The 56,895-nt window shown below is 69.9% G+C and carries 48 protein-coding genes, 1 tRNA gene and 4 pseudogenes (2 of these 53 running past the window's edge); 28 read left to right on the top strand and 25 right to left on the bottom strand.

Annotation, left to right across the window (positions count from 1 at the left end; translation table 11 throughout):
• Positions 1–803 (top strand): annotated as a pseudogene (locus AB0D59_RS37490) (integrase core domain-containing protein) (it extends 291 nt beyond the left edge of the window).
• Between the two features lie 201 nt (positions 804–1,004).
• Here the strand turns inward: AB0D59_RS37490 and AB0D59_RS37495 are convergent.
• Positions 1,005–1,376 (bottom strand): hypothetical protein, encoded by a 372-nt coding sequence (locus AB0D59_RS37495; RefSeq protein ID WP_362575223.1) that lies wholly within the window; start codon positions 1,374–1,376, stop codon positions 1,005–1,007.
• 186 nt (positions 1,377–1,562) lie between these two features.
• On the opposite strand from AB0D59_RS37495, the gene AB0D59_RS37500 reads away from it, so the two are divergent.
• Positions 1,563–2,435: a hypothetical protein gene (locus AB0D59_RS37500; protein WP_362575225.1), complete on the top strand. Its 873-nt coding sequence runs from the start codon at positions 1,563–1,565 to the stop codon at positions 2,433–2,435.
• Positions 2,436–2,624: 189 nt separating this feature from the next.
• Here the strand turns inward: AB0D59_RS37500 and AB0D59_RS37505 are convergent, their stop codons facing one another.
• From AB0D59_RS37505 to AB0D59_RS37520, 4 genes are all read right to left on the bottom strand, one after another.
• Positions 2,625–2,819, bottom strand: a complete 195-nt coding sequence (locus AB0D59_RS37505) for a hypothetical protein (protein WP_362575227.1) — start codon at positions 2,817–2,819, stop codon at positions 2,625–2,627.
• Positions 2,820–2,917: 98 nt separating this feature from the next.
• Positions 2,918–7,339 carry a DUF6531 domain-containing protein gene (locus AB0D59_RS37510; RefSeq protein ID WP_362575229.1) on the bottom strand — a complete coding sequence of 1,474 codons (4,422 nt, stop codon included), beginning with the start codon at positions 7,337–7,339 and terminating at the stop codon, positions 2,918–2,920.
• Between the two features lie 11 nt (positions 7,340–7,350).
• On the bottom strand, positions 7,351–7,656 hold the full coding sequence (locus tag AB0D59_RS37515; RefSeq protein WP_362575231.1) for a hypothetical protein: 306 nt from the start codon (positions 7,654–7,656) through the stop codon (positions 7,351–7,353).
• 1,588 nt (positions 7,657–9,244) lie between these two features.
• Positions 9,245–9,448: a hypothetical protein gene (locus AB0D59_RS37520; protein WP_362575233.1), complete on the bottom strand. Its 204-nt coding sequence runs from the start codon at positions 9,446–9,448 to the stop codon at positions 9,245–9,247.
• A gap of 163 nt (positions 9,449–9,611) precedes the next feature.
• On the opposite strand from AB0D59_RS37520, the pseudogene AB0D59_RS37525 reads away from it, so the two are divergent.
• Together AB0D59_RS37525 and AB0D59_RS37530 are read left to right on the top strand one after the other, a co-directional pair.
• A pseudogene (locus tag AB0D59_RS37525) lies at positions 9,612–10,115 on the top strand (recombinase family protein); the annotation flags it as partial.
• 71 nt (positions 10,116–10,186) lie between these two features.
• A complete protein-coding gene (locus AB0D59_RS37530) occupies positions 10,187–10,681 on the top strand; it encodes a hypothetical protein (RefSeq protein ID WP_362575383.1) in 495 nt (164 codons plus the stop codon).
• Here the strand turns inward: AB0D59_RS37530 and AB0D59_RS37535 are convergent.
• A tRNA-Leu gene (locus AB0D59_RS37535) sits at positions 10,663–10,747 on the bottom strand. The genes AB0D59_RS37530 and AB0D59_RS37535 overlap by 19 nt on opposite strands.
• A 126-nt stretch (positions 10,748–10,873) precedes the next feature.
• On the opposite strand from AB0D59_RS37535, the gene AB0D59_RS37540 reads away from it, so the two are divergent.
• On the top strand, positions 10,874–11,134 hold the full coding sequence (locus AB0D59_RS37540; protein ID WP_362575235.1) for a hypothetical protein: 261 nt from the start codon (positions 10,874–10,876) through the stop codon (positions 11,132–11,134).
• Here AB0D59_RS37540 and AB0D59_RS37545 read toward each other — a convergent pair.
• The 3 genes from AB0D59_RS37545 to sucC are packed head-to-tail and all read right to left on the bottom strand — an operon-like array spanning position 11,124 to position 14,722.
• Positions 11,124–12,677, bottom strand: coding sequence for an aldehyde dehydrogenase family protein (locus tag AB0D59_RS37545; RefSeq protein ID WP_362575237.1), 1,554 nt, complete (start codon positions 12,675–12,677; stop codon positions 11,124–11,126). The genes AB0D59_RS37540 and AB0D59_RS37545 overlap by 11 nt on opposite strands.
• A gap of 3 nt (positions 12,678–12,680) precedes the next feature.
• Complete coding sequence (gene sucD, locus AB0D59_RS37550) at positions 12,681–13,577, bottom strand: succinate--CoA ligase subunit alpha (protein ID WP_362575239.1); 897 nt, start codon at positions 13,575–13,577, stop codon at positions 12,681–12,683.
• A 14-nt stretch (positions 13,578–13,591) separates the two neighbouring features.
• Positions 13,592–14,722 carry an ADP-forming succinate--CoA ligase subunit beta gene (sucC, locus tag AB0D59_RS37555; protein WP_362575241.1) on the bottom strand — a complete coding sequence of 377 codons (1,131 nt, stop codon included), beginning with the start codon at positions 14,720–14,722 and terminating at the stop codon, positions 13,592–13,594.
• A 187-nt stretch (positions 14,723–14,909) separates the two neighbouring features.
• Here sucC and AB0D59_RS37560 point away from each other — a divergent pair, with 187 nt between their 5' ends.
• The 5 genes from AB0D59_RS37560 to AB0D59_RS37580 all read left to right on the top strand — a co-directional run bounded on the left by AB0D59_RS37560 (position 14,910) and on the right by AB0D59_RS37580 (position 22,902).
• Positions 14,910–16,592: a thiamine pyrophosphate-binding protein gene (locus AB0D59_RS37560; protein ID WP_362575243.1), complete on the top strand. Its 1,683-nt coding sequence runs from the start codon at positions 14,910–14,912 to the stop codon at positions 16,590–16,592.
• 11 nt (positions 16,593–16,603) lie between these two features.
• Positions 16,604–17,836: a formyl-CoA transferase gene (gene frc / locus AB0D59_RS37565; protein WP_362575245.1), complete on the top strand. Its 1,233-nt coding sequence runs from the start codon at positions 16,604–16,606 to the stop codon at positions 17,834–17,836.
• Between the two features lie 4 nt (positions 17,837–17,840).
• On the top strand, positions 17,841–19,985 hold the full coding sequence (locus AB0D59_RS37570; protein WP_362575247.1) for an acetate--CoA ligase family protein: 2,145 nt from the start codon (positions 17,841–17,843) through the stop codon (positions 19,983–19,985).
• Between the two features lie 123 nt (positions 19,986–20,108).
• Positions 20,109–21,497 carry an OFA family MFS transporter gene (locus AB0D59_RS37575; RefSeq protein ID WP_362575249.1) on the top strand — a complete coding sequence of 463 codons (1,389 nt, stop codon included), beginning with the start codon at positions 20,109–20,111 and terminating at the stop codon, positions 21,495–21,497.
• 1 nt (position 21,498) lies between these two features.
• Positions 21,499–22,902 (top strand): OFA family MFS transporter, encoded by a 1,404-nt coding sequence (locus tag AB0D59_RS37580; RefSeq protein WP_362575251.1) that lies wholly within the window; start codon positions 21,499–21,501, stop codon positions 22,900–22,902.
• A gap of 145 nt (positions 22,903–23,047) precedes the next feature.
• On the opposite strand, the gene AB0D59_RS37585 is transcribed toward AB0D59_RS37580, so the two are convergent.
• Both AB0D59_RS37585 and AB0D59_RS37590 read right to left on the bottom strand, forming a co-directional pair.
• Complete coding sequence (locus tag AB0D59_RS37585) at positions 23,048–23,905, bottom strand: helix-turn-helix transcriptional regulator (RefSeq protein ID WP_362575253.1); 858 nt, start codon at positions 23,903–23,905, stop codon at positions 23,048–23,050.
• 15 nt (positions 23,906–23,920) lie between these two features.
• A complete protein-coding gene (locus AB0D59_RS37590; protein ID WP_362575255.1) occupies positions 23,921–24,673 on the bottom strand; it encodes a DUF6879 family protein in 753 nt (250 codons plus the stop codon).
• 172 nt (positions 24,674–24,845) lie between these two features.
• Between AB0D59_RS37590 and AB0D59_RS37595 the strand changes: the two genes are divergently transcribed.
• From AB0D59_RS37595 to AB0D59_RS37610, 4 genes are all read left to right on the top strand, one after another.
• Positions 24,846–25,052 (top strand): hypothetical protein, encoded by a 207-nt coding sequence (locus tag AB0D59_RS37595; RefSeq protein WP_362575257.1) that lies wholly within the window; start codon positions 24,846–24,848, stop codon positions 25,050–25,052.
• A 32-nt stretch (positions 25,053–25,084) separates the two neighbouring features.
• The gene (locus AB0D59_RS37600) at positions 25,085–25,306 is read left to right on the top strand and encodes a hypothetical protein (protein WP_362575375.1); all 222 of its coding nucleotides are present in this window, start codon (positions 25,085–25,087) and stop codon (positions 25,304–25,306) included.
• On the top strand, positions 25,303–25,488 hold the full coding sequence (locus AB0D59_RS37605; RefSeq protein WP_362575259.1) for a hypothetical protein: 186 nt from the start codon (positions 25,303–25,305) through the stop codon (positions 25,486–25,488). Before AB0D59_RS37600 ends, AB0D59_RS37605 begins: the two co-directional genes overlap by 4 nt.
• Before the next feature lie 138 nt (positions 25,489–25,626).
• Positions 25,627–26,415 carry an SAM-dependent methyltransferase gene (locus tag AB0D59_RS37610; RefSeq protein ID WP_362575261.1) on the top strand — a complete coding sequence of 263 codons (789 nt, stop codon included), beginning with the start codon at positions 25,627–25,629 and terminating at the stop codon, positions 26,413–26,415.
• Positions 26,416–26,502: 87 nt separating this feature from the next.
• Here AB0D59_RS37610 and AB0D59_RS37615 read toward each other — a convergent pair whose 3' ends face one another.
• The gene (locus AB0D59_RS37615) at positions 26,503–26,901 is read right to left on the bottom strand and encodes a VOC family protein (protein ID WP_362575263.1); all 399 of its coding nucleotides are present in this window, start codon (positions 26,899–26,901) and stop codon (positions 26,503–26,505) included.
• Positions 26,902–27,003: 102 nt separating this feature from the next.
• Between AB0D59_RS37615 and AB0D59_RS37620 the strand changes: the two genes are divergently transcribed.
• Entirely contained in the window at positions 27,004–27,993 is a 990-nt protein-coding gene (locus tag AB0D59_RS37620) for a YafY family protein (protein ID WP_362575265.1), read from the top strand.
• A 257-nt stretch (positions 27,994–28,250) separates the two neighbouring features.
• Here AB0D59_RS37620 and AB0D59_RS37625 read toward each other — a convergent pair whose 3' ends face one another.
• The 4 genes and pseudogenes from AB0D59_RS37625 to AB0D59_RS37640 all read right to left on the bottom strand — a co-directional run bounded on the left by AB0D59_RS37625 (position 28,251) and on the right by AB0D59_RS37640 (position 31,595).
• Positions 28,251–28,928, bottom strand: a complete 678-nt coding sequence (locus AB0D59_RS37625) for a GntR family transcriptional regulator (protein ID WP_362575267.1) — start codon at positions 28,926–28,928, stop codon at positions 28,251–28,253.
• A 129-nt stretch (positions 28,929–29,057) separates the two neighbouring features.
• Positions 29,058–30,004: pseudogene (locus AB0D59_RS37630) on the bottom strand (beta-ketoacyl-ACP synthase III).
• 147 nt (positions 30,005–30,151) lie between these two features.
• On the bottom strand, positions 30,152–30,286 hold the full coding sequence (locus AB0D59_RS37635; RefSeq protein ID WP_351699133.1) for a hypothetical protein: 135 nt from the start codon (positions 30,284–30,286) through the stop codon (positions 30,152–30,154).
• Positions 30,261–31,595, bottom strand: coding sequence for an OFA family MFS transporter (locus AB0D59_RS37640; RefSeq protein ID WP_362575269.1), 1,335 nt, complete (start codon positions 31,593–31,595; stop codon positions 30,261–30,263). The genes AB0D59_RS37635 and AB0D59_RS37640 overlap by 26 nt, the downstream gene beginning before the upstream one ends.
• A gap of 246 nt (positions 31,596–31,841) precedes the next feature.
• Between AB0D59_RS37640 and AB0D59_RS37645 the strand changes: the two genes are divergently transcribed.
• Genes AB0D59_RS37645 through fdhD form a run of 5 tightly spaced genes read left to right on the top strand, consistent with a single transcriptional unit; the run spans position 31,842 to position 38,265 of the window.
• The gene (locus tag AB0D59_RS37645) at positions 31,842–32,813 is read left to right on the top strand and encodes a 2-dehydropantoate 2-reductase (RefSeq protein ID WP_362575271.1); all 972 of its coding nucleotides are present in this window, start codon (positions 31,842–31,844) and stop codon (positions 32,811–32,813) included.
• Positions 32,810–34,729, top strand: coding sequence for a molybdopterin-dependent oxidoreductase (locus AB0D59_RS37650; protein ID WP_362575273.1), 1,920 nt, complete (start codon positions 32,810–32,812; stop codon positions 34,727–34,729). The genes AB0D59_RS37645 and AB0D59_RS37650 overlap by 4 nt, the downstream gene beginning before the upstream one ends.
• A 5-nt stretch (positions 34,730–34,734) precedes the next feature.
• Complete coding sequence (locus AB0D59_RS37655) at positions 34,735–36,552, top strand: NADH-ubiquinone oxidoreductase-F iron-sulfur binding region domain-containing protein (RefSeq protein WP_362575377.1); 1,818 nt, start codon at positions 34,735–34,737, stop codon at positions 36,550–36,552.
• Positions 36,549–37,409 carry a 2Fe-2S iron-sulfur cluster-binding protein gene (locus AB0D59_RS37660; RefSeq protein ID WP_362575275.1) on the top strand — a complete coding sequence of 287 codons (861 nt, stop codon included), beginning with the start codon at positions 36,549–36,551 and terminating at the stop codon, positions 37,407–37,409. Before AB0D59_RS37655 ends, AB0D59_RS37660 begins: the two co-directional genes overlap by 4 nt.
• Positions 37,410–37,416: 7 nt before the next feature.
• Entirely contained in the window at positions 37,417–38,265 is an 849-nt protein-coding gene (gene fdhD, locus AB0D59_RS37665) for a formate dehydrogenase accessory sulfurtransferase FdhD (protein WP_362575277.1), read from the top strand.
• A gap of 72 nt (positions 38,266–38,337) precedes the next feature.
• Here the strand turns inward: fdhD and AB0D59_RS37670 are convergent, their stop codons facing one another.
• Positions 38,338–39,162, bottom strand: a complete 825-nt coding sequence (locus AB0D59_RS37670) for a LysR substrate-binding domain-containing protein (protein ID WP_362575279.1) — start codon at positions 39,160–39,162, stop codon at positions 38,338–38,340.
• A 140-nt stretch (positions 39,163–39,302) separates the two neighbouring features.
• On the opposite strand from AB0D59_RS37670, the gene AB0D59_RS37675 reads away from it, so the two are divergent.
• The gene (locus AB0D59_RS37675; protein WP_351730450.1) at positions 39,303–40,022 is read left to right on the top strand and encodes an SDR family oxidoreductase; all 720 of its coding nucleotides are present in this window, start codon (positions 39,303–39,305) and stop codon (positions 40,020–40,022) included.
• A gap of 4 nt (positions 40,023–40,026) precedes the next feature.
• Here the strand turns inward: AB0D59_RS37675 and AB0D59_RS37680 are convergent, their stop codons facing one another.
• Together AB0D59_RS37680 and AB0D59_RS37685 are read right to left on the bottom strand one after the other, a co-directional pair.
• A complete protein-coding gene (locus AB0D59_RS37680) occupies positions 40,027–40,554 on the bottom strand; it encodes an isochorismatase family protein (RefSeq protein ID WP_362575281.1) in 528 nt (175 codons plus the stop codon).
• Between the two features lie 141 nt (positions 40,555–40,695).
• A complete protein-coding gene (locus AB0D59_RS37685) occupies positions 40,696–41,748 on the bottom strand; it encodes a bile acid:sodium symporter family protein (protein ID WP_362575283.1) in 1,053 nt (350 codons plus the stop codon).
• Positions 41,749–41,907: 159 nt separating this feature from the next.
• On the opposite strand from AB0D59_RS37685, the gene AB0D59_RS37690 reads away from it, so the two are divergent.
• Positions 41,908–42,774: a LysR substrate-binding domain-containing protein gene (locus AB0D59_RS37690; RefSeq protein WP_362575285.1), complete on the top strand. Its 867-nt coding sequence runs from the start codon at positions 41,908–41,910 to the stop codon at positions 42,772–42,774.
• Positions 42,775–42,805: 31 nt separating this feature from the next.
• Here AB0D59_RS37690 and AB0D59_RS37695 read toward each other — a convergent pair whose 3' ends face one another.
• Complete coding sequence (locus AB0D59_RS37695) at positions 42,806–43,798, bottom strand: AsnC family transcriptional regulator (protein WP_362575287.1); 993 nt, start codon at positions 43,796–43,798, stop codon at positions 42,806–42,808.
• Between the two features lie 97 nt (positions 43,799–43,895).
• Here AB0D59_RS37695 and AB0D59_RS37700 point away from each other — a divergent pair, with 97 nt between their 5' ends.
• From AB0D59_RS37700 to AB0D59_RS37710, 3 genes are all read left to right on the top strand, one after another.
• Complete coding sequence (locus tag AB0D59_RS37700; protein ID WP_362575289.1) at positions 43,896–45,395, top strand: MFS transporter; 1,500 nt, start codon at positions 43,896–43,898, stop codon at positions 45,393–45,395.
• Between the two features lie 248 nt (positions 45,396–45,643).
• The gene (locus tag AB0D59_RS37705) at positions 45,644–47,470 is read left to right on the top strand and encodes a long-chain fatty acid--CoA ligase (RefSeq protein WP_362575291.1); all 1,827 of its coding nucleotides are present in this window, start codon (positions 45,644–45,646) and stop codon (positions 47,468–47,470) included.
• A 320-nt stretch (positions 47,471–47,790) separates the two neighbouring features.
• The gene (locus tag AB0D59_RS37710; RefSeq protein WP_362575293.1) at positions 47,791–48,627 is read left to right on the top strand and encodes an aldo/keto reductase; all 837 of its coding nucleotides are present in this window, start codon (positions 47,791–47,793) and stop codon (positions 48,625–48,627) included.
• A gap of 124 nt (positions 48,628–48,751) precedes the next feature.
• Here AB0D59_RS37710 and AB0D59_RS37715 read toward each other — a convergent pair whose 3' ends face one another.
• Entirely contained in the window at positions 48,752–49,363 is a 612-nt protein-coding gene (locus tag AB0D59_RS37715; RefSeq protein ID WP_362575295.1) for a hypothetical protein, read from the bottom strand.
• A 226-nt stretch (positions 49,364–49,589) separates the two neighbouring features.
• Between AB0D59_RS37715 and AB0D59_RS37720 the strand changes: the two genes are divergently transcribed.
• Complete coding sequence (locus AB0D59_RS37720; protein WP_362575297.1) at positions 49,590–50,285, top strand: glycoside hydrolase family 75 protein; 696 nt, start codon at positions 49,590–49,592, stop codon at positions 50,283–50,285.
• A 51-nt stretch (positions 50,286–50,336) separates the two neighbouring features.
• Here AB0D59_RS37720 and AB0D59_RS37725 read toward each other — a convergent pair.
• Both AB0D59_RS37725 and AB0D59_RS37730 read right to left on the bottom strand, forming a co-directional pair.
• Positions 50,337–50,423: pseudogene (locus tag AB0D59_RS37725) on the bottom strand (short-chain dehydrogenase); the annotation flags it as partial.
• 645 nt (positions 50,424–51,068) lie between these two features.
• Entirely contained in the window at positions 51,069–51,965 is an 897-nt protein-coding gene (locus AB0D59_RS37730; RefSeq protein WP_362575299.1) for a class I SAM-dependent methyltransferase, read from the bottom strand.
• Between the two features lie 123 nt (positions 51,966–52,088).
• On the opposite strand from AB0D59_RS37730, the gene AB0D59_RS37735 reads away from it, so the two are divergent.
• Positions 52,089–52,868 carry a phytanoyl-CoA dioxygenase family protein gene (locus AB0D59_RS37735; protein ID WP_362575301.1) on the top strand — a complete coding sequence of 260 codons (780 nt, stop codon included), beginning with the start codon at positions 52,089–52,091 and terminating at the stop codon, positions 52,866–52,868.
• A 21-nt stretch (positions 52,869–52,889) separates the two neighbouring features.
• Here AB0D59_RS37735 and AB0D59_RS37740 read toward each other — a convergent pair whose 3' ends face one another.
• Positions 52,890–54,608, bottom strand: a complete 1,719-nt coding sequence (locus tag AB0D59_RS37740) for a glycoside hydrolase family 6 protein (protein ID WP_362575303.1) — start codon at positions 54,606–54,608, stop codon at positions 52,890–52,892.
• A 33-nt stretch (positions 54,609–54,641) separates the two neighbouring features.
• Positions 54,642–56,123, bottom strand: a complete 1,482-nt coding sequence (locus AB0D59_RS37745; RefSeq protein WP_362575305.1) for a cellulose binding domain-containing protein — start codon at positions 56,121–56,123, stop codon at positions 54,642–54,644.
• A 261-nt stretch (positions 56,124–56,384) separates the two neighbouring features.
• Between AB0D59_RS37745 and AB0D59_RS37750 the strand changes: the two genes are divergently transcribed.
• Positions 56,385–56,895, top strand: the 5' portion of a protein-coding gene (locus tag AB0D59_RS37750; RefSeq protein ID WP_362575307.1) for a glycoside hydrolase family 48 protein. 2,426 nt of this gene lie beyond the right edge of the window; the window shows 511 of its 2,937 coding nt (coding positions 1–511); the start codon lies at positions 56,385–56,387; its stop codon lies beyond the right edge, outside the window.

Consider the following 56,895-nt stretch of genomic DNA (forward strand, 5'->3'; position numbering starts at 1 on the left):
TCCCGCCCGAAGCGGCCGGGCCGACCGCCCACCATCCGCAGCATCCAAGCCCTCGTCCTGCGCCTGGCCCGGGAGAACCCCCACTGGGGCTACCGGTGAATCCACGGCGAGCTCGCCGCCCTGGAAATCAGGCTCGCCCCCTCCACCGTCTGGGAGATCCTCCAAGCCCACGGCATCGAACCCGCACCCCAGCGCGACCACCAGACCTGGGCCAGCTTCCTGCACAGCCAAGCACACGCGATCCTTGCCGCCGACTTCTTCGAAACCCGCACCCTGGCCGGGGCCCGACTGTACGTCTTCGCCGTCATCGAGCACGCCACCCGCCGCATCCACATCCTGGGCACGACCGCCCGCCCCACCCGCGGCCTGGACCACGCAACTCGCCAGAAACCTGGTCATGGACCTGCAGGACGCCGGGGTCACCATGAAGTACCTGATCCGGGACCGCGACAGCAGGTACACCCGGGCGTTCGACAACGTCTTCGAAGACGACGGCATCGCCATCGTCAAGACCGGTATCCGCGTGCCGCGCATGAACGCGATCATGGAGCGCTGGGTTCAATCCCTGCAGGGCCGAACTTCTCGACCGGACCTTGATCCTCAACCAGGCCCACCTCCTGCACGCGCTCCGCGAATACGAGAGCTTCTACAACGAGCACCGGCCCCACCGCGCCCTCCACGCCGCCGCACCCCTGCGCTCACTGCCCGAACCGATCACCGAACCGGACCGACTCAACCACCTCGACATCCGCAGACGTGGTCGACTCGACGGCATCCTGCACGAGTATCAACATGCCGCTTGAACTGCGCGGATGAAGTTATCGGCACCCACAGGGTCCCCCGCCGCCCCCGCCGTCTCCCGGGCCCACCGATCCGCATCCCGGTAGCGGGAGCGGCCAGTGATACGGGTCGACTTCTCGGTTCCCGCCGAGTTCGAAGAGATGCCTTTGGACATGGACTTCGACACGGCCTGGGCCACCGTGAACGCCCGAAGCGGCTCCGCCTCACTGGCGCCAGGAGCCGAGCAACAGCCACGGGTGGAGATGACCCGCACACTCCAGCGAATCTCGCGGTTGCTCGCAGAGGTCGGCGTCGTGTACACGGCCAACTGCCTGCGGTCCGTCGACGGCGAGACTTCCATCGGCTCGCTCGCTATCGCTGTCGTGGAGTTCCCCTACGGCGACGATCCCGCCACCGCAGTCAGAGGGACCCTGCGAGGGATCCTCGACTGCCGAAGAGAAGGCTGGGCCGCATCGGTGATCGACGCTCCGTGCGGCCAGGCTGCCGTCTTCACCGGCAGCCAGATCTATGTTCTTCCTGCGGTGTTCTCCCCGAGCGGTGAAGAACTCAAGGTCCTCCTCACCGCCCAGTTCCACGCGATCATCCCCATCCCGCCCAAGGCGGGGGGGGAGGCGGCCAGCGCATGTGTCTGGTGGCTTTCTCCACACCCCAGATCGCTCACTGGGAGAGGTGCTACGCCCCGATCATGGCCACGATGCTGCGAAGTCTCCACTTCACGGAGGAGAACGAGAGCGAGCTCTGACACGAAGAGAATGACGTCGATGCCGCGCCCGCGATACCGCGTCTACCTGGCCGTCGGCATCGGCTGCTACGTCCTCGCCGCGATCGTGAGCCTGTTCCTCATAGCGGACGACTTCGGTCCTGCCCTGCTGGTGCCCCTGTGGATCGTGCACGGTGGACTCCTCATCCTGCTGATCCGGAAGCTGGGCGCCAAGGAGTCCAGCACGTACGCGGCACTGTTCATCGTGGCCGCCTCGCTGATGTCCGTGTACGTCGCCGCCATGGCCCGCGACGACCTCACACTGCAGCAGCGGGGCGAGAAGGTCCCTGCCACAGTCGTAAAGAAGTGGCGTGACCCGGCTGAGGGGCGCAAGAACCGCGACTACAACTACACACTGGAGCACCAGAACGGCACCAAGGTGCCGGGACCCGCCATGAAGACGGCGAACAACCAGTATGGCCTCGGCCAGAAAGTGACCGTGCTCGAGGACCCCCAGGGCGAACTCCGCCCCCAGACGCCGGGCCAGGCGGACGCGACGGGCGAGGCGCTCGGATCTGGTGCGTTCGCGCTCGCCGCGCTCGGTGCCGCCGGCTGGATGACGTGGCGGGGGTCGGACGCCGCGAGGCGGCGGGACGACGGAAGGCCGTCGGCCGGCATGCGCAAGGTGTACAAGGCCGTCACCGGCGACCACACCACGCAGGAAGAGCAGGAGGAGAAACTCCGCGAGGCCCTGCGCGCGTACCCCGCCGACCGCCGCGGCTACATCAAGGTGCAACTCAAGGACTACCCCGACCTGACGCAGCGCCGGGCCGCCCGGATCGCCTGGGAGACGGGCCTGCGTGCGGAGGCGGCGGGCAACCGGGGCTCGTGGCGCTTCAAGGAAACCGCCATCGAGGAATTCCCGCACGACTGAGCAGGGCACACCAGAGGCCAAGAGCCACGTACTGTCGGTTCCGACAATTCATCCCCGTCGGGGCCCTGATCTCCACGCTCCGTGCGTGTCCGCCGCGGCACACTGAAGATACCGGGCCAATACCCCGCTGCGCGTTTCCCTGATGCCGTGGAGGGAGCGGCGCCGGCAGCCTCGAAACCGCCCGGAACGCTATGCCCTGAGGTAGAGCTGCTCGGCTTCGAGGATGAGGCTTCCCAGTGGATTGTCGTAGGGCCAGGAGTCGGTGATGACACGGCCGATGCCGCGCAGCCGCTGCGGCTTGGGCGGGAGCGGCGAGGTGGAGAGCTGTACAGCGACCTGCTCCAACTGCTCGCGGAGGGTCGTCAATTGCTGGGCGCTGCTCACTCGTCCGTGGCCCGTGGTGTGCCGTTGTAGTTCCTCATCGATTCCCGACAGGGCCTGTCGGGTCGCTGCGAGGGCTTTTTGTTCGGTTGATTCGGACACTATGGCTCCAGCAAGTCCCTGTCGGGGTCCAATACGTACGTCTGTTTTCCGCCGCCAGGGTAGCCGATGCCCTGCTCCGCGACCCGGCCCTCGATGATGGGCGCACCCGGGCGAATCTTCCATTGTTTGAGGAAGGTGAACTGGTTCCAGGACGCCTTGACGGCGATTTCCTCGCGGGTGGCTGGCCACTGTGTTGTCAGATAACGCCCGCGTGCCCACGCGTTCTTGCCGTCGTAGAAGCGCATTCCGTAATCACTGTCGCCGGCCCGGCGAACCGTGATCGTGCCCTCCTCGAACGACTCCATGACCTGGATGCGGAAATTGCGGGGGACGCCGGCGTCGCGGAGGAGTTGTGCTGCTTCCCTGGTTCCGGCGTAGGGATCCAGGGCGCCGGTCTCGCAGGGGGCGAGTCCGAGCGGGTCGGCCCAGGACCGGGGGTCGGTCACGTAGGCGACGGGGTTGGGGGCTGGGGCGAGCCCGAGGGGATCGAGTGTGAGGTAGCGGCCCGTTTCCGGGTCGTAGTGGCGGAAGTAGTTGTAGTGAAGCTCGGTTTCGGGGTCGTAGTACTGGCCGGGGAAGCGCAGGGGCGTGTAGGTCGCGCTGTCGGCGCCCCAGGGGGTCCTGCCCCACAGCGTGGAACGTGTGCGCCAGACGATGCCGCCGGATTCGTCGACAAGTTCTGTTGGTGCTCCGACGAGATCGGTGACAATCGCGAAGAAGCGGGAGTCGATCTCTGCTTGCGGCGCGTCGAGGGTCGTGCGGCGTTCGGTCTGGGCGATGGGGCGCAAGCCGTCGTGATCCCAGGTGAGGACGACGGGATTGGGTGCCTCTGGTGTGAGGGTGGTCTGCTCGCAGAGGGTGGCGCCGTCCCAGGTGAACGTGGTCTGTTCGACGATGGTTTCGTTGTCGGCCGCCAGGCGCCGCTTGGCTATGCGGCGGCCGAGGGCGTCGTAGAGGTAGCGCCAGCGGGTGCCATCTGGTGTAACGACCGATGTGAGGCGGTCTTCGGCGTCCCACGAGTAGTGCCAGGCGTCGGGCTTGTGCGACAGGCGGGTCTTGCGCCGGACGGTGACGCGGCCGGCCGCGTCGTGTTCGAAGCGCGTGTTGCCCGCCCGGACGAGACTCGTGCCCGTGTAGGCGCGCGGTCCGGTGGCTTCGTGACCCGGGTGTGCGGCGGGCCAGGAGGCTTCGGTCTGGTTGCCTGTCTCGTCGTAGGCGTACCGCTCGGTCCAGTCGGCCGCCTGGACAGTGGTCACGCGGCCGAGGGCGTCAAGGTCGAAACTGCGCCGGCCGTTGAGCTGGTCGTCGATGCCGGTGAGCAGGCCGTCGGCGCGGTAGGTGTAGTCGCGCCTCTGGAGGCTGGCACCTGTGGCGCGGTTCGTCGCCGACTGGGTGAGGAGCCGGCCGAGGTCATCGAACGTGTTCGCCAGGGTGAGGGCGTCACCGATGTGCCGGTTCAGTTCCCGGCCGGCCACGTCGCGATCGAAGCTGATCGTACGGCCCGCGCTGGTTCGTTCGATGCAGTTGCCGACGGTGTTATAGCGCCAGGTGCTGGTCACACCGGTGGGGGTGATGCGGCTGGTGCGGCGGCCCATGGCGTCGTAGCCGTACGAGATTGTGCGCCCGTTGACAGTCTCGGCCAGCAGGCGTCCGGCGGCGTCGTGTTCCCGGACCACGGTCGCATCCGGTGTGACGGCCGTGGCGAGTTCGCCGCCTGCCGTGTAGATGAAGGTGGCTGCCTTGTTGCCGTCCGTCTGCCGGATGATCCGCCCCAGCGCGTCCCGCTGGAAGCGGAGGGTCTGCCCGAGGGGGTTCGTGCGGGCGACGAGAGCGCCCGCGGGATCGTGGACGTACCGGACGACACGGCGGTCGAAGTCCGTCTCGGCCACGAGGCGGCCGGCGGGATCGTACTCATACCGCCAGGACAGTCCCAGCGGGTTGGTGACCTCTGCGAGGCGCAGTTCGGTGTCGTACGTGAAGGTGTGACGTGCACCGTCCGGACCGGTGCGTGCACTCAGCAGGTCGAAGTGGGTGTACTCGTAGCGGTCCACGGCGCCCATGGCGTCGGTGTGGCTGACGCAGTTGCCCTCACCGTCGTAGGTCCACGACTCGCTGCTGCCATCCGGGGCGGTGCGGCGCGCGGGTTTGCCTTCCACCGTCCACTCGAAGCGGGTCACGTTTCCCAGGGGATCGGTGAGGGTGACGGGCCGTCCGAAGGGATCGCGTTCGTAACGGGTTTCCGCATTGGCCGGGTCTATCGTCACCAGGGGCAGGCCCGCGCGGTCGCAGGTGATGCGCGTGCGGTGGCCGAGCGGGTCGCTGATGGACGTCAGATGCCCGGAGTTGTTGTAGGAGAAGTGCGTCGTCGCGCCGACGGCGTCTGCGACGGAGGTGCGGTTCCCGCGCTCGTCGTACTCGTAGCTCCAGATGCGACCCGCCGGGCCGGTCACCGTCGTCGGCAGGCCGAGGTCGTTGTACTCGACGCGGGTCTCGCTGCCGTCCGGGCGGACGACCGACGTCAGCCGCCCGTGCTCGTCGTAGCGGTAGTCAGTGGTGCTTCCGAGCGCGTCCGCGGCAGTGGTCAGCCTGCGCTCGGTATCCCACTCCTGACAGGTGACGTTGCCGAGCGGGTCCGTCTCGCGGACCAGGCGCAGGGCCTCGTTGTGTTCGTACACGCGGGTATGGCCGACGGAGTCGGTCACCCGGGTGGTCCTGGTGACCGCGTCGTAGGTGAGGGCGGAAGCAAGTGCGTTGCCGGTGCCGCCGGTGGCGATCACGCGGCCCTGGTCGTCGTAGGTGTACCAGTAGGTGGTGGTGTTGCGGTCGGTCCAGGAGGTGATGCGGCCGTCGGCGTCATAGGCGTAACGCATCGGCAGGCTCGAGGAGTTGGCCTCCTCGGTCAGGCGTCCCTCAGTGTCGTAGCCGAAGGTCATCAGGGTGGTGCCGGGGGCGTGCGGGGCGGCGGGATCGATAAGGCGCAGGCCCGTGATGCGGGAGCGGGACCGGTCGTGGTCGATGGCGATGCGGTAGCCGCCCGAGTGCACTACGGCGGCGGGGATGTCGGCCCCGGTGTAGAGGACAGTGATGCGGTTGCCGTTGCGGTCCTGGATGTGCTGCAGGGGCAGGTCGACCGCCTCGTCGGCGGCTGCCGGGACCGGGGAGTGGAAGACGTGCGTCAGGCCGGTGTCGGGGTCGGTGATGCGGACCGCGCCGTCGGTCTCGGCGTCCCAGGACAGCAGCAGGCACGAGCCGGGCGTTCCGGGTCGGACGGGAGCGTTGGTTTCCGGGTCCGGCATCGGGAAGCAGAGGCGGGCCCCGTCCGCGGTCGCGTAGACGAAGCCCTCGTCGTCGGCTTGCACACGCTGGTCCAGCGTCGAGGCCCAGGAGGAGCCGAACCAGCCGCCCCAGCGGTACGACGAGATGTGCGTGCGCTCCAGCACGAGCGGTAGGACACCCGGCAGCTGGACGTCCGTACGGGACAGGGCCATGTCGCCGGTGGCCACGTCGATCGGGTCCCGCACGAACGTCTTGACCATGTTGCGGATCGAGGCGGGCAGCTTGTTGAAGCCCGGGTTCAGCTTCAGCCGCTCGAAGGCGGCGCAGTCCAGGCCCATGCCCTTGCCCAGCTTGGCCAGGGCGGCCGGACCCAGCGCCTTCAGGCCCTTGCCGAGCGCCTTGCCCAGCACGCCGAAGCCGACGCCCATCAGCGCGCCCTCGGTGAGGAGCCCGGCCAGTTTCTCCGGCTCCTTGAACGCGCCCGGGTCCTCCAACATGGTCTGGAACGCGGTGAACTCCATGCCGCCCTTGGCCATCTTGGCCACCTCGGCGACACCACGGATCTCCTTGAGCGCCTTCAGCGCCCGCTCAACACCCCGGATGACCTCCATGACCTCGCGGACCACGGAGCCCAGCGCGGTGCCCTCCTCCTCGATCCGGCCGATCAGCGCGACGACCTTCAGCGCCCGCTCCCCCGCCATCAGCGTGGAGGCCACCTCGGAGGCGCCCGCGGTGAGGATCGACAACGCCAGGCCCGCGATCTCGAACTCAGCGATCTCCGCCAGCATCACACCGATCTCGGACAGCAGCTCATGCGCCTTGTCGGCGAAGCCGTCCAGCGCCTTCGCGCCCTCGCGCAGCGAGTGGGCCATCTCGGTGGCCTGCTTACGGGCGCTCTTGGAGCGCTTGTGAAACGCCTTGGCCGCCTTACCCTCCCACTCCACGTCCTTGAGGGCACGTTCGGCGGCGGTGGCCGCGTCGTCCAGGCCCGTGGCCAGGTGCCGCCACTTCTTCGCGATCTCCCGCACCCCGTCCGGGTCCACCGCCGGATCCGAGATACCCAGGAACTCCAGACCGCTGGCAATGGAGTCCCCGAACATGTGGTTGAACTTGTTGACGTAGTGAAACGGGTTGAGGTCGACCATGATGCTGCCGCTCAGCCCTTCTTCGCCGCAGCCGCGATCAGCACATCCAACAGGTCGAAGGCGTCCGAAACCTCACCGACCAACTTGGCCTCCGCCTCCCACTCCTCCTCTAGCTGCTTCGTCAGCCTGGTGAGGGTGTGCATGCCCTCGCGTATCTCGCCCGTCGCGCTCAACAGTGAGCCCAGCGCCCCCAGCGCACCCAGGTCATCGGACTGCGCCTTGAACTCCTGCAACGGCTTCGCCGTGTGGTGCCCCACCGTCCGCAGCCCCGACGCCGCCTTGTGCATGGACGTGGCCTGCTTCTTCAGGTCCGACACCCCACCCCACCCCCGAACTTCACTCTGCGCGTCTGCCAACCTGGCGACCCTAGCCAGACCACCCCTCGGAGAAGTAAGGGGGAATTCAAGAGCGGGCAAAGTTCCGGAGCGCATCCCCGCGCCCTCGATGTCGTTCCTCACTGCGTCACGGTGCCCTCCCTCTCCACGCTCGCGGCTTCGGTCGCCGCCGATGCCGTCCCCGGCGGAACCGGCACCAACCGGAACCGCCCCTCCACCCGCGCCACGGCGCAAATGCGCAGGTCAGCGACATTTGCACGACCAGCCATGTTTTGTGGCTCCCGCCCAGGACTCGAACCTGCGACCAAGCGATAGATCTACCGCTTAAACTGGACGACCGCCTGGATCACCAGCTGGCCGCCCCCGGCCGACGCCCCCCCCGTTCCCATGTTCCGTGTCCCCCGCCGAGGGTTCGAACCTGCGCAGCGCAAGTCGTTCAGAGCGGCGTGATCACCACTGCCCAGGACTCGAACCTGCGGCCAGACTCGGGCCGGGACCAGCAGGACGTCCAGCCAACCGGCCGGTGCGGGCAACGACACGGCCATTCGCCGCATCCAGGCCCCAGGACGCGATCACCCGAAACGCTCGGCCCACGCGGGCATACCCGCCACCCCTCCGAACTGACTCACCGTTCAGCTACGTCCAGCCGCGATCCAGCCAGCGCGTGGAGAACGACGGATGACAACAGGTGACGAAGCGTCAGGTCATCCAGCCAAAATCCAGCCACGGGCACGCGAACGGGGTCGACTCGAATCTAGGTCGACCCCGCCTGACCTGGCGTTTTGCTAATTCGCCAGATCCACGGTGATGCGTGGCCTATACATTGAGGCGGAACTCCACACGTTCCGTCCTGAATCACGTACTTCTACCCGATCTTCCATCGATACCCCGCCCTTGACGCAGCCCTCGGCCGCCGAACTGGCCTCCAACAACTCCTTGGCCGCGGCAGGACGGCAAATCTGTCGTGCGACATCTCTATAGGGGACATGCAAGCGCAAACCAGTAATCAGGCACCGATGCCCAACTGCACGTACCCCCAAGCCCCCATCCGAGCAGCACCCGAGCCCGGGTACCCCGTGGCAGGCCCAGGTGGCCCTCCCCGAGGAGGCGCCCGACGTGACCGAGCCCGTCGCTGCCACCCTCCTGCAGTTCCTTCGCACCCTGATCGCCGATTCAAGCCAGCAGCGCCCCGGGAGCGGCAACAGCTGACCGAGAGACGCGGGCGGCCGCTGGCCCTTCTCCCCCATTCGAGGTACGACAGAACGCCACATAACACCCGCAGCGCGCCCGCACTGGGAGTCTCACCGCACGTGATCCGCTTCGCCTTCGCCGGACGCTGCTCCACCGAGGACCTCCAAGACCCCGAGGCCTCAAGGAACTGGCAGCTCACCCGCGCCCGAGCCCTGACCGAATCCACTGGCGGCCACATCGTCACCGAATACTTCGACGTCGGACACAGCCGCTCCCTGCCCTGGCAGCGCCGCCCCCGCGCCAACGAAATCCTCCAAGCCCTCCGCAACCCCAACCGCGGATTCGACGCAGTCGTGATCGGCGAACCCCAGCGCACCTTCTACGGCAACCAGTTCGGCAACACCTTCCCGTATTCGTCCACTTCCACATCCCCCTGTGGGTCCCGGAGATCGGCGGCCCGATCGACCCCGACAACGAAGCCCACGACCTCGTCATGTCCGTCTTCGGCGGCATGAGCAAGGGCGAACGCAACCGCATCAAAATCCGGGTCCGGACCGCCATAAGCTCCCAGGCCCAGCTCCAAGGCCGCTACCTCGGCGGACGCCCCCGTACGGGTACCTGATCGGCGACGCGGGCCGCACCCGAACCCGGCCAAGGCCGCGACGGGACAGCGGATCCACCGCCTGGAGCCCGACCCCGCCGCAGCCCCCACCGTGGCCCGGATCTTCCAGATGTACGTCGACGGCATGAGCGACAAGGCCATCGCCGCCCAGCTCACCCGGGAAGGCATCCCCTGCCCCTCCGCCCATGACGCGGCCCGCAACCCCCACCGGAAGAAGCCGGCATGGCAGGCCGGAGCCGTCAGAGCAATCCTCATCAACCCCCGCTACACCGGCTACGAGATCTGGAACAAGCAGCGCAAGGAGGAACACCTCTACGACGTCGACGACGTCACCCTCGGCCACCGCACCCTCATGACACACAACCCGGCCGAACAGTGGGTGTGGTCCAACGACGCCGCCCACGAAGCGATCGTCACCACCCAGCTCTTCGACACCGTCAAAAAGATCCGCCAGCAGCGTGCCCGCACGCCGCAGCGCCTCGAACGCCCCGGACGACAACCGCAGGGGCAATGGACGTACGCACTGCGCGGGCGGGTGCGATGTGAGACGTGCGGGCGCAAGATGCAGCCCGCGACGATCCGCAACACCGTCTACTACCGCTGCGAGTTCAAGGAACAGGAGCAGTCCCTACACCCCGGCCTGGATCACCCCCGGACCGTCTACCTCCGGGAGGACGTGGTGTGCCGGGCTCTGGACCGGTGGATCGCGAAAGCCTTCGCCCCCCGCCCGGCTCACCGCCACCCTCACCGCCCTCGCCCAAGCCAGCGCGGCAGCGAACAACGGCCGAGACGCTCACCCCGCAGCAGGCACAGGCCCGCAAAATCGTCAAGGAGTGCGAGCGGCGTCTCGCCCGCTACCAGGCCGCCCTGGAAGCCGGCTCCGACCCCGCCGTCGTCACTCAATGGATCAACGAGGCGCAGGCGGAGAAGGAAGCAGCACGCAAGAAGCCCGACACGCCACCCGCCGCCACTCGAAAGAAGGAAACTCCCCTCAGCGTCGACCAGATCCGGGAGATCACTGAGAACCTCGGAGACATCGCACAACGCGTGCAGGCCGTCGACGCAGAGAAGAAGAACCCGCTCTACGAAGTCCTCGGGATCACGATCAGTACGAATACGCAGGTAGGGCCGCAACCGTTAGGTCGAGGCCCTCGTCCGCGTATCGCTACAGCGAGTGTCCGAGGGGGGACTTGAACCCCCACGCCCGATAAAGGGCACTAGCACCTCAAGCTAGCGCGTCTGCCATTCCGCCACCCGGACCAGGTGTCTGCCGCCTGACCGGGGGTGTTCCCCGCGGCGACATGGACAACAATACCAAGCTTTCGGAGTGGCCTTCACCTGCGTTTCCTCCGACATCTCCGCAGGTGGGACACCTCCTCACCGTGCGTGTCCGCATCACTACCGGTGCGCGCCCGGGTGCTGGACGCGCACCGCGCCGGACCGGGCCGGGATCCGGCGGAGATCGTCCGCTCGGTCCAGGTCCCGGTGTCGTACGACGACCAGGCGGCGACCCGGGCCATGGTCACCGCCCTCGTCCGGGCCGGGAGGAACCACGTCGTGCTGAGCCCGCCGCGCCCTTACCCGCAGGGGGTGGCCCGCCGGCTCGCCGAGGAGGTCATGGCCCCGTTGCCCGTCCTCACGGCATGAGCTGGTACTCCGGGAAGTTCCCCGGCAGCCGCTCCCCCACCGGCCCCTGTGTCACCGCGCGCACCAGCAGTTCGCCGCCGACGAAGGCGCCCCGCCAGGACGCGCCGAAGCCCCCGAAGAGTTCGTCCCGGTCGCCTCGGGAGCGCGGCTTGCCGTGACCGACCTTGAAGGCGCGGATCTGCGGGGCCAGCCGCGCGAAGGTGGCCTCGTCGTCGGTGGAGAGGGTGGCGACCAGCGCGCCGTTGGACGCGTTCATGGCGGCCAGCAGTTCGGCCTCCGTGTCGACCAGGACGATCGTGTCGACCGGGCCGAAGGGTTCCGCGTGGTGGAGGGGGGAGGACCGGGGCGGGTTGAGGAGGGTGACCGGGTGGACGTACGACGCGGTGTCCTGGCCGGGCAGGAAGCGCGCGTCGGCCGGGCGGCCGCGGTGCAGCGGGACGGCGCCGCGGTCGACGGCCTCGGCGACCTGGTCGGTCAGGTCCTTGGCCTTGGCCGCGTTGATCACCGGCCCGAAGTCCAGCTCAGGGAGCGGATCCGCCGGGTCGGCGACCGCGAGGGGGTGGCCCACACGCAGTGCGCGGACCGCCGGGAGGTAGGCGGTCAGGAACTCGTCGAACAACTCGCGCTGGACGACGAAGCGCGGGTAGGCGGTGCAGCGCTGCTTGCCGTAGTCGAAGAGCTTGGGGACGACGGCGGTGAACGCCTCCCAGCCGGTGAAGTTCCAGATGCCCCAGGTGTTGAGTCCCTCCTGTTCGAGGACGTGCCGCTTGCCGAGGTCGGTGACGGCGGTGGCCACCGCGGCCCCGGTGTCCCGGCCGCCGACGAAGGAGACGCAGCCGATCTCCGGCGCCCGCACCAGCACCTCGGACAGCTCGCCCCCGCTGCCGCTCAGCAGCGTGACCGGCAGGCCCTCCCGGGCGGCGAGCGCGCAGGCCAGGGTGAGACAGGCGACCCCGCCGTCGGTCGGGGTCTTGGCCACCACCGCGTTGCCCGCCAGGGCCTGGACCAGTACCGCGTGGACGAGCACGCTCATCGGGTAGTTCCAGCTGGCGATGTTGGACACCGGCCCGTCCAGCGGGGCGCGCCCCACGAGCATCGGCTCGATGCCGTCGACGTACCAGCGCACCCCGTCGATCGCCCGGTCCACGTCCGCCTGGGCCAGCCGCCAGGGCTTGCCGATCTCCCAGACCAGGAGCAGGGCGAGCAGTTCGCGGTGTTCGGTCAGGGCGTCCAGGGTGGCGGCCACCCTGGCCCGGCGTTCTTCCAGCGGGACGTGCCGCCAGGCACGGTGCTGGTCGAGGCAGCCGCGGACGGCCCGGTGGGCGGTGCCGCGGTCGAGCCGCGGGGGGCCGGCGATGGGGCCCCCGTCGACGGGGCTGGTCGCGGGCAGCGGCCGGCCGTCGGGCTGCCAGGTGCCGGCCCAGAGGTTGAGGACACGGTCGTCGCGGAAGGCCTCGGGGGCGAGAGCGAGACAGCGCGCCCAGGCGTCACGCCACCCGGTGCCGGGCTTCTGGACCAAGGGGATCGAAGCGCCGAGGGCCATGGCTCAGCTCCCTTCCGGCTGCCGTGCGTCCAGCAGGTCGAGGACCAGCCGGGCGGTCTCGGTCGGTGTGCTCCCCACCCGCACCCCGACCGCCTCCAGCGCCTCCTGCTTGGCCCGCGCGGTGCCGGCCGAACCGGAGACGATCGCGCCCGCGTGGCCCATGGTCCGGCCCTCGGGCGCGGTGAACCCGGCGATGTAGCCGACGACCGGCTTGGTGACGTGGTCCCGGATGTAGGCGGCGGCCCGTTCCTCCGCGTCGCCGCCGATCTCCCCTATGAGGACGACGAGTTCGGTGTCGGGGTCCTCCTGGAAGGCGGCCAGGCAGTCGATGTGGTTCGTGCCGACGACCGGGTCACCGCCGATGCCCACGCACGTGGAGAAGCCGATGTCCCGCAGCTCGTACATGAGTTGGTAGGTCAGGGTGCCCGACTTGGAGACGAGACCGATCCGGCCCGGCTTGGTGATGTCGGCGGGGATGATGCCCGCGTTGGACTGGCCGGGGGTGATCAGACCGGGGCAGTTGGGGCCGATGATCCGGGTGCCCTTGCCACGGGCGTACGAGGTGAAGGCGACGGAGTCGTGGACCGGGATGCCCTCGGTGATCACGACCGCGAGGCCGATGCCGGCGTCGGCGGCCTCCAGGACCGCCGCCTTGGCGAACGCGGGCGGCACGAAGACGACCGTGACATCGGCGCCGGTCGCGGCCATGCCCTCGGCGACCGTGCCGAAGACCGGGACCGCCCGCTCGTCGAAGTCGACGCTCTGACCCGCCTTGCGCGGGTTCACCCCGCCGACGACGTCCGTCCCGGCGGCGAGCATCCGCCGGGTGTGCTTCATGCCCTCGCCGCCGGTCATGCCCTGGACGAGGACCTTGCTCTCCTTGGTGAGGTAGATCGCCATGTCGTCCCGTCTCCTCAGGCTGTGGTGGCGAGTTGGGCGGCGCGGCGGGCGGCGCCGTCCATCGTGGTGGCCTGTTCGACCAGGGGGTGCGCACGTCCGTCGAGGATCGCCCGGCCGCGCGCCGCGTTGTTGCCGTCGAGGCGGACCACCAGCGGCTTGGTCAGCCGGACGGTCTCCAGGGCCTGCACGATCCCGTCGGCGACCGCGTCGCACGCCGTGATCCCGCCGAAGACGTTGACGAAGACCGACTTCACGGCCGGGTCGGAGAGGATCACCGAGAGCCCGTCGGCCATGATCTGGGCGGAGGCTCCGCCGCCGATGTCCAGGAAGTTGGCGGGGCTCGCGCCGCAGCCGGCCACCACGTCCAGGGTGGACATCACCAGGCCGGCGCCGTTGCCGATGATGCCGACCTCGCCGTCCAGCTTGACGTAGTTGAGGCCCTTCGCGGCGGCCGTCGCCTCCAGCGGGTCGTGGTGCTCGGCCTCGTCGGCGCCCCAACGGGCCTGCCGGAAGCGGGCGTTGTCGTCAAGGGTGACCTTGCCGTCGAGTGCCAGGATCCGGCCCTCCTCGGTCCGCACGAGCGGGTTCACCTCGACGAGCAGGGCGTCCTCGCGGACCAGTACCTCCCAGAGCCGTACCAGGACGTCCACCGTCTGCGGCGGCAGTCCGGCGGCCCCGGCGATCTCCTGGGCCTTGGCGGAGGTGACGCCGACCGCGGGATCGACGGGCACCCGGGCCACTGCCTCGGGACGGGTCGCGGCCACCTCCTCGATCTCCATGCCGCCCTCGGCGGAGGCGATCGCGAGGAAGGTGCCCGCCGCGCGGTCCAGGACGTAGGAGACGTAGAACTCGCTCTCGATCTGCACGGGTTGGGCCAGCATCACCTTGCCGACCGTGTGCCCCTTGATGTCCATGCCCAGGATCTGCCGGGCCGTCAGTTCCGCGGCGGCCGGGTCGGCGGCGAGCTTGACGCCGCCCGCCTTGCCCCGGCCACCGGTCTTGACCTGCGCCTTCACTACGACCCGGCCGCCGAGCCTGCGGGCGATCTCCCGGGCCTTCTTGGGCGAGTCGGTGACCTCGGCCCTCGGCACCACGATGCCGTGTTCCTCGAAGAGTTCCCTTGCCTGGTGTTCGTACAGGTCCATTCCGGCTCCTGTCTGCGAAGTCATCCAGAAGTCATCGAGAGGCCGAACTCCGATGACTGAAAAGTGCCGCACGCCCCCTGGACACCACCCACCGGATGCGGGATAACAAGCTTCATACAGTATTCGTCGACTGTATGCAATGTACGAAGACGGCATTCCACCCCCTACGAAGGGACAGGACTTCGCCATGCCCGACGACACCCAGGACGTGATTTCCGGTGGTCATCTCGTTGCCAAGGCACTCAAGGCCGAGGGGGTCGACCGCATCTACACCCTCTGTGGCGGCCACATCATCGACATCTACGACGGCTGCGTAGACGAGGGCATAGAAGTCGTCGACGTCCGCCACGAGCAGGTGGCCGCCCACGCCGCCGACGGCTACGCACGCATCACCGGCAAGCCCGGCTGCGCGGTCGTCACCGCCGGTCCGGGGACGACCGACGCCGTCACCGGGGTCGCCAACGCCTTCCGCGCGGAGTCCCCGATGCTGCTGATCGGCGGCCAGGGGGCGCTCACCCAGCACAAGATGGGGTCCCTGCAGGACCTTCCGCACGTCGACATGATGGCGCCGATCACCAAGTTCGCGGCGACCGTCCCGGACACCGCCCGCGCCGCCGACATGGTCTCCATGGCGTTCCGCGAGTGCTACCACGGCGCCCCCGGCCCCTCCTTCCTGGAGATACCGCGCGACGTCCTGGACGCCAAGGTCCCGGCGGAGAAGGCGCGCGTCCCCAGGTCCGGCGCCTACCGGGCCTCCACCCGCTCGGCCGGCGACCCCGAGGCCATCGAGAAACTCGCCGACCTGCTCGTGCACGCGGAGAAGCCGGCCATCCTGCTGGGCAGCCAGGTCTGGACGACCCGGGGCACCGCGGCCGCCATCGAGCTCGTGCGCACCCTCAACATCCCGGCGTACATGAACGGCGCCGGACGCGGCACCCTGCCGCCCGGCGACCCGCACCACTTCCAGCTCTCCCGCCGGTACGCGTTCTCCAATGCCGACGTCATCGTGATCGTCGGCACGCCCTTCGACTTCCGCATGGGCTACGGCAAGCGCCTCTCCCCCGCCGCGACCGTCGTGCAGATCGACCTCGACTACCGCACGGTCGGCAAGAACCGCGACATCGACCTCGGGATCGTGGGCGACGCGGGCCTGGTGCTGAAGTCGGTGACCGAGGCCGCCTCCGGCCGCGTCAACGGTGGTGCTTCCCGGCGCAAGGAGTGGCTCGACGAGCTGCGGGCCGCCGAACAGACCGCTCTGGAGAAGCGACTGCCCAGCCTCAGGTCGGACGCGTCGCCCATCCACCCGTACCGCCTGGTCAGCGAGATCAACGACTTCCTCACCGAGGACTCGATCTACATCGGCGACGGCGGCGACATCGTCACCTTCTCGGGGCAAGTAGTACAGCCCAAGTCCCCTGGCCACTGGATGGACCCGGGCCCGCTCGGCACCCTCGGCGTCGGCGTCCCCTTCGTGCTCGCCGCCAAGCAGGCCCGCCCCGACAAGGAGGTCGTCGCCCTCTTCGGCGACGGCGCGTTCTCCCTCACCGGCTGGGACTTCGAGACCCTGGTCCGCTACGACCTCCCGTTCGTCGGGATCGTCGGCAACAACTCCTCGATGAACCAGATCCGTTACGGCCAGGCCGCCAAGTACGGCAAGGAGCGCGAGCGGGTCGGCAACACCCTCGGCGACGTCCACTACGACAAGTTCGCCCAGATGCTGGGCGGTTACGGCGAGGAGGTCCGCGACCCCGCCGACATCGGCCCCGCCCTGCGCCGGGCCCGGGAGTCGGGCAAGCCGTCGCTGATCAACGTCTGGGTCGACCCGGACGCGTACGCCCCCGGAACCATGAACCAGACCATGTACAAGTGAGGTGAACGCCGATGACCACCAAGGCACTCGAAGGCATCCGCGTCCTCGACATGACGCACGTCCAGTCGGGGCCGTCCGCCACCCAGCTGCTCGCCTGGCTCGGCGCGGACGTCGTCAAGCTGGAGGCGCCGACCGGTGACATCACGCGCAAGCAGCTGCGTGACCTCCCGGACGTCGACTCCCTCTACTTCACGATGCTCAACTGCAACAAGCGGAGCATCACCCTCAACACCAAGACCGAGCGCGGCAAGCAGCTCCTCACCGAACTGATACGCCGCTCGGACGTGATGGTGGAGAACTTCGGGCCGGGCGCGGTCGACCGGATGGGGTTCACCTGGGACCGCATCAAGGAGATCAACCCCCGGATCGTGTACGCGTCCATCAAGGGGTTCGGGGAGGGCCCGTACACCGACTTCAAGGCGTACGAGGTCGTCGCCCAGGCGATGGGCGGCTCGATGGCCACCACCGGCTTCGAGGACGGGCCGCCGCTGGCCACGGGCGCGCAGATCGGTGACTCGGGCACCGGAGTGCACACAGTCGCCGGAATCCTGGCGGCGCTCTTCCAGCGGGAGCGGACCGGACGCGGCCAGCGGGTCAACGTCGCCATGCAGCACGCCGTGCTCAACCTCTGCCGGGTGAAGCTGCGCGACCAGCAGCGGCTGGTGCACGGGCCGCTCGCCGAGTACCCCAACGAGGACTTCGGCGACCAGGTGCCCCGCTCCGGCAACGCCTCCGGCGGCGGCCAGCCCGGCTGGGCGGTCCAGTGCGCGCCGGGCGGCCCGAACGACTACGTGTACGTCATCGTGCAGCCCGTCGGCTGGCAGCCGATCACCCGGCTGATCGGCCGGCCGGAGCTGGCGGAGGACCCGGAGTGGGCGAGCCCGGAGGCCCGGCTGCCCAAGCTCGGCAAGATGTTCCAGCTGATCGAGGAGTGGTCCTCGACGCTCCCGAAGTGGGAGGTGCTGGAGCAGCTCAACGCCCACAACATCCCGTGCGGGCCGATCCTGTCCACCAAGGAGATCATCGAGGACGAGTCGCTGGTCGCCAACGAGATGGTGGTCACCGTCCCGCACCCCGAGCGCGGCGAGTTCGTCACCGTCGGCAGCCCGCTCAAGCTCTCCGACTCCCCCGTGGACGTGACCAGTTCACCGCTGCTCGGCGAGCACAACGCAGAGGTCTACATCGGCGAACTCGGTCTGGGCGACGAAGAGTTGCGCCTGCTCAAGTCGAACGGAGTGATCTGACGTGATGGCAGAGGACCGGGAGCTGCGGGTCCGTCAACTCCTCGACTCCGTGCGCGCGCAGGGCCGTGACGCACTCACCGCGCCCGAGGGCAAGGTGATCGCCGACGCGTACGGGATCGCCGTACCGGGCGAGGAACTGGCGAGGGACGTCGACGAGGCGGTGGCGTACGCGGCGCGCTTCGCCGGGCCGGTGGTGATGAAGATCGTCTCGCCGGACATCCTGCACAAGACCGACGCGGGCGGGGTGATCGTGGGGGTCGAGGGCGCGGCGGACGTGCGTGCGGCCTTCCACCGGATCGTCGAGAACGCGAAGGCCTACGACGCCGGCGCCCGGATCGAGGGCGTGCAGGTGCAGGAGCTGCTCCCGCAGGGACAGGAGGTCATCGTCGGCGCGGTGACCGACCCGACCTTCGGGAAGGTCGTCGCCTTCGGGCTCGGCGGGGTGCTGGTCGAGGTGCTGAAGGACGTGACCTTCCGGCTCGCGCCCGTCTCCGCCGACGAGGCGCTGTCCATGCTCGACTCCATCCAGGCCGCCGAGGTGCTGCGGGGGGTGCGCGGGCAGGCCGGCGTGGACCGGTGGGCGGTCGCCGAGCAGATCCGGCGGGTCTCCCAACTGGTCGCGGACTTCCCGGAGATCGCCGAAGTGGACCTCAACCCGGTGATCGCCACCCCACAGGGCGCGGTCGCCGCCGACATCCGGATCATCCTCGCCGAGAAACAGCCGCCGCCGCGCCGGAAGTACGCGCGCGAGGAGATCCTCACCTCCATGCGCCGGCTGATGCAGCCCCGCTCGGTCGCCGTGATCGGTGCCTCCAACGAGCCGGGCAAGATCGGCAACTCGGTGATGCGCAACCTCGTCGACGGCGGCTTCGCCGGGGAGATCCATCCGGTGAACCCCAAGGCCGATGACATTCTGGGCCGCAAGGCGTACAAGAGTGTCACGGACGTTCCCGGAGAGGTGGACGTGGCAGTCTTCGCCATTCCCGCCAGGTTCGTGGCAGCGGCGCTGGAGGAGGTGGGCCGGAAGAAGATCCCCAACGCCGTCCTGATCCCCTCCGGTTTCGCGGAGACCGGCGAACACGAGCTCCAGGAGGAGATCGTCGCGATCGGCGAGCGGTACGGCGTCCGGCTGCTCGGCCCGAACATCTACGGCTACTACTCCACCTGGCAGGACCTGTGCGCCACGTTCTGCACGCCGTACGACGTGAAGGGCGGCGTCGCACTGACGTCCCAGTCGGGCGGCATCGGGATGGCGATCCTCGGCTTCGCGCGGACCACGAAGACGGGTGTGTCGGCGATCGTCGGCCTCGGCAACAAGTCGGACCTGGACGAGGACGACCTGCTGACCTGGTTCGGTGAGGACCCGCACACCGAGTGCATCGCGATGCACCTGGAGGACCTCAAGGACGGCCGCGCCTTCGTCGACGCGGCGCGGAACACCGTACCGAGGAAGCCTGTCGTGGTCCTCAAGGCGGGGCGGACGGCGGCCGGTGCCAAGGCGGCCGGTTCGCACACGGGGGCCCTCGCGGGTGACGACGCCGTGTACGACGACATCCTGCGGCAGGCGGGCGTGATCCGGGCGCCGGGCCTGAACGACATGCTGGAGTACGCGCGCGGCCTGCCGGTGCTGCCGGCCCCGCAGGGCGACAACGTCGTGGTCATCACCGGCGCGGGCGGCAGCGGTGTGCTGCTGTCCGACGCCATCACCGACAACGGCCTGTCCCTGATGGAGATACCGCCGGACCTGGACGAGGCGTTCCGCCGCTTCATCCCGCCGTTCGGAGCCGCGGGCAACCCGGTGGACATCACGGGCGGCGAGCCGCCGTCGACGTACGAGGCGACGATCCGGCTCGGTCTCGAGGATCCGCGCATCCACGCCCTGGTCCTCGGCTACTGGCACACCATCGTCACCCCGCCGATGGTGTTCGCGGAGCTGACCGCGCGGGTGGTCGCGGAGTTCCGGGAGCGGGGCATCGAGAAGCCGGTCGTCGCCTCGCTCGCGGGGGACGTCGAGGTCGAGGAGGCCTGCCAGTACCTGTACGAGCGGGGGGTCGTGGCGTACCCGTACACGACCGAACGGCCGGTGGCCGTGCTCGGCGCCAAGTACCGCTGGGCGCGGGCGGCCGGACTGCTGGGGGGCGGCACATGACCTAGCCGAGGAGGGGGCCGGCCGGCGGTGCGCTGCGGCCGGCCCCGGGACCCGTGCGCGCACGAAAGGCATTGGACAGGGGGCGCTGGCCAGAGCTTTCGACGCAAGGGGTGCTGAACGAACATGTCATCCATCGATCTAACGACGTCCGTCCCCTTCAGGGAGGTGACGGACCGCAACGGCCGCACATACCGGATCGGCGAGAGTGACGTCGATCTGATGGGCCGGACACGCAAGTGGATGGTCATCCTGCCCTGGGTGGGCATGATGGGCATCAGTTCCGCCGAGTACGCGTTCACGTCGGCGGAGGACACGCTCCACGAGGCACATCTGTGGAGCAGCGGGCACATCTTCTGGCTGATGGGCGTCTGGGTGTTCTTCCAGGCGGCCGTGGCCTTCCCGGCCGGGCAACTGCGGGAGAGCGGACGGCTTCCCGCGCGTACGGCCATGCTGATCGGCGCGGTCGGCACCCTGCTCGGCTATGTGGCGCTGGCGTTCGCGCCGAACGTGGTCGTCGCCTATCTCGGCTTCGGCATGTGCAGCGGTATCGGCGCCGGTCTCGTCTACGCGACCTGCGTGAACATGGTCGGCAAGTGGTATCCGGAGCGCAAGGGCGGCAAGACGGGCTTCGTGAACGGCGGTTTCGCCTACGGGTCCGTGCCGTTCGTGTTCCTGTTCACCTCCGTCCTCGACCTGAGCAACTACAAGGTCCTGCTCACCTCGGTCGGCGTCGGGCTGTGTCTGGTGGTGGCGTCGGCGGGCTGGTTCTTCAAGGACCCGCCGAAGAACTGGTGGCCACCGCACGTGGACCCGCTGAAGGCCACTCAGGATCCGCGGATAAGGCGGGCTTTGGAGAAGAACCCGCCGGCGGTCAAGCAGTACACCCCGAAGGAGGCGGCCCGTACGCCCGTTCTGTGGATGATGTGGTTCTGCCTGCTCTGCACAGCCGGGATCAACATCTTCGGCATCGCCTTCCAGGTGCCGTTCGGCAAGGACATGGGTTTCGCGGGCGGGATCGTGGCCACCGCGATGTCGTTGAAGGCGATCGTCAACGGCACCGGACGCGGGGTCATCGGCTGGATCTCCGACCGCTACGGCCGCCGCAACACGCTCATCATCGTCTGCATCGTGCTCGGCAGCGCGCAGTTCGGTGTGCTGGTCTCCGGCCAGATGGGCAGCATGCCGTTCTTCCTGTTCTGCTCCATGGTCTCCGGGTTCGGCGGCGGGGCGATCTTCCCGCTGTTCGCGGCCATGACGGCGGACTACTTCGGTGAGAACAACAACGCCACCAACTACGGGATGGTCTACAGCTCCAAGCTGATCTCCGGCCTGGTGGGCTCCGGGCTGGGCGCGGTCGTCGTCGGCGAGTGGGACTACCACGGCGCGTTCGTCCTCGCGGGCTCCGTCGGCCTGGCCTCCGCGGTGCTGGCGCTCTTCCTCAAGGCACCGGGCAGGCCCAGCGCCCGGCGCATCGTCCCCAACCCGCATCCGCTCGGCGAGGAGATGGCGTGACATGACGGCAGACCCTGTAGCCACGAACAGCACCGGTGCTCAGCAGCGTCCGTACCGTGAGGTGACGGACGCCCGCGGCCGGGTGTACCGGATCGGGGAGACCGACCGGGACATCCTCGGCCACTCCCGCAACTTCATGGTGTATCTCCCGTGGGTGGCCATGATGGCCATCAGCGTCTTCGAGTACGCGTACGGCTCGGCGGAGGACACCCTGTCCCATGCGCACGGCTGGACGCAGTCCAACACCTTCTGGATCCTGAGCATCTGGGTGTTCTTCCAGGCCGGCATCGCCTTCCCGGCGGGCTGGCTGCGGGAGAAGGGCGTCCTGACCGCACGCCGGGCCATGTACACCGGGTCCGTGATGTGCCTGATCGGGTTCCTGGCGCTGTCGCACATCAGCGAGATCTGGCTGGCGATCATCGGCTTCGGTGTGATCGGCGGCCTCGGCTCCGGCCTGGTCTACGCGACCTGCATCAACATGGTCGGCAAGTGGTTCCCCGAACGCCGGGGCGCCCGCACGGGATTCGTCAACGGCGGCTTCGCCTACGGCTCGCTCCCCTTCATCTTCATCTTCAACTACGCCTTCGACACGGCCAACTACCACCGCGTCCTGGACCTCATCGGTGCCTACGTGATGGTCGTGGTGCTGGTCACCGCGTTCTTCTTCAAGGACCCGCCGAAGAACTGGTGGCCGGCCGACATCGACCCGCTCTCCCAGTCGGGCGACGCCAAGAGCGCCACGGCTCTCGCCAAGAACCCGCCCGCGGTACGGCAGTTCACCCCGAAGGAGGCGATCCGCACCGGCATGCTCCCGCTGATGTGGATCTCCATCGTGATGACGGCGGGCGTCTCGATCTTCGGTATCTCCTTCCAGGTGGACTTCGCCAAGGACGTCGGCTTCGGCCCGCTGGTCGCGGCCTCCTCGATGGGCGTGATGGCGGTCATCAACGGCATCGGCCGGGGCGTGGTGGGCTGGCTCTCCGACCGCCTGGGCCGCAAGCCGACGCTGGTCTTCGTCATCGTCGTGCTGGGCCTCGCCCAGTTCGGCGTGATCTGGGCCGGTGACGTCAAGAGCGAGTGGCTGTTCCTGTTCTTCGCCTTCCTCTCCGGCTTCGGCGGCGGCGCCTTCTACCCGCTCTTCGCCGCCCTCACCCCGGACTACTTCGGCGAGAACTACAACGCCACCAACTACGGCCTGGTCTACAGCGGCAAGCTCGTCAGCGGCCTGTTCGGCGGCGGCCTCGGCTCCATGGTGGTCGGCGCCTGGGGCTACAACGGCGCGTACGCCCTGGCCGGCGGCATCTCGATGCTGGCGGCGGCGGTGGCGCTGCTGCTCCGGCAGCCGGGCCGCGGCCCGGGCACGAGGACGAAGGTGAGCGCGGCACAGCCACAGACGGCGACCTGACGGCTGCGCGCTCTTCGTACCCCTTCGACGTGGGCTTGTTGAGTCCCGGACCGACGTCCGGGACTCGACCTTGGCCTTCTGGCTGCAGAACGGGCACTCCGCGGATATGAGGGGTGCCCTTCCTGGTTTCTGCCGAACGGCGGCATCAGCGCGGATCGAGAGCGCTGCGGGCGGCGTTGATGACGTTGTGGGCGTCAGCGCCGTGGACAGCGGACTCACGGAGGGTGTTCCAGACGCGGAGGTAGGTGGCCACGCTGTCGGCGTCATCGATCCAGAGTTCGGCGTGCCAGTCCTCAACGATCGCCAGACGTTCGTCGTAGACCCAGAAGCTGTTGCCCGGCCAGATCTTCAGGGAGGCAGTGAAGGGGATGATGCCGAGTTCGACAGTGTCGAGCCCGATGACGCTGGCCAGGTGGTGCAGCTGCGTCGCGAGGACGGACGGCGGGCAGATCAGGGAGTGCAGCGCCCCCTCCCAGACCATGATCCGGTACTTGCGACCGGGCCGGTAAAGCCCTTCCTGGCGCTGGATCCGGGCGCGTACGGCGTCCTCGGTGTCTCGCGGGGAGCGCATCAGGTCGGCGTGCCGGTTGAAGGTGTGCCGGGCGTAGTCCGGCGTCTGGAGCATGCCGGGGATGAGGACGTTCTCCCAGATGGTCAGGACATGGGAGCGCTCGTGCTCCACGGTCGCCGCGTCCTGGACGGCCCGGTGTCCGGCGGCAAGCTGCCGCCGCCAGGAGCGGATGTGCGACTCGAAGCCCCGGAGCCTGGCCAGAAGGTCGTCGTAGGACTCGGGCTGGCCGGTCCCGTCGGCCCAGGCCCGCAGGTCCTCGGCGGTGGCCGTCTGCCTACCGTTCTCCAGCTTGCTGATCTTTACCTTGGTCCAGCCCACGCCGAGCCGCTCGGCGAGCTGAGTACCGGTGAGCCGACCGTCCGGGCACGTGTACCGCAGCTCCCGGAGCCGCGTCCCGAGTGCCTCACGAGCCTGCTGGTAGTCCGTGCTCACCGGTACTCACCTGCCTTACCCCTTGACCTTCAAGCGCGCCGCGAACTCCCTGGACGGGGTGGCGTAGTGCTGGGCCACGTCGCGCAGACGGTTGTACTGGTTCACGCGTGCTGGCTCGGTGATGAGTTCAGCGCCCGTGAGGACGTCAGCGTCATCGAAGAGGCACAGGGCGACGATGTGCGAGTCGAAGATCCAGAAGTCCTCGTCGGGCAGGTTGACCCGCTTGGCGTCCTCGCGCCACATGTTCCGGACCTCTTCGCCGAGGGCCGCGTTGTACTCGGCATGCGCCAGGAGGTACTGCTGTCCGTCCGTCGGCGGGTTGTCGACGATCCGGACCCGCCCCACGTACGCCCCGCCCTGTGTCTTGGGGAGGATGGTGTGCGCCCATGGTGCGTCCATGTCCCACTTCGGCTCTTCGCCCCGGACGAACTGAGCGTAGGTGTCCTCTTCCTGGTCGACGGCGTAGCCCCTGCGCATCTCCAGGTGCCAGGCGCTGTGCTGGAAGTTCTCGAAGAGCCGGGCAAAGGTGGCCGGGTCGAGGATGCGCGGCTCGCTGTCGCGCTCCTTCGGCCCGAAGTCGATCAGGGTGTTACGCGGGACCACGATCGGAATCTCGTCCTCGTCCAGGTGCTGGAGCTGGGCGATGGAAGCCGGATCGGTGAGCCGGGGACCGTGCACGATGATCTCGCCCGTGTCGAGGTCCTCATGGATCGCGGGGCAGGAACCACCGCCGCTGCCAGTGCCGTTGAAGCGCAGTCGTCGCGCCATGACCAGTTCCTTCCCTCGAAGACTGATCCACCAAGCATCATGGTTACCAACGTCCCGTTCACGCGGTTCGGCTGGCCTTCGTGGATAACATCGCGTAACTCCGCCCCGATATCAAGAAACTTCGAGAAACTCTCGTAGCGCTCCCCAACGCCCGGTACCTAGCGTCCTGTTCATGGCTACGAAGAAAGTGCAGAACGTCACCGACACACAGGCCGCAGTCGAGGCACTCAGAGCCGCCCTGACCGAGGCCGGGATCGTCCTCCCCTCGCTGAGGGTCGATCCGGCGTCGCCCGGGTTGCAGCTGGTCGAGCTGGGACGGGTGCGCGTCGACGTCGCCGTCCGCCTCGCCAGTGTGCTCCGGCAGGGGACCCGCGAGTGACCGCCGAGGCGGAGCAGCGGCCCCTCGGCACCTTGGCCATCGACACCTTGGCCATCGACACCGCCCGCGACCAGCTCGGCTACGTCATAGGGCACGAGGGGCCGTACGTCCAGCTACGTCCCGTCGCCGGCGGGCGCGAGTGGGACGCCGACCCCGCTCACGTCCGGCGCGCCACGGACGAGGAGCGGCTGAGAGCCGTGACCGAGCGCACCCGCGCCCTGAACTCCTTCAGCAGCGGCGGCATCTTCTCGTGACCGCGCGCGCCCAGGACACCTCGACCATGTCCCCGGAATGCGCGCTGGCCCAGCGACGGGGGTACTCGGCCTGGCACGAGAAGTGCAGCCAGACCCAGGACATCCCGCTCCCCCACGGCCGAGGGATCCTGCTCATCCGCCGCTGCACCTGCCCCCACCACCGCTGTACGCCCGCCGGGTGACACCCCTCGCCTACGCCCCGAACTCCGCGTGAGGGTCGGGCCAATGGCACAATCGCCCTGCCCTCTACTGCCTCATCCACGGCGCACGAAGCGACCTCGGTGAGTCGGTCAGCGATCGAGTACACGCTGGAGCCATGCATGACGGCAGACCCCACCCGCGAAAGTCGCATCGACACGAGCCGGCCCCACCCGGCACGCGTCTACGACTGGCTGCTGGGCGGCAAGGACAACTATCCGGTTGATGAGGAGGTGGCGGCGAAGCTGCCACCGGAAGCGCGTCTCAACGCCATGCGCAACAGGGCGTTCATGCACCGCGCGGCGGCCTGGCTGGCCGGCAACGGCATCGACCAGTTCCTCGATATCGGTACGGGCATCCCGACCCGGCCGAACCTGCATCAGGTCGTGCAGGGCATAGTGCCGTCGGCGCGGATCGCCTACGCCGACAACGACCCCATCGTGCTGCGGCACGCGGAGGCTCTGCTCATCAGCAGTCCCGAGGGAAGCACCGACTACATCGAGGCCGACGTACGGAAGCCGGGAACCATCCTCGACCACGCCCGTACGTTCCTGGACTTCACCCGGCCCGTCGCGCTGTCGATGATCGCGCTGATGCACTTCATCACCGACGACGAGAACCCCTACGGACTGACGCGGACGCTTCTCGACGCGCTGCCCTCGGGCAGTTACCTCATGTTCTCCCACGGCACCACGGATGAGCACCCGCACCTCGTCAAGTCGGTGACCACGACCTACCGCAAGGGCGAGATCCCCCTGCGCATGCGTACGCGGGCCGAGATCGAGCCGTTCTTCGAGGGCCTGGAACTGGTGGCTCCAGGGCTGGTCACAGCGACCAAGTGGTACAAGGACTCACCGGCTCCCGCCCAGGAGCTGAGCGGCTTCTACGTCGGCGTCGCCCGCGTGCCGTAAGGACGTCCCCGCACCCGAGGGCAGGAGGCGGCCGACGACGGAGGGCTGCTCCTCGGAGTCAGCGGTGCGTTCCGATGCCCCCTGCTGTCAACGTGCGAACTTCTCGATGGCCGCCGGGGTGACGGGGGTGAAGAAGTTGACGAGGTTGCCGTCGGGGTCACGGAACAGCAGCGACCGGTTGCCCCAGGGCATCGTGGTGGGCTCGGTGACGACATCGGTGACGAAGCCGGTCAGGTTCTGGTGGACGCGGTCCACGTCGTCGACGCGGAACTCGGTGATCACGCTGTGGTTGGCCGCCGGGCGGGCGGAGCCCGGGGCGAACAGCGGGACGGTGCGGGTGCCGGCGATCGCGAGGGTGGCGTTGGGAGTCCTGAGTTCGGCGAAGTCCTCCGTGGCCCACTTCGCCTGCACCCCCGTGGCTCGCTCGTAGAACGCGACGAGGCGCGCGACGTCGCCGGTGATGATGCGGATCGAGACGAAGTCCATGGTGATCTCCTTGGCTGATGGGCAGCTGATGGGTTGCTGCACGTCGTAGGCTAGGAGAGATAGTGGACAGAATCCGTCCTGTATTCGCATTGGGCTCCGCACATGCCTCGACCCACCGGCCGCGTACTGACACTCCTGGAACTGCTGCAGTCGGGCGGCACCCGGACGGTGGCCGAACTCGCCGACCGGCTCGGCGTCGACGGGCGCACCGTGCGGCGGTACGTGGATCATCTGATCGACCTTGACGTGCCCGTGGAGTCGGTGCGCGGCCGCTACGGCGGGTACCGGCTCGCCCCCGGGTACCGTCTGCCTCCGCTCATGCTCAGCGACGACGAGGCGCTGGCCGTGCTGCTCGGCCTGATCGCCGGCCGCCGAGCAGGGTTGACGACGGCGGAGCGCACGGCGAGCGAGACGGTATCGGCCAAGATCCGGCGGGTACTGCCCAAGCACGTCGCCCGCCGGCTCGACACACTCCTGGAATCCCTCACCTTCACGGCTCAGCCCGGTGAGTTCGCCACCCCGGACGCCGGCGTCCTGCTCACCGTCGCCGACGCGGTACGCCACCGCCGGCCGGTCTCGATCAGATACACCGACCGCGACGGCCGGCGCAGCCAACGCACACTGCACGCATACGGGATCGTCGCCCATTCGGGCCGGTGGTACGTCACGGGCACGGACCCCGAGATCGGCGAGGACCGAACCTTCCGGCTCGACCGCATCGCGGACGCGAGGACCCTGCCCGGCTCGTTCGAGGCGCCCGCGGGTGCCGATCCGGCACAGCGCGTGCTGTCAGGGTTCGCCACGGCTGAGTACCGGCATGAGGTGACCTTGCGGATCCACGGGACCGTCGAGCAGATCCGCGCCCACCTTCCCGCCGGCGTCGCGAGCCTGGAGGAGCACGCGCCCACGGCGGACAAGGACCGGGCGGCCGAGCGCTGGCTGCGCGTCGAACTACGGGCGGAGCGGCTCGACTGGTTGCCTCCGGTACTCACCGCACTCGACCGGCCGTTCGTCATCGAGCGCCCCGATGAACTGCGCGGCCTCGTCATCGCGCTCGCCGATCGCCTCGCGTCCTACGCCCGCCAGGCCTGACAGTGCTGACTTCAGCCGGGTCTACCGACAGGGCGAGGCCGTCGGCGTCCTGGTTGCACGGGCACCGGGCCTCACAGTCGTCAGCGCATCAGGAGCCCGCGGAGCGTACGTGGACCGCGACGGCGCCTCCTGCCGATCGGTCGGTTCACCGCCGGCGGACCATACTCCTCCGGTCCTTGGGTTCGGACTTGCCGGCGGTGTTCGTCGGGGGCGTGCAGCGCCCGTACGACGGCGGGGCGTTCGCGCCGGCGGCTCGGTCAGGACTTCGCCCGCTCGTGGTACGAGCGCCGGGTGTGCTCGGTGTGTTCGCGCATCAGGCGGGTCGCCAGCTGTTCGTCGCGGGCCGTGATCGCCGCGATCAGCTCACGGTGTTCGATCCAGGACTGGTGGCCGCGCTGCCGGGCCACCGGCGTGTAGTACCAGCGGACCCGGCGGTCGACCTGGGCGGCGAGTTCGGCGAGGACCGTGTTGCCGGCCAGGTCCATGATCTTGGCGTGGAACGCGGCGTTCAGTGCGACGGCCCCGTCCACGTCGTCCGCGGCGACCGCCTTCTCACCCTCGGCGCAGAGGGATTCGAGGGCGGCCACTCCCGCGCTGCCCGCCTCGGCCGCCGCCAGCCGCGCCGCCTCGGCCTCCAACAGGGTGCGGACCGTGAGGAGTTGGTCGGCCTCGTCTTCGGTGGGTTCGTGGACGAACGCGCCCTGGGCGGGCCGGAGGTCGACCCAGCCCTCGGTGTTCAGCCGCTGCAGCGCCTCGCGCACCGGCTGCCGGGAGACACCGAGGTGACCGGCGAGTTCGCTCTCCACGAGGTGCTGGCCGGGCTGGAGGGCGCGGGTGGTGATGAGTTCGAGCAACGCCTCGTAGACGCGGTCGCGGAGCGGGCCGGGGCGTTCGAGCTTGGGCACCGCGCCCTGCGGCAGTCCGGCTGACAACATCGGGTCCCCCTTCGGCAGACACCCGGTTACGAGCGGACACTCAGTATCGATTGTCTTTCGTCTACAGTCTACGGCGCACAACTGCCAGGGGAAGCGCGAGTTGACCACGTCACACCGCGGAAGGCGCTCTCACGGACACCGCACGACCTGCCCCGCGTAGGACAGGTTGCCGCCGAAGCCGAACAGCAGGACCGAGTCGCCGCTGGAGATGCGCCCCTGCTCGACCAGCTTGGACAGCGCGAGCGGGATGCTCGCGGCCGAGGTGTTGCCCGATTCGGTGACGTCCCTGGCCACCACGGCGTTGACCGCGCCGATCTTCTGGGCGAGCGGCTCGATGATCCGCAGGTTGGCCTGGTGCAGGACGACGGCGGCGAGGTCGACGGGTCCACCCCGGCCTTCTCGCAGGCGCGGCGGGCGATGGGCGGCAACTGGGTGGTGGCCCAGCGGTAGACGCTCTGCCCCTCCTGCGCGAACCGCGGCGGGGTGCCCTCGATCCGTACGGCATGGCTCATCTCCGGCACCGAGCCCCACAGCACCGGCCCGATCCCGGGCTGCTCACCGGGCCCGCAGGCCTCGACCACGGCCGCGCCCGCCCCGTCGCCGACCAGCACGCACGTCGTACGGTCGGTCCAGTCCGTCACCTCGGACATCTTGTCGGCGCCGATGACCAGGGCCCGGGTGGCGGCCCCGGCCCGTACGGTGTGGTCGGCGGTGGCGAGCGCGTGGGTGAAGCCGGCGCAGACGACGTTGACGTCCATCGCGGCGGGCCGCGGAACGCCGAGCCGGGCGGCGACGCGCGCGGCGGTGTTCGGGGAGCGGTCGATCGCGGTGGAGGTGGCGACCAGCACCAGGTCGATGTCGCCGGGGGTGAGACCGGCGGCGGCCAGGGCCTTGGCCGCGGCGTGCGCGGCGAGTTCGTCGACGGGTTCGTCGGGCCCTGCGATGTGCCGGGTGCGGATGCCCACCCGGCTGCGGATCCACTCGTCACTGGTGTCCACCAGGCCCGCCAGGTCCTCGTTGGTGAGTACCTTGGCGGGCTGGTAGTGGCCGACGGCGGCGATGCGCGAGCCGTTCATGGGTGGTGGGTCCCCCTCGTTGCCTCGGTGTGGGCCCACCAGTCTGTTCAGTGACTCACGGGTACGACGGCACGTAAGGCCACAGGAAACGGGCGCCCGAGTTGTCGGCTTCTTGCAGACCCTCGGACGCCCGAACATTCTCCTGGTTCACCCGTTGAACAGCTGCGTCGCTTTCTGCACGAGTTCATACACTCCGTAGGCGAAGGGCGCGCCCACCCAGAGCCAGGCGACGGCGATCAGCCAGCGGCGGTCGGTCTCAGGCTGGCTGCTCTCGTTCGACATCGACGGCCTCCCTGGGGGCGGGGATGTGGTGGCGGACGTTGACGGGCCGGATCAGCTCGTTGGCGACGAACCCGATGACGAGCAGTCCGATCATGATGCCGAAGGACAGCGTGTACAGGTCGGCGCCGTGCTTGCCGGCGTCCTTCTGGTGGTCGGCGATCCAGTTGACGATCAGCGGCCCGAGCACACCGGCGAGGGACCAGGCGGTGAGCAGCCGGCCGTGGATCGCGCCGACCTGGTAGGTGCCGAAGAGGTCCTTCAGATAGGCGGGGACGGTGGCGAAGCCGCCGCCGTAGAAGGAGAGGACCACCAGCGCGCAGAGGATGAACAGCGGCTTGGAGGAGTCCCCGAACAGCGTGATGAGCAGGTACATCAGCGCGCCGACGCCGAGGTAGACGCGGTAGATGTTCTTGCGGCCGATCAGGTCGGAGGTGGACGACCAGCCGATGCGGCCCGCCATGTTGGCGGCGGACAGCAGGGCGACGAACCCGGCCGCCGCGGACACCGTCACCGGGGTGGAGCTGTCGGCGAAGAAGTCCGTGATCATCGGGGCGGCCTTCTCCAGGATGCCGATGCCCGCGGTCACGTTCATGCAGAGCACGACCCACAGGCACCAGAACTGCGGGGTGCGGATAGCGGTGTTCGCCGAGACCTGCACGCCCTCGAAGGCGCTCGGTGCGTCCGCTGTGTTTTCGCGGTCCTCGCTGCGCGGCACCCGGATCAGCAGCACGCCGAGGGTCATGAAGACGGCGTACGCCAGTCCGTGCACCAGGAAGGCGAGGGCGATGCCATCGTTGTCACTGCCGAAGGACGAGAGCATCTGCGCGGACCAGGGCGAGGCGATCAGCGCGCCGCCGCCGAAGCCCATGATGGCGATGCCGGTGGCCATGCCGGGCCGGTCCGGGAACCACTTGATCAGGGTGGAGACGGGCGAGATGTAGCCGATGCCGAGGCCGATGCCGCCGACGAAGCCGTAGCCGAGGACGATCAGCCAGTACTGCTTGGTCTCGGCGCCGAGCGCGGAGATCAGGAAGCCGGTGGAGAAGCAGACCAGGGCGACCGTCATGGCCCAGCGCGGTCCGTTGCGTTCGACGAGGGTGCCGCCGAACGCGGCCGACAGGCCGAGCATCACGATCGCGAGCTGGAAGGGCAGCGCGCTCTGGGTGCCGCTGAGGTTCAGCGCGGATTCGAGCGGCGGTTTGAAGACGCTCCAGGCGTAGGCCTGGCCGATGGAGAGGTGGACGGAGAGGGCGGCGGGCGGGACGAGCCAGCGGCTCCAGCCCGGCGGTGCTACAGGGGGGCTGCTCATGAGTCCCGAACGGTAGGGCCAGGCCAGGGTAGTTGAGAACCCAACGGCTCGATCGTATGCGATGAGCGGTATCCAGAATGCGGCGAACGGTCGCTGTCCGAACTCTTGTCGGGCCTGACTCCATACTGTAGACAATATTTCGTCGACATGATTCGGCCGACGGCCGGACCGCTTCCCACGACGACCCACGACCCGGTCTCCCCGAGGCCACCTCCGCGGTATCCCTCAAACCGAACGGAGTGTTCCGTGAAAGTCGCAGTCCTCGGCGCCGGTGCGATCGGCGCCTATGTCGGTGCCGCGCTCCACCGCGCGGGCGCCGATGTGCATCTCGTCGCCCGTGGACCGCATCTGGCGGCCATGAGGCAGTACGGAGTACGGGTGCTCAGCCCGCGCGGCGACTTCACCGCGCATGCCCACGCCACCGACGACCCGGCCGAGGTCGGCCCGGTCGACTACGTCTTCCTGGGCCTGAAGGCCAACTCGTACGCGGCGTGCGGGCCGCTGATCGAGCCGCTGCTGCACGAGCGTACGGCGGTGGTCGCCGCCCAGAACGGCATCCCCTGGTGGTACTTCCACCGGCACGGCGGCCCCCACGACGGCCACCGCGTCGAGAGCGTCGACCCGGGCGGCGCGGTCAGCGCCGTACTCGCTCCCGAACGCGCCGTCGGCTGTGTGGTCTACGCGGCCACCGAGCTGGAAGCCCCGGGCGTGGTACGGCACCTGGAAGGCACCCGGTTCTCGATCGGCGAGCCCGACCGCGGTGTGTCCGAGCGCTGTGTGCGGTTCAGCGAGGCCATGCAGACCGGCGGACTGAAGTGCCCGGTGGAGCCGGAGCTGCGCAACGACATCTGGCTCAAGCTGCTCGGCAACATCTCCTTCAACCCGATCAGCGCGCTGGCCCGGGCCACCATGCGGCAGATGTGCCTGCACGGCGGCACCCGCCAGGTCATCGAGATCATGATGCGCGAGACGCTCTCGGTCGCCGAGGCGCTCGGCTGCGAGGTCGGTGTCTCCATCGAACGCCGGCTCGCGGGCGCCGAGAAGGTCGGCGACCACCGCACCTCCACGCTCCAGGACCTGGAGCGCGGCAAGCCGCTGGAACTCGACGTGCTCCTCGCGGCCGTCGTCGAGCTGGCGGAGATCACCGGCGTGCAGGTGCCCACCCTGCGCACCGTGCACGCCATCTCGGACCTGCTCGCGCTGAGGAGCGCCGCATGAGGAAACGGCAGCAGAAGACCTACACCCGGCTCACCCACCCCCTGGTGCGGGACTCCCGTGACGAGCCGTTCCGGCGGGCGAGCTGGCAGGAGGCCCTGGAGCGCGCGGCCCGCGGCCTGGACCGCAACCGCGGGGCGTTCGGGCTGTTCTCCTGCGCCCGCGCCACCAACGAGATGAACTACGTGGCCCAGAAGTTCGCCCGGGTGGTGATGGGCACCAACAACGTCGACTCCTGCAACCGCACCTGCCACGCCCCGAGCGTCGCCGGTCTGTCGGCCGCGTTCGGCTCCGGCGGCGGCACGTCCTCGTACGAGGAGATCGAGCACACCGACGTCATCGTGATGTGGGGCTCCAACGCCCGATTCGCGCACCCGATCTTCTTCCAGCACGTGCTGAAGGGCATCAGGAACGGCGCCCGGATGTACGCCGTCGACCCGCGCCGCACCTCCACCGCCGAGTGGGCGGAGAGCTGGCTCGGGCTGAACGTCGGCACGGACATCCCGATGGCGCACGCGATCGGCCGGGAGATCATCCACGCGGGGCTGGCCAACGAGGCGTTCGTCGAGCGGGCGACGACCGGCTTCGAGGAGTACCGGGCGCTCGTCGAACCGTGGACGCTGTCGCTGGCGGAGAAGGTGACGGGCGTACCGGCCGCCGCCATCCGGGAGTTGGCGCACGCCTACGCCCGCGCCGAGCGCGCCCAGCTGTGCTGGACCCTCGGCATCACGGAGCACCACAACGGCACCGACAACGTTCGCGCCCTGATCAACCTCTCCCTGCTCACCGGCCAGGTGGGCCGCTACGGCGCCGGGTTGCAGCCGCTGCGCGGCCAGAACAACGTGCAGGGCGGCGGCGACATGGGCGCGATCCCCAACCGCCTCCCCGGCTTCCAGGACATCCTCGACCCGGAGTCCCGGCTGAAGTTCGAGTCGGCCTGGGACACGGTCATCCAGCCGCACTACGGGCTGAACCTCACCGAGATGTTCGAGGCGATGGAGGAGGGCACGCTCAAGGCGGTCTACTGCATCGGCGAGAACCCGGCCCAGTCGGAGGCCGACAGCGAGCAGGCGATCCGCCGGCTGGGGGCCCTCGACTTCCTGGTCGTCCAGGACATCTTCCTGACCAGGACGGCCGAGTTGGCGGACGTCGTACTGCCCGCGACCGCCGGCTGGGCGGAGACCGAGGGGACGACCACCAACAGCGAACGGCGGGTGCAGCGGGTGCGCCGGGCCGTGACCCCGCCCGGCGAGGCCCGCGAGGACATCGACATCCTCTGCGACCTCGCCACCCGCCTCGGCCACGACTGGAAGTACGCCGACGCCCAGGCCGTCTGGAACGAGCTGCGGTCGGTCTCCCCGGACCACTACGGGATGACGTACGACCGGCTCGCCGAGCACCAGGGCATCCAGTGGCCGTGCCCCAGTACCGAGCGCCTCGAACCGGCCTATCTGCACGGCAGGTTGTGGGAGAAGGACCCGGCACGGCGCGGGACGCCGGCCCCCTTCGGACTGGTCCGGCACGATCCGCCGGTCGACCTCACCGACGAGGAGTACCCCGTCCGGCTCACCACCGGGCGGCGGCTGGACTCCTACAACACCGGGGTCCAGAGCGGCGGTTACGCCTCCCCGCTGCGGCGCGGCGAGTACATCGAGCTGTGCCCGGAGGACGCCGAGCGGTACGGGGTCGTCGTCGGCGAGGAGGTTCAGGTGTCCTCGCGGCGGGGCTCGGTCGTGGCCCCCGTCTGGATCGACACCGCCCTGCGCCCCGGTCTCGCCTTCATGACCATGCACTTCCCCGACGAGGTGGACACCAACCAGCTGACGATCGAGGCCAACTGCCCGATCGCGGGGACGGCGGAGTTCAAGGCGTCGGCGATCCGTATCGAGAAGCTCCCGGTCGCGACCATCGTGAGGTGACCCAGGTGGACCTGCACTTCGGCGACAGCAAACCGACGGACGAGGAACGGGCGGCCGTCGACGCCCTGCTCGGCCCTCCGGAGTCCTCCTGGGAGGGCGCCGACCGCTCTGACATGGATCTTCGCTGGGCGCGCGGCGGGCGCCCCGCCCGGGACCGCCGCGACCTGCTGTTGCCGGGGCTGCACGCGCTCAACGACCGCGTCGGCTGGATCAGCGAGGGCGCCCTCGACTATCTGTGCCGCCGCCTGACGGTCCCGCCGGCCGAGGCCTACGGCGTGGCCACCTTCTACGCGATGTTCTCCGTCGGGCCCCGCCCGGCGAGCGTCCTGCACGTCTGCACGGACCTGGCGTGCACGGCGGCCGGGGCGACGGAACTGTGCGCGGGCGTCGAAGCGGGTCTCGGCCCGGGGGTGCACCTGGAACGCAGTCCCTGCCTGGGCCTGTGCGAGCGCGCTCCGGCCGCCCTCGCGATCCGGGCCGGGGACCCGGTGCGTACGGCGGTGGCGGCCCCGGCGACGGTCAGGACGGCCGTCCTCGCGGCCACCGCGCCCGACTCGGCCCCCGAGGAGCCGCCGGCCGCGGCGTCCGTACCGCAGGCGGGACAGGAAGGTCTGACCCTGTTGAAGCGGGTGGGTGTGGTCGACCCGTCCTCGCTCGACGACTACCGCGCCCACGGCGGCTACACCGCCCTGCGCCAGGCCTTCGCCCTCGGGCCCGCCGGGGTCATCCGCGAGGTCACCGACTCCGGCCTGGTCGGACGCGGTGGCGCCGCCTTCCCCACCGGCCGCAAATGGCAGGCCACGGCGTCCCAGCCGGACCGCCCGCACTACCTCGTCTGCAACGCCGACGAATCCGAGCCGGGCACCTTCAAGGACCGCGTGCTCATGGAGGGCGACCCGTACGCGCTGGTGGAGGCGATGACCGTCGCGGCGTACGCGATCGGCGCGCACCGGGGTTTCCTGTACATCCGCGGTGAGTATCCGCGCGCGACACGGCGGATACAGCACGCGGTCGACCAGGCGCGCGCCCGTGGCTTCCTCGGCGACGACATCCTCGGTCAGGGCTTCACCTTCGACATCGAGATCCGGCGCGGTGCGGGGGCGTACATCTGCGGTGAGGAGACGGCCCTGTTCAACTCCATCGAGGGGTACCGGGGCGAGCCGCGCTCGAAGCCGCCGTTCCCGGTGGAGAAGGGGCTGTTCGGCAGACCGACGGTCGAGAACAACGTGGAGACGCTGGTCAACGTGCTGCCGATCCTGACCATGGGCGCCCCGGCGTACGCGGCGATCGGGACCACCAGGTCCACCGGACCCAAGCTGTTCTGCGTGTCGGGGAGCGTGGCCCGCCCCGGTGTCTACGAGCTCCCCTTCGGTGCCACGCTCGGCGAGCTGCTGCAACTCGCCGGAGTCCGGGACGACTTGCGGGCGGTGCTGCTCGGCGGGGCGGCGGGCGGCTTCGTACGGCCGGACGAACTCGGCATCCCGCTGACCTTCGAGGGCACCAGGGAGGCGGGCACCACGCTCGGCTCCGGTGTCGTCATGGCCTTCGACGGCACCGTGCCGCTGCCCCGGCTCCTGCTCCGCATCGCGGAGTTCTTCCGGGACGAGTCCTGCGGGCAGTGTGTCCCGTGCCGGGTGGGGACGGCCCGGCAGGAGGAGGCGCTGCACCGGATCGCCGAGCGCACCGGCGCCGACGCGGCCGATGACGTCGCGCTGCTGCGCGAGGTCGGCCGGGCGATGCGGGACGCCTCGATCTGCGGTCTCGGCCAGACCGCGTGGAACGCCGTGGAATCCGCCATCGACCGTCTGGGGGCGTACCGATGACCGTCACACCGCTGGGGATCCCGCGCCGGCTGCTGGAGTTCACGCTCGACGACCGGGAGGCCCGGGTTCCCGAGGGCTCGACGATCCTGGACGCCTGCCGGGCGGCCGGGAAGGACGTCCCGACGCTGTGCGAGGGCGACACCCTGCGCCCGAAGAACGCCTGCCGGGTGTGCATGGTCGAGGTGGAGGGGTCCCGGACCCTGGTGCCCGCCTGCTCCCGGAAGGCCGAGCCGGGGATGGTGGTACGCACCGGCACCGAGCGCGTCCGGCACAGCCGCAGGATCGTCCTGGAGCTGCTGGCCTCCTCGGTGGACCTGTCGACGACCCCGCGGGTCGCCGAGTGGATCAAGGAGTACGAGGCGAAACCTGACCGCTTCGGCCCCGACGCGGCCCGCCTGGACGAGGAACCCAGGGTCGACAACGATCTGTATGTGCGCGACTACGACAAGTGCATCCTCTGCTACAAGTGCGTGGACGCCTGCGGCGACCAGTGGCAGAACAGCTTCGCGATCTCGGTCGCCGGGCGGGGCTTCGACGCCCGGATCGCCGTGGAGCACGACGCCCCGCTGACCGACTCGGCCTGTGTCTACTGCGGGAACTGTGTGGAGGTGTGTCCGACCGGGGCGCTGTCGTTCAAGTCGGAGTTCGACATGCGGGCGGCGGGCACCTGGGACGAGTCCCGGCAGACGGAGACGACCACGGTGTGCGCGTACTGCGGTGTGGGCTGCAACCTCACCCTGCACGTGCAGGACAATGAGATAGTCAAGGTCACCTCGCCGCACGACAACCCGGTGACCCACGGCAACCTCTGCATCAAGGGCCGTTTCGGCTACCAGCACGTACAGAACCGGGGCTGATCAGACCATGGGACGAGTCACGGAACGACGCAAGGTCATCCGCATCCGCGACGGAGCGGTCTCCGCCCGGCCGGACACGCTCGTCGCCGAGGAACCGCTGGAGATCAGACTCAACGGGAAACCCCTGGCCATCACCATGCGCACGCCCGGCGACGACTTCGCGCTGGCGGCCGGGTTCCTGGTGAGCGAGGGGGTGCTGGCGACCGCCGACGACCTGCAGAACATCGTGTACTGCGCCGGGGCGACGGTGGACGGATCCAACACCTACAACGTGGTCGATGTACGGACCTCGCCGGGCGTCCGGCTCCCGGACTTCACCCTGGAGCGGAACGTCTACACCTCCTCGTCCTGCGGGCTGTGCGGCAAGGCCAGCCTCGACGCGGTGCGTACGACGGCTCGCTGGCCGATCGCCGACACTCCCCCGGTCCGGGTCGGACCCGAGCTGCTCGCGAGCCTCCCCGACCGGCTCCGCGCGGCCCAGCGGGTGTTCGACCGGACCGGGGGGCTGCACGCGGCGGCCCTGTTCACCGAGAAAGGGGAGATGCTGGACCTGCGGGAGGACGTGGGCCGGCACAACGCGGTCGACAAACTGGTCGGCCGGGCTCTGCAGAACGGCGACCTGCCGCTGTCCCGCACGATCCTCCTCGTCTCCGGGCGGGCCTCCTTCGAGCTGGCGCAGAAGGCGGTGATGGCGGGCATTCCGCTGCTGGCGGCGGTCTCCGCGCCGTCCTCGCTGGCGGTGGACCTGGCGGCGGAGACCGGGCTGACCCTGGTCGGCTTCCTGCGGGGCGCCAACATGAACGTGTACGCGGGCGAGGACCGTATCGCCCTGCGGGCCGCGGCCGCCCAGGGCTGACCGGCTCCCCCGCGGCACGGCGGCGGGGCCCCGACCGGCGGGGAGCGCCCCCTGCGCCGCAGGGGCCCCGTCTCAGTCGGGCACCGCGACGCCCGCCGCGGCCTCGGCGAACGCGGCGATCAGCGGGGAGCGGCGGCCGGCCGCCCAGGCCAGCAGCACCCGGTCGGGATCGGCGTCGGCGACCGGGACGTAGGCGATGTCCGGGCGGGAGTACTGCTCGGCGACCGAGTGCGGCACCAGGGTGATGCCGGTGCCGGCGGCCACGCGCTCGAACTTCTCCTCGATGGTGCGCAGCGGCAGGTCGCCGGGGAGGGGATCGTTGTAGCGCAGCCATCGCTCGCCGTCGAGGTCGGTGAGCGCGATCTCCGGTTTCCCGGCGAGCCGGTGCTCGGCCGGGAGCATGGCCACGCGGGGCTCGCTGTACAGGGGGCGCAGTTCCAGTCCGTCCTCCCGGACGGGCCGCCGTACGTAGGCGATGTCGACGGTGCCGTCGAGGACGAGCCGCTCCTGGTCGTCCCACTCGACCCGGCGGGCGCCCGCCTCGACGTCCGGGTGGGTCGCGGCGAAGGCACGCAGCGCGGGGGTGACGACGACACCGGCGCGGAAGCCGACGACCAGCCGCCGTCGGCCGCGGGCTGCCTGCAGGACGCGGCGCCGGGTTCCGTCGGCCGTGGCCAGCAACTGGTGGGCGTCGTCGAGGAGTTGGTGTCCGGCGGCGGTCAAGGTGACGCCGTGGCTGTCCCGTACGAACAGCTCGGCGCCCAAGTCCTTCTCCAGCGCGCGGATCTGGCGGCTGAGCACCGGCTGGGCGATGTGCAGCAGCTCGGCCGCCCGGCCGAAGTGCAGGAGCTCGGCGACCGCCGTGAAGTAACGGATCTTGCGCAGATCCAGATCCATGCCCGCACCTCCTGGCCAGTGACGGCGATGCCTTCAGGGTATCGCCACCTCCGGAAGAGGTCTTGGACGGCCGATGCCGCCGGGCCGCAGGCTGGAAGCGTCCGAACGGGACGGAACAGCAGCTTGGAGAGGAGCCGGCCATGGGTCTGCAGGGACAGCGTGTCGTCGTCATCGGAGGTACGTCGGGCATCGGGCTCGCGGTCGCCGAGGGAGCGGCACGGGAGGGCGCGCGGGTGGTCGTCGCCTCGCGCCGTCAGGAGAGCGTGGACGCGGCGCTGAAGGTGCTGCCCGAGGACGCCGAGGGTCAGGTGCTGGACGCCACCGACGAGGACGCGGTGCGCGGCTTCTTCGCGCGGCTCGGCGGATACGACCACCTGGTGTTCACGGCGGGTGAGTCGCTGCTGCTGGAGACCGTGGCCGAGACGAGCGTCGGGGCGGCCCGGCGTTTTCTGGACACCCGGCTGTTCGGTGCGTACACGGCGGTGAAGTACGGCGCCGGGTCGATCCGCCCGGGCGGATCGGTGGTGCTGACCACGGGTACGGCCGGACAGCGGCCGATGCCGGGGTCGAGCGTCGCGTCGGCACTGTGCGGGGCGATGGAGGCGCTGACCCGGGCGCTGGCCGTGGAGCTGGCGCCGGTGCGGGTCAACGTGGTGTCGCCGGGAGTGGTGCGGACCGAGCTGTGGCGGGAGCTGCCGGAGGCGGACCGGGACGGTCTCTTCCGGTCGTCCGCCGAGTCGCTGCCGGTGGGGCGGGTCGGCGAGCCGGCGGATGTGGCGGAGGCGTACCTGTACCTGATGCGTGGGGGGTACAGCACCGGGTCCGTGGTGGTCGTGGACGGGGGCGGGTCGCTGGTCTGAGCGGTCAGGCCGGGGTGAGGCGTACGTCGGCGGCGGTCACAACCGTGCCCAGGCGCGGGAAGTCGAGCCGGACGGACGCCTCGTGCTCGGCGCCGGTGAAGGCGGCCATGGCGTCCGCCACGAAGACGAGGTCGTAGCCGAGGTCGGCGGCGGCGCGGGCGGTGGACTCGACGCCGAGGTTGGTGGCGATGCCGCCGAACACCAGGCGGGTGACGCCGAGCCGGCGCAGCCGGGCGTCGAGTTCCGTGCCCTGGAAGCCGCCGATCGTGCGCTTGACGATCTCCAGGTCCCCTTCTCTGCGGAGTCCGGCCACCAGTTGGCTGCCCGGCGGCTGCTCGGCGAGCGCGGGCCGTTCCACCCGGAGCAGCACCACGGGTGCGCCGGCCGCGCGGAAGGAGTGCGCCAGCTGCTCGGCGGCGTGCAGGACTTCGGTGCCCTTGCGGGGCTCCAGGGGCAGCGCGACGATGCGGTCCATCAGGTCGACGAGGACGAGAGCGGTGCGCGCCGGGTCGAGCGCCAGGGGTGCGGTCATGACGGAACGTTAGCCGTCATCAGCCGTCCGTACCGGAAATCCGGATCAACAGGCCCGTGAACTGGTCGCGTTCGGCAGCCGACGACACCGGTGACCGGGTTCCGGGCCGGCCTCGGAGAGTCCGTGCCGCGCGCCGGCCGCTCAGCGGCCGGAGGTCCCGGTGCCGACGGCCGACCGTGACTCCGCCGCGGCGGCGGGCGGGGGCACGGCGTCCTCCTCCTGGGCCTCCGGGTCGTGGGCGCGGCGCTTGGCGATGACCGCGCACACCATGAGCTGCATCTGGTGGAAGAGCATCAGCGGCAGCACGGCCAGCGAGGCGTGGGCGCCGAACAGGACGCTGGCCATGGGCAGTCCGGAGGCGAGGGACTTCTTCGACCCGGCGAACTGGATGGCGATCCGGTCCCCGCGGCCGAAGCCCAGCGCCTTCGCGCCGTACCAGGTCAGGACGAGCATCACGGCGAGCAGCACCGCCTCCACGGCGAGGAGTCCGGCCAGCCGGACGGCGCTGACCTGGTGCCAGATGCCCCGGACCATGCCCTCGCTGAACGCGGTGTAGACGACCAGCAGGATCGAGCCGCGGTCGACCAGGCCGAGGATCTTCTTGTGCCGGGCGATGAACTCCCCGATCCACCGGCGCAGCAGCTGTCCGGCGACGAACGGCACCAGCAGCTGGAGGACGATCTTGACGATCGAGTCGGCGGAGAAGCCGCCCCCGTTGCCGCCGAGCAGTGCGGCGGCGAGCAGCGGGGTGAGGACGATGCCGATCAGCGAGGAGAAGGATCCGGCGCAGATCGCGGCGGGCACGTTGCCCCGGGCGATCGAGGTGAAGGCGATCGACGACTGGATGGTCGAGGGCACCAGGGTGAGGAAGAGGAACCCCTGGTAGAGCGGATGGGTGAGCAGCACGGGCACCAGGCCGCGGGCGGCCAGGCCGAGCACGGGGAAGATCACGAAGGTGCAGACCAGGACCGTGACATGGAGCCGCCAGTGCCGCAGTCCGTCGACGGCCTCGCGGGTGGAGAGCCGGGCGCCGTAGAGGAAGAAGAGAAAGGCGATCGCGGCCGTGGAGGCGCCCGAGGCCACGTCGGCGGCGGTGTCCCGGGCCGGGAGGAGCGCGGCGACGCATACCGTCCCCAGCAACAGCAGGACGTACGGGTCGATCGGCATCCAACTGGGCCAGCTCAGGCGTTTCACGGTGCTCCACTTGCGGTCGGTCAACGAGGTCGGGCCGACGCGTACGCCGGGCTCTCGCCGGTGGCCGGAAGGCCCCTCTCCATCGTCCTCCTCCGCCAGGTGATCGGGAATCCGGCATACCGCTCTGACTGCCATCGCGTTCCGCGATAACATGTTCGAGTGTATGACCCTTCGCAGTTGCGGACCTTCCTCGCGGTGGCCCAGACCCTCAGCTTCACCCAGGCAGCCCGCCGCCTGGGACTACGCCAGTCGACGGTCAGCCAGCACGTGCGCCGGCTGGAGGACGCGGCCGGCCGCCAGCTGTTCTCCCGGGACACCCACACGGTGGAACTGACCGAGGACGGCGAGGCGATGCTCGGCTTCGCCCGCCGGATCCTGGAGGTGCACGAGCAGGCGGCGGCCTTCTTCACCGGGACCAGGGTGCGCGGCCGGCTCCGGTTCGGCGCGTCGGAGGACTTCGTCCTCACCCGGCTGCCGGAGATCCTGGAGGGCTTCCGCTCCGACCATCCCGAGGTCGACCTGGAGCTGACGGTGGAGCTGTCGGGCACCCTGCACGAGCAGCTGGCCGCCGGGAAGCTGGACCTGGTGCTGGCGAAGCGGCGCGCGGAGGATCCGCTGGGTGAGCTGGTCTGGCACGACGACCTGGTGTGGATCGGTGCGGAGCGGCTCCGGCTGGACCCCGACCGCCCGGTCCCGCTGATCGTCTACCCCCCGCCGGGCATCACCCGCGCCCTGGCCCTGGAGGCGCTGGAACGCCAGGGCCGCGAGTGGCGCATCGTCTGCACCAGCGGCAGCCTCAACGGCCTGATCGCGGCGGCGCGGGCGGGCCTGGGCGTGATGGCCCACTCGAAGGGCCTGGTCCCGCCGGGGCTGTTCCGCGTCCCGGACCGGGCGGGCCTCCCGGAACTGGGCAGGATCGACTTCGTACTCGTGCACGGCCACCGGCGCTCACCGGCGCAGTCGGCGGCGGACGCGCTGGCGGCGGCGATCCTCCGGGGCGGCGAGCGCCTGCACCGAAGGAGCTGACCGGCACGGCGCCGCCTCGGCGAGGCACGCCTCACCACACCTCCTGGTACGTCAGCTGCTTGACCCTGCGCAGAAACGGCGTGGCCTCCACGTGCTGCACTCCCTCCAGCCGTCCGAGCGGTCCGCTCAGGTAGGCGTAGAGACCGGCCGTGTTCCGCACCACCGCGGTGACGACGACGTGCGAGGGCCCGGCGGTGGCCGCCGCGAATGCCACCTCGTCGTGCCCTGCGAGGGCCTCCCCGACGGAGTGCATCGCGGACGGCGCGGTGGTGATCCACAGCACCGCGGCCGTGCCGTACCCGAGGACCTCGGAGCGGTACTCGATGTCGATGTACACCGCCCCGGAGGCGATCAGCGCGGCCAGCCGGCGCTTCACCGCCGACTCGGACCGCCCGGTCGCCCGCTGCAACTCCGGGTAGGTCGCCCGGCCGTCCCGTTCCAGCGCGGCGAGCAGCGGCGCGTCCTCGGGGTCCAGGCGAGCCGGCCCGTCGCCCCCGGGCGCCGGCGGGCGCAGGGCGGCGACCTGGTCGTCCGTCAGCGCCCCGAACTTCCGCAGCCAGCCGGACGGCCCGCCGTAGAAGCGGTGCAGAAGCTGCTGGGCACGGATCTCCACCACGCTGGGGGTGCGCGGCAGTTTGCCGAGCAGCAGGTCGTCGTGGTCGCCGGGGTGGCGCGGGCGGGTCATACAGGCGATCTCGGTGCCGCCGGAGGCCAGCCCGATCCAGGCGGTGTCGGGGCGCTTGGCGAGGGCCTCGGCGATGACGGTGGCACCGTCGGGCGCGCAGCGCAGCCGGAGCATCCACTGGTCCTGGCCGAGCCGTTCGGCGTCCCGGACCGCGACCACCCGCAGTCCGGCCTCGGCGCACAGTCTGCGGTAGCGGCGGGCGATCGTCTGGTCGGAGACGCCGAGCACCGCCCCGATCCGGCTGAAGGAGGCCCGGCCGTCGACCTCCAGCGCGCTGAGCAACCGCAGGTCCAGCTCGTCGAACGTGTCGGATTCCAGCGCCAGCACGGCCTCTCCCATCGGATTCCGCCGATCACCCTCGTTCCACCGCCCTGATCGGCCGCGGAGGCCCCATGGTACGGAGTGACATCGAGCCGTTCTACCGAGGAGTGAAGAGATGCGCAGGTGGGGGCCGCTGACCGCGGTGTGTCTGGGAACGTTCATGTTGTTGCTCGACGTGACGATCGTGGTGGTGGCGCTGCCGGACATGGCGGCGGCACTGCACGCGTCCCTGAGCGATCTGCAGTGGGTGGTGGACGGCTACGCCCTGGCGCTGGCCGCGCTGCTGCTGGGGGCGGGGGCGGCGGCCGACATCCTGGGCCGGCGCCGGGTGCATGTGGCCGGTGTCGTGGTGTTCGCGGCCGCGAGCCTGCTGTGCGGGCTGGCGCCGGGGCCGGGGCTCCTGGTGGCGGCCCGGGCCGTGCAGGGAGTGGGGGCGGCCGCGATGTTCGCGGCCACGCTGCCGCTGCTCGGTTCGGTCTACCAGGGGCGGCAGCGGTCGGCGGCGCTCGGCGTGTGGGGTGCGGTGAGCGGCGGGGCCGCGGCGGTCGGTCCCGTGGTCGGCGGGCTGCTGACGGCGGGGCCCGGCTGGCGCTGGATCTTCCTGGTGAACCTGCCGGTCAGCGTGGTCGCGGTGTGGCTGACACTGCGGGTCGTACCGGAGTCGCGGGGGCCGCGCGGGATGCATGTGGACTGGGCGGGTACGGTCGCGTTCGCGCTGTTCGCCGGTGGCGTGACCTACGGGGTCGTACGGGCCGGGGAGGACGGCTGGACGGCGTCGGCCGCGCTCGGCGCGTTCGCCGCGGCGGCCCTGGGGCTGCTGGTCTTCGTGCTGGTGGAACGGCGGGCCGCGCATCCCCTGCTGGAGCTGTCGCTGCTGCGCGGGCGGTCGTTCACCGGGGTCATGGTGGGGGCGTTCGCGTTCAGCGGGGTGGCGTTCGGCGCGCTGCCGTACGTGTCGATCTGGATGCAGACCCTGCTCGGGATGACCCCGGTGCGGGGCGGGCTGACGCTGCTGCCGATGACGGTGGCGGCGATGGTGGTCGCGGTGCTGGTGGGACGGCTGCTGCACGGGGCGCCGGCCCGGCTCACGGTCGGCGGCGGGCTGCTGCTGATCGGCGCGGGCGACCTCTGCCAGGCGGTGCTGGGCTCGGCCTCCTCCTGGACCGCGCTGATACCGGGGTTCGTGCTGGTCGGTGTCGGCACGGGGCTCGTGTCGCCGACGGTCGCGGGCGCGGCGCTGGCCGCGGTGCCCGCGGAGCGGGCCGGGATGGCGGGCGGTGCCGTGAACACGGTCCGGCAGCTGGGGTACGCGCTCGGGGTCGCCGTCTCCGGGACCGTGGTGACCTCCAGGATGACCGGCACCCTCCCGCACGACGCGGCGCACACACTGGCGGGCGGCGGCGCCGGAGCACTGCGGGGCACCTTCGCCGAGCACACCCTGCGCACGGCCTTCGCCTCGGGGCTGAACGGTGCCCTGATGGTGCTGGGGGGTGCCTCGGTGGCGGCGGGCGCGCTGGTCCTGGTGCTGGTGCGGGCCCCGCGCGCGGACGGCCGGGTGACGAAATCGGCCCCGGCGGCGCAGTCCTCGGGGGACACGGCATTCCCGCGGGCCTGACCGGCCGGTAACCAGCCGGGGGCGGTAATCGGGTCGTACAGATTCAGTGGAGATTACGGAGGCGGAACTTACTCAACCGTAGGGATTCTGTCCGACCCTTCCCCATGTGAGTGTATTTTCCAGACCCTGACGGGCGCATACGAGAGCAATGCTCGTTTTCGCACCCCCCTCCCGAACGGTCTGCCGGTGGGGTAGCTTTCACGGCGCTGTGCGGAGCGTGACTGGGGAGCGAGAAGCGGGAGCGGGGTTTGCGCGAGTTCACCAACCCGCCGTTGGCGTCGGCACCGCCGGTCGGCGGCCTGGCCGACTGTGTGTTCGAGCATGCCCTGACGGACCCGCTGCACATCGCCCTGGGCCGCAAGGACGACCTCGGCCAGTGGCGTGACGTGACCTCCGCCGAGTTCCGTGACGAGGTGCTGGCCCTCGCCAAGGGCCTGCTGGCGCGCGGCATCCGGTTCGGCGACCGGGTCGCGATCATGTCCCGCACCCGCTACGAGTGGACCCTGTTCGACTTCGCCCTGTGGACGATCGGTGCCCAGGTGGTGCCGGTCTACCCCACGTCGTCGGCCGAGCAGTGCTTCTGGATGCTGTACGACGCCGAGTGCACGGCCGCGATCGTGGAGCACGAGGACCACGCGATGACGATCGCCACCGTCATCGACCGGCTGCCGCAGCTGCGCCAGCTGTGGCAGCTGGACTCGGGCGCGGTGCAGGAGCTGTACGACGCGGGCGCGCACCTGGAGGACGAGGTCGTGCACCGGCACCGGCAGGCGGTCACCCCGGAGTCGGTCGCCACGATCATCTACACCTCGGGCACCACCGGCCGCCCGAAGGGCTGTGTGCTCTCGCACGGCAACTTCATGTACGAGGCGGACGCGGTCGTCGGCCGCTGGGAGTCGGTGTTCCGCGCGAAGAAGGGCGAGGAGGTCTCCACCCTGCTCTTCCTGCCGCTCGCGCACGTCTTCGGCCGCATGGTGGAGGTTGCCGCGGTCCGGCACGGCGTGCGCTTCGGCCACCAGCCGCAGCTGAACGCGGCCGCGCTGCTGCCCGATCTGGCCGCGTTCCGGCCGACGTTCATCCTGGCCGTGCCGTACATCTTCGAGAAGGTGTTCAACGCGGCCCGGCGGAAGGCGGAGAAGGACGGCAAGGGCGGCCCGTTCGAGAAGGCGGTGGAGATCGCGGTGAAGTACGCGGACGCCGTCGAGGCGAAGGCGTGGGGCACCGGACCCGGCCCGTCGGCGTCACTGCGCATGCAGCACCAGCTCTTCGACAAGCTCGTCTACTCCAAGGTGCGGGCGGCGATGGGCGGGCGGATCCGCAACGCCATGTCCGGTGGCTCGGCCATGGACCGCAGGCTCGGCCTGTTCTTCGCCGGCGCGGGCGTGCAGATCTACGAGGGCTACGGCCTGACCGAGTCGACGGCGGCCGCCACCGCCAACCCGCCGGAGCGCACCCGCTACGGCACGGTCGGCCAGGCCGTCCCGGGCAGCACCGTGCACATCGCGGACGACGGCGAGGTCTGGCTGCACGGCGGCCATGTCTTCCAGGGCTATCTCAACAACCAGAAGGCCACCGACGCCTCCCTGCACGACGGCTGGCTGGCCACCGGCGACCTGGGCTCCCTGGACGAGGACGGCTACCTCACCATCACCGGCCGCAAGAAGGAGATCCTGGTGACCTCCGGCGGCAAGAGCGTCTCCCCCGGCGTCCTGGAGGAGCGGGTACGCGACCATCCGCTGGTCAACCAGTGCATCGTCGTCGGCAACGACCGCCCCTACATCGCGGCTCTGGTCACGCTGGACACCGAGTCCGTCGAGCACTGGCTGCAGATGCGCGGCAAGCCCCGGATGCCCGAGGCCCAGCTGGTGCGCGACGCCGACCTGGAGACCGAGGTGCGGCGCGCGGTGGTGGCCGCCAACACCCTGGTCTCACAGGCCGAGTCGATCCGTACCTTCCGTATCCTCGCCCAGCCGTTCACCGAGGAACACGGCTTGCTGACCCCGTCGTTGAAGCTGAAGCGCAAGGCGATCGAGAACGCCTACGCCAACGAGGTCGAGGCCCTCTACCGGGCCTGACGACCCGTCACTCCATCATCTGACGGCGATCTCCACGATCTGGTGACCAGGGCTTCGCCAGACCTTTTCATCGGATGTCTGCAGACGGGCGGGTCCCCCCTGACCGTCTGCCCCCGGATGCCGTCTCGTCCGTCGGCGCTTCCACAGCCACCCGTCAATGGTCCGGACCAATAAGGTCGGATGCGTTTCCGGCCAATCTCCACCCCGGGAGGCTGACCCACCGCTCGGTTCCGGCGGATTCCGGGCTCAGGAATGCATCACGGCCGTTGATCGTTGACGATGGGTGTATCACCTGTCGACAACCTAAGGATCGAGAGCTCGTGAGCAGCAAGGTCCCCCCGAAAATCCTCAACAACGGCGTCGAGATGCCCCAGCTGGGCTTCGGTGTGTGGCAGGTGCCGGACGACGAGGCCGAGCGGGCCGTCGCCACGGCACTGGAGGCCGGGTACCGCAGCATCGACACTGCGGCGATCTACGGCAACGAAGAGGGCACCGGCAAGGCCATCGCCTCGTCCGGCATCCCCCGCGAGGACTTGTTCGTCACCACCAAGCTCTGGAACGCCGACCAGGGGTACGACGCCACGCTGCGCGCCTTCGACGCGTCGCTGGCGAAGCTGGGCCTGGACTATCTGGACCTGTACCTCATCCACTGGCCGCTGCCGGCCCGGGACGCGTACGTCGACTCCTACAAAGCGTTCGAGCAGCTGCTGACCGACGGCCTCGTGAAATCGATCGGCGTCTCCAACTTCCTCCCGGAGCACCTGGAACGGCTGATCGAGGAGACGTCGGTGATCCCGGCGGTCAACCAGATCGAACTGCACCCGCATCTGCAGCAGCACGCGGCTCGGGAGTTCCACGCCGAACAGGGCATCGCCACCGAGGCCTGGTCCCCGCTCGGCCAGGGCAAGGGCCTGCTGGAGGTGCCGGCGATCGTCGCCATCGCACAGAAGCACAACCGCACCCCGGCCCAGGTCGTACTGCGCTGGCACATCCAGCTGGGCAACGTGGTGATCCCCAAGTCGGTCACGCCGTCCCGGATCAAGGAGAACATCGAGGTGTTCGACTTCAGCCTGGACACCGAGGACCTCGCGGCAATCAGCGCGCTCAACGAGGACCGTCGCATCGGCCCGGACCCGGCCACCTTCGACATGCGCTGAACGGCGAGCGCTGAGCGGTATGCGCTGAGCGGCAGCCCGCCGCACACCGGTCGTCCCGCCGTGAACACGGCGGGACGGCCGCTCGCGTCACCCGGCGCGTTCCCCGACCCCCGTGCGGGGCGCGTCAGTCGGAGTGCACGTCCGCGTGGACGACCTCGAACTCCTCCAGGGCGACCACGGTCACATGCGCCTTGGCGACGTCCTGGCGCCGAGCGGCCGCCTGCCCGCCGCGGGACGCGGCCATCGAGGCGCGGTCGACGAACAGCACACCGACCGTGCCCCGGCCCAGCTGCCGGTCGACGAACAGGGCACACCGCGCGAACCCGGGCAGGGTCTCCAGGCGGGGTACCCCCGACGACCGGAACGTCTCGACGAACAGGTCCGTGTCGGCCGGGTCGAACTCCACCCTGGTCATCCGCACTCCGCCGCCCACCCTCGGCAGCTGCACCGAGTGGAAGACGGCCACCTCGTAGTTCTCGACGGCGACGGTGCCCGCGAACGGCTCCAGCATCGGCCCGCGCCGCTCGCGCATCACCTGGTCGCTGTTGCGCCGGGCCTCCTCGGAGCCCCACCAGCTCACCGCGAGCAGTTTCCCCAGTTCCCGGTCGACGAAGACGCCCGCGCCCCGGTACTCGGGACGTTCCTCCAGCAGACTGCGCCCTTCGCTGTTCAGCGCCCGGATGGCGGACTCGATCTGCGCCGGATCGCCGGTGGCGTACACCGTACGTACGAACATGACCCCTCGCCTCCCAGGAGCCACCGGAGCCACTGCCCAACCCCCGCACGGCTCCTGCATAAATGTTCGGAATATCTGCCCCACCAGTGTTCCCCGGGCTTCATATCGGCGCAATGCATGACAATTGCCCGAGTTCACATTCAGGGGTTGACGCGGACATGTAAGCGGGGCCACCTTGTACGGCACCCGGTCAGGAAACTTTCCTAACAGAAGGGGACCCCCCACAGTGCGCATCCGAACACTGACCCTCGCCGCGGCCTCCGGGGCCGCACTGCTGGCCGCCGGAGTGCTCCCCGCGAGCGCCTCCGGCACCACCGTCCCGAAGTCCGCCCAGGAGGGCTCGGTCAGCGCGGCCGACCTGCTCGCGAAGGTGACCTCCTGCTCCCAGATCTCCAGCGGCAAGTACAAGACCGACGACGAGACCTCGGCCACGATCCCCGTGTGCGGCAAGAACGGCGCGGTGTTCTGGAAGTCCGACATGGACATCGACTGCGACGGCCAGCGCACCACCAACTGCAACGAGGACCGCGACCCCTGGTACCAGGACGACACCGCGTTCCATCAGTCCGACGGCAAGCCGCTCAAGGCCGAGTCGCTGCCGTACGTCGTGGTGCCCAGCTCCAGCAGCATCTGGAACTACTCCAGTGCCGGCATCAAGGGCGGCGGCGTGGTCGCCGTCATCTACAACAACAAGGTCGAGTACGCGGTGGTCGGCGACACCGGCCCCACGCAGATCATCGGCGAGGCGTCCTACGCCACCGCCAAGGCGCTCGGCATCGACCCCGACCCGGCGACCGGCGGTGCCGACTCGGGCGTCACCTACATACTGTTCAAGAACTCCACGGTCTCCCCCATCGAGAGCCACAGCGCGGCGGTGTCCCTCGGCGACCAGCTGGCGAAGCAGTTCCTCGCCAGCAACTGAACCGGGGAGGGCGAGCGGCCCGGTACCACGCGGTACCGGGCCGTCGGCACGTCAGTTGGGCTGCCCGAGCGGGCGTACGACAAGGGTGTTGACGTCCACGCCGGCCGGCTGCCGGATCGCCCACACCACCGAGTCGGCGGGCGCGGCCATCGCCGCACTGCTCCCCGTCACCACGTACCTGCGCACCCCGGGCAGCCGCCTGGACGACGTCACCGCGGCCGTACGTACGGCGGGCGCGGGCGCCGACGGGATCCTCTATCTGCCCGCCCGCCGCCGGGTCTGGTCGCTCGCCGACCCGGGCACCGCGCGGGGACTGCGCGACCTCGCCCTGGACCGCACCCCCGCGGCCTCCGGAACGCTGTACGGCACGGAGGCCGGCCCGTCCGTGATCCGGGCCCGGCTGCTCACCGCGCACCGCGTCGTCGTACTGCGGGATCCGGTGGGACAGCCGCCGGATCCCGCGCCGGGTGAGGCCATGAAGCGCAGGACGCTCGCCGAGCGGTTCGAGGAGTGCGGGACGCGGACGGTGCGGGGAGCGCGGGTGAGCGTGTACGCGCTCCGCTGCCAGGGCCTGTCTGACAATTCCCGTCTGCCCCACGACGCCATGCACGCTCCCCCACTGCCTTGAGGGCGTGGGAGGTGCCCCCACTCGCCGCACCGGGCGCAGACCCAAGTACGTCCAGGACGAGGGCCTACGCCCGGCACGGCGAGAGCACGCACCTGACGCCGCGAGGCCGCCCTCCGGGCGACGACGGGAATTGTCAGACAGGCCCTAGACGTGCCCTAGACGGGCCGTACGGCCGTGTGCACTGTGCGGGCGCCGAGGACGAACACGTCGGACCTGCGGTGCACGCTCGCCGGGTCGGCCGGGTCGAGGAGGCGGTCCAGGGTGGTGCGGTCGTCGGCGTCCAGCCCCTCGCCGACGGTGTCGCGCAGCCGGGAGAGGATCTCGGTCGCGTAGTCACGGGCCCGGTCGGAGGCCGGGGCGGGCAGGTCGATGAGGAAGCTGCGGCTGCGGGCGTACCTGAGCCCGGCGGAGCTGAGCAGCGCGGGCCAGTCCTCGGCCTCGGCGACGGCGCCCGGCAGGTCGGTGCGCATCTGCGCGAACCACTCCTCCTGCAGCGCGTCCAGCCGTGCCTGGAGTCCGGCCCTGCCGATGCCGATGTCACGGGGCAGGAAACGGCTGGGCAGGCCGCCTTCGAGGATGGCCAGGGTGCCGCCGGGGGCCAGCCGCTCGCCGAACGCGGTGAGCGCGGCCCGCTGGTCGCCGAGGTGGTGGAGGCTGTGCCCGGCCCACAGGAGGTCGGCCGGGTAGTCCAGCTTGTCCAGGACGCCCGGGAGTTCACCGGCGAGGACGCCGAACCGGTCCCCCACGCCCAGCCGCTCGGCGCGGGCCAGGGCGCGGTCGAGGAGCGGTTCGCTGCCGTCCACGGCCAGCACCCGGGCGCCCGGGAAGGCCTCGGCGAACAGACACGACACCACACCGGGCCCGCTGCCGGCGTCGACGATCAGCCCCGGCTCGGTGATCTCCTTGCCGAGCCAGCCCAGGGCGTTCTCGTAGAGCGGGGCGAACAGCTCCGCCTGCGACTCCAGATGCGGGGCCATCTCGGCCCAGTCGATGTCGGTGTGCGCGTGGGCATGGGCGTGGGTGTCGCTGTGCTGGTGGTGATCGTGCGCCATGGGAGCAGCCTCTCGTCCGGGTGCCGCCAGGGTGCGCCGACGCACCGCCCGGAGGCCAGTCCTGTTGCCGGTGCGGCAAAAAAGGAGATGCGGACGGCAAGGCCGGCGGGCCACGATGGCCGGATGGACGACGAGTTGGTGGAGCGCTTCCTGACCGACGGCTTCGTGAAGATCGAGGGGGCCGTCCCACCCCGGGTCGCCGAAGGCTGCGCCCGGCGGCTGTGGCAGGAGACGGGGTACGACCCCGAGGACCCGGGCACCTGGAAGGACCCGGTGGTGTGGGTGGCCGGCCTGGCCGACGGCCCCTTCGCCGCCGCCCCCAACTCCCCGGCGCTGCACGAGGCGTTCGACCTGCTGGTCGGCGAGCGGCGCTGGGACCCGCGCTATTCGCTGGGTGCCTTCCCGCTCAGGTTCCCGCACCGGGAGGAACCCGACGACGCGGGCTGGCACATCGACACGAGTTTCCAGCCGGAGGGCGCCACCGACTGGTACGCCAACGTGTGGTCCAAGGAGCGCGCCCTGCTGATGCTGTTCCTGTTCAGCGAGGTGACCGAGGAGGACGCCCCGACCCGCGTCCGGGTCGGCTCGCACCTGGACGTGCCCCGGATCCTGGAGCCGTACGGCGCCGGGGGTGCCACGCTGGGTGAGCTCGGCCCGCAGGTGGCGGCGGCCTCCGCGCACCGCCCGGTCGCCTTCGCCACCGGCCGGCCGGGCGACGTCTACCTGTGCCACCCGTTCCTGGTCCATGCCGCCCAGCCGAACCACGGCAACCGTCCGCGCTTCCTGGCCCAGCCACCCCTGTACCTGAACGCTCCCCTGGAGCTGGACCGCCCCGACGGGGCCTACTCGCCGGTCGAACTCGCGGTCCGCCGGGGCCTGGCCCTGGGCTCTGCGCAGGGCTGACCCCGGCGGACGGTCACCGTCCTACGACAGCGGCGGGTAGGCGTTCTGCATCAGTTGCTGGAACTGGGCGGAGAACCAGTGCCCGGACAGCGGCGCGTTCGGCAGGGCGCCGGACATGCTGTTGCCGTTGCGGGCGTTGCCCGTGTACGTCGGGTCGCACATCTGGTCGAAGCCCTTGCCCTCGTCGTTCGGGATGGCGGTGCTGGAGCCGTCGGACTCGCCCGGGGGCTTCATCCAGACATAGGCGTCGATCCCGGTGGCCGGGCTGGCCTGCGGGCGTTCGCCGAGACCGGCTCCGGACTGGTTGCACCAGTTGCCGACGTGGATCCGGCGGTCGTAGCGGCCGCCGTCGACGTAGGTGTCCACGCTGGTCGTCGCGCCCGGGCCGACCGGGCGGGCGCTGCCGCCCCAGCCGTTGCGGGAGGTGTCGATCAGCATGCCGATGCCGGAGTTGAAGCCGACCGAGACCAGCTGGGTGCGGAAGGCCTGGGCGAAGGACAGCTCGTCGACGTAGCGGTTCCAGTCGACCCACTTGGACTGGCGGACGGAGGTGCCGTTCACCGTGTCGTTGACGGTGAAGTTGTTCTCCTTCAGGGCGCTGTAGTTGGCCGTGTTGGTGATGAAGCCGGCCACGTCGTCGACGGTCGCGCCCTCGCTGGTGGCCGCCTGCTTGAACAGGGTGGCCGACGGGGCGAAGTTGTCGTCCCAGCCGAGCCAGCCGTGGTGGCCGGCGTCGAGGTAGTTGTAGACGTTCGGGATCGCGCCGAGCTTGGCGAGCGCGTAGCCGACGCCCTTCACGTAGTTGCCGTTGGCGAGCATGGTGTCGCAGTTGGCGGTGGCGGTGGCCCGGCTGCCGGTGTTGGTGACCAGATTGGGCAGCGAGTCGATCTCGATGGTGGTGACGATCCGCAGCGATGCGTACTTCGGATCGGCGAGGATCGTCGCGATCGGGTCGATGAACTGCGTCTTGTACTTGTCGATCTCCGTCGGGCCGAGTTCGCCGTTGGAGGCGAGGGCCGCGCAGTCCCGTCCGGGGAGGTCGTAGACGACCAGCTGGACGACCTCCTCGCCGCTGCCCTTCTGGGCGAGGGCGGCGTCCAGGTGGTCGCGCAGGCCCATGCCGCCGTTGACGCCCGCGATCGCGGCGATACGGTCGAGCCAGACGCCGGTGGGCTGGTTGGAGACGCGGCTGCCGCCCGGTTCGGCGGCGGCCTTCGCGGACCACTCGGGGTTCACGTACACCTTGGCGCCGGAGTACGGGTTGTCGACGCGGGTGCCGGAACCGCCACCGTTGTCACCCCCGCCTCCGCCGCTGCCGTCGTCGACGTTGCAGGTGACGCCGTCGAGGGTGAAGGCGGTCGGGAGCGCGTTGGTGCCGCTGTAGGACCCGTTGAAGCCGAAGCTGACCGAACCGCCGGTCGCCAGCGCACCGTTGTAGGTCTCGTTGGCCGCGGTGACGGCGGTGCCGCTCTGGGTGATCTTGCTGCTCCAGAAGCTGGTCACCTTCTGGTTCCCGGCGTACGACCACTTCACCGTCCAACTCGACTTCGCCGCCGAGTTGTTGGTGACGGTGACGGCGGCGGTGAAGCCGGCGCCCCAGTCGTTCTGGATCTTGTAGTCGACGGTGCAGGGAATCGCGGCGATCGCCGCCTGCGAGGAGGGGGTCACGGCGAACGCTGGCCCGGACACCCCGGCGACGAGCGCCAGGGCGGCGAGTACCGCTGTTCTGGTACGACTCATGAGTGCGGGTTTCCTTCTTCTTCGGTGGGAGGGCTAGGGATTGATGGCCTGGAGGTGGTCGCGCAGGCCGGCGCCGTACGCCGTCGGCGTACCGCTGTAGTCGGAGATCAGGGACGGGCCCGAGGAGCAGTCCCAGGTGTTCCAGGTCCAGCCCAGATAGGACAGGCCGCGGTCGTCGAACCACTTCATGACCTGGTCGACGAAGCCGTGCGAGCAGGTGTTCTCGCCGATCTCCCCGGCGACCAGCGGCACCTGGGCCGCGACCGGGGCGAGGGTGGAGTTCCAGCAGCTCTCACTGGCGCAGGTGTTGAAGTTGTAGACGTGGTAGGCGGCGACGAGATTGCCGGCCGGGTCGGTGGGCCGGTACGCGAGCCACTGGCCGAGGTCGTTGGAGTACGCGAGCCCGCCGATCATGATGACGTTCCTGGCGCCCGCCGACCGGATGCCGTCCACCAGATCCTGCATGCCGGCGACCTCGTAGCCGATCCCCGGGCAGCTGCCGCCGTCCCGCCAGCACTGCCAGGCCTGGGTGACGGTGGAGGTCGCCCGGTCCGGGTACGGCTCGTTGAACAGGTCGAACACGGCCGCCGGGTCGTCCTTGAAGGTGCCGGCCACCGAGGACCAGAAGGACGGGCTGTACTGCGCGTCCGGCATCGGCTTCTGGCAGGTGGCGTGCACGTCGGAGCAGCCCGCGGAGTTACCGGTGTACTGGCCGTAGGACCAGTGGAGTTCGAGGATCGGCGTCATGCCGAACGACTCGACGCGGGCCACCAGGTCCTTGACCGCGTTGATGTAATTGGCGCCGCCGTACTCGGGTTTGACGTTGGACAGGCCCAGCCAGCACTCCTCGTTGAGCGGGATGCGGACCGCGTTGGCCTTCCAGTCGGCGATCGCCTTGATCGCCGTGTCGTCCACCGGGCCGTCCCAGATCCCGTAGCCCTGCACGCACATGAACTCGCCGCCGGAGCGGTTCACGCCGAGGAGCCGGTGGGCCGTGCCGCCGGCGTCCACGAGCTTGGTGCCGGCGACGTGCAGGGCGGGCGCCGTGCCGGTGCCGGGCGGCTCGGTCGGGGTCGGGGTCGGGGTGGGAGTGGGTTCGGAATCGACGTTGCAGGTCGTGCCGTTGAGCTTGAACGCCGTCGGTACGGCGTTGCTCCCCGACCAGGAGCCGAGGAACCCGGCGCTGACACTGGCGCCGGTGGCCAGCGAACCGTTCCAGCTCTCGTTCGTGGCGGTGACCGCCGTACCGGACTGGGACCACTTGGCGCTCCAGCCCTGCGTGACCTTCTGACCGTTCGCGAAGCCGAAGCCGAGGCTCCAACCGCTCATGGCCGCCATGTTGTTGGTGAGGGTCACGGAGGCCTGGAAGCCGGTGTCCCACTGGCTGGTGACCGTGTACTGCACCGTGCACGCCGGCGTTGCTCCGGACGCCGACACCACCGGCACCAGCGCGGACCCGACGAGGGCGACCGCACCGGCGACGGCTAAAAGAACTGAACGCGGGGGGTGTCGCATGAGCGACTCCTTGCAGCTCGGGCGCGTCATGACGGACGCGTCGACTGAACGGAATCGCTCCCACTGGTGCGAAGGAAGGTAGCGCCAAGTCGCAGCAAAGAACAGGGGAGTTGCTTGACTTTTCCTCAGCGGCGTCCGTCGAATCTTTTCGACTCTTCAACGGCCTTGACCGCACCATGCCACGTCTCCACTATGGGAGCGCTCCCACTGGTTCAAGCCTTGACTTCTTCCCGAGCCGCAAGCGCAAGGAGGAACCAGCACATGCATCCCGCACACCCCCCGCACCCCGGGCGGAGAGGCAGAGCCGTACGACGGCTGTGGACGGCCGTCGTCGCTGCCTTGGCCCTGCCCCTGTCGATGCTCGCCACCGGAACGACCCCCGCCCACGCGGCGACGGTCCAGTGCAGCGTCGACTACAAGACCAACGACTGGGGCACCGGCTTCACCGCCGACCTGACCCTCACCAACCGCGGTACCGACGCGATCAACGGCTGGACGCTGACGTACGCGTACTCGGGCAACCAGAAGCTGACGAACGGCTGGAACGGCACCTGGTCCCAGTCCGGCACCTCGATCACGGTGCAGAACGCGTCGTACAACGGCACCGTCGCGGCGGGCGCGGCGGTGTCGACGGGCGCCCAGTTCTCGTACACCGGCAGCAACGCGGCCCCGACCGCCTTCGCGGTCAACGGCACGACCTGCGCCGGCGCGCACCAGCCGCCGGTCACCGTGCTGACCAGCCCGAGCGCGGGAGCGGTCTACACCCAGGGCG

It is taken from the genome of Streptomyces sp. NPDC048417, from assembly GCF_040651615.1.
Taxonomy (GTDB): Bacteria; Actinomycetota; Actinomycetes; order Streptomycetales; family Streptomycetaceae; genus Streptomyces.

Coding starts and splice junctions, on each gene's coding strand:
- AB0D59_RS37560 (WP_362575243.1), top strand. CDS start 14,910: ATGCCCGACGACACCCAGGACGTGATTTCCGGTGGTCATCTCGTTGCC.
- sucC (WP_362575241.1), bottom strand. CDS start 14,722: ATGGACCTGTACGAACACCAGGCAAGGGAACTCTTCGAGGAACACGGC.
- AB0D59_RS37715 (WP_362575295.1), bottom strand. CDS start 49,363: ATGTTCGTACGTACGGTGTACGCCACCGGCGATCCGGCGCAGATCGAG.
- AB0D59_RS37680 (WP_362575281.1), bottom strand. CDS start 40,554: ATGACCGCACCCCTGGCGCTCGACCCGGCGCGCACCGCTCTCGTCCTC.
- AB0D59_RS37695 (WP_362575287.1), bottom strand. CDS start 43,798: ATGGGAGAGGCCGTGCTGGCGCTGGAATCCGACACGTTCGACGAGCTG.
- AB0D59_RS37610 (WP_362575261.1), top strand. CDS start 25,627: ATGACGGCAGACCCCACCCGCGAAAGTCGCATCGACACGAGCCGGCCC.
- AB0D59_RS37510 (WP_362575229.1), bottom strand. CDS start 7,339: ATGGTCGACCTCAACCCGTTTCACTACGTCAACAAGTTCAACCACATG.
- AB0D59_RS37740 (WP_362575303.1), bottom strand. CDS start 54,608: ATGAGTCGTACCAGAACAGCGGTACTCGCCGCCCTGGCGCTCGTCGCC.
- AB0D59_RS37500 (WP_362575225.1), top strand. CDS start 1,563: ATGCCGCGCCCGCGATACCGCGTCTACCTGGCCGTCGGCATCGGCTGC.
- AB0D59_RS37615 (WP_362575263.1), bottom strand. CDS start 26,901: ATGGACTTCGTCTCGATCCGCATCATCACCGGCGACGTCGCGCGCCTC.
- AB0D59_RS37575 (WP_362575249.1), top strand. CDS start 20,109: ATGTCATCCATCGATCTAACGACGTCCGTCCCCTTCAGGGAGGTGACG.
- AB0D59_RS37620 (WP_362575265.1), top strand. CDS start 27,004: ATGCCTCGACCCACCGGCCGCGTACTGACACTCCTGGAACTGCTGCAG.
- AB0D59_RS37570 (WP_362575247.1), top strand. CDS start 17,841: ATGGCAGAGGACCGGGAGCTGCGGGTCCGTCAACTCCTCGACTCCGTG.
- AB0D59_RS37640 (WP_362575269.1), bottom strand. CDS start 31,595: ATGAGCAGCCCCCCTGTAGCACCGCCGGGCTGGAGCCGCTGGCTCGTC.
- fdhD (WP_362575277.1), top strand. CDS start 37,417: ATGGGACGAGTCACGGAACGACGCAAGGTCATCCGCATCCGCGACGGA.
- AB0D59_RS37660 (WP_362575275.1), top strand. CDS start 36,549: ATGACCGTCACACCGCTGGGGATCCCGCGCCGGCTGCTGGAGTTCACG.
- AB0D59_RS37595 (WP_362575257.1), top strand. CDS start 24,846: ATGGCTACGAAGAAAGTGCAGAACGTCACCGACACACAGGCCGCAGTC.
- AB0D59_RS37735 (WP_362575301.1), top strand. CDS start 52,089: ATGGACGACGAGTTGGTGGAGCGCTTCCTGACCGACGGCTTCGTGAAG.
- frc (WP_362575245.1), top strand. CDS start 16,604: ATGACCACCAAGGCACTCGAAGGCATCCGCGTCCTCGACATGACGCAC.
- sucD (WP_362575239.1), bottom strand. CDS start 13,577: ATGGCGATCTACCTCACCAAGGAGAGCAAGGTCCTCGTCCAGGGCATG.
- AB0D59_RS37700 (WP_362575289.1), top strand. CDS start 43,896: ATGCGCAGGTGGGGGCCGCTGACCGCGGTGTGTCTGGGAACGTTCATG.
- AB0D59_RS37635 (WP_351699133.1), bottom strand. CDS start 30,286: ATGTCGAACGAGAGCAGCCAGCCTGAGACCGACCGCCGCTGGCTGATC.
- AB0D59_RS37650 (WP_362575273.1), top strand. CDS start 32,810: ATGAGGAAACGGCAGCAGAAGACCTACACCCGGCTCACCCACCCCCTG.
- AB0D59_RS37670 (WP_362575279.1), bottom strand. CDS start 39,162: ATGGATCTGGATCTGCGCAAGATCCGTTACTTCACGGCGGTCGCCGAG.
- AB0D59_RS37730 (WP_362575299.1), bottom strand. CDS start 51,965: ATGGCGCACGATCACCACCAGCACAGCGACACCCACGCCCATGCCCAC.
- AB0D59_RS37675 (WP_351730450.1), top strand. CDS start 39,303: ATGGGTCTGCAGGGACAGCGTGTCGTCGTCATCGGAGGTACGTCGGGC.
- AB0D59_RS37590 (WP_362575255.1), bottom strand. CDS start 24,673: ATGGCGCGACGACTGCGCTTCAACGGCACTGGCAGCGGCGGTGGTTCC.
- AB0D59_RS37580 (WP_362575251.1), top strand. CDS start 21,499: ATGACGGCAGACCCTGTAGCCACGAACAGCACCGGTGCTCAGCAGCGT.
- AB0D59_RS37745 (WP_362575305.1), bottom strand. CDS start 56,123: ATGCGACACCCCCCGCGTTCAGTTCTTTTAGCCGTCGCCGGTGCGGTC.
- AB0D59_RS37625 (WP_362575267.1), bottom strand. CDS start 28,928: ATGTTGTCAGCCGGACTGCCGCAGGGCGCGGTGCCCAAGCTCGAACGC.
- AB0D59_RS37545 (WP_362575237.1), bottom strand. CDS start 12,677: ATGGCCCTCGGCGCTTCGATCCCCTTGGTCCAGAAGCCCGGCACCGGG.